This is a genomic window from Brevundimonas sp., assembly GCF_041648055.1.
Lineage (GTDB): Bacteria > Pseudomonadota > Alphaproteobacteria > Caulobacterales > Caulobacteraceae > Brevundimonas.
In genome coordinates this window covers 55,633-111,762 of sequence record NZ_JBAZPS010000001.1, presented here as the reverse complement: position 1 = coordinate 111,762, position 56,130 = coordinate 55,633, and the positions used below count along the sequence as shown (strand labels likewise).

General features: G+C 66.0%; 56 protein-coding genes and 1 pseudogene (2 of these 57 cut by a window edge). 32 read left to right on the top strand and 25 right to left on the bottom strand.

The window, feature by feature from the left end:
- The 10 genes from nusG to WC585_RS00515 form a co-directional block, all read left to right on the top strand.
- Positions 1-541, top strand: the 3' portion of a protein-coding gene (nusG, locus tag WC585_RS00560; protein ID WP_292172337.1) for a transcription termination/antitermination protein NusG. The gene continues 35 nt to the left of window position 1, outside the view; only the last 541 of its 576 coding nucleotides appear in the window; its start codon lies off the left edge, out of view; the stop codon is at positions 539-541.
- Between the two features lie 198 nt (positions 542-739).
- Positions 740-1,171: a 50S ribosomal protein L11 gene (gene rplK / locus WC585_RS00555; protein WP_292172344.1), complete on the top strand. Its 432-nt coding sequence runs from the start codon at positions 740-742 to the stop codon at positions 1,169-1,171.
- Between the two features lie 4 nt (positions 1,172-1,175).
- Positions 1,176-1,862 carry a 50S ribosomal protein L1 gene (gene rplA / locus WC585_RS00550; RefSeq protein WP_373255583.1) on the top strand — a complete coding sequence of 229 codons (687 nt, stop codon included), beginning with the start codon at positions 1,176-1,178 and terminating at the stop codon, positions 1,860-1,862.
- Positions 1,863-2,056: 194 nt separating this feature from the next.
- Positions 2,057-2,641: an NADPH-dependent FMN reductase gene (locus WC585_RS00545; RefSeq protein WP_373255582.1), complete on the top strand. Its 585-nt coding sequence runs from the start codon at positions 2,057-2,059 to the stop codon at positions 2,639-2,641.
- A 76-nt stretch (positions 2,642-2,717) separates the two neighbouring features.
- Entirely contained in the window at positions 2,718-3,242 is a 525-nt protein-coding gene (locus tag WC585_RS00540; RefSeq protein ID WP_373255581.1) for a DUF2059 domain-containing protein, read from the top strand.
- Between the two features lie 56 nt (positions 3,243-3,298).
- Positions 3,299-3,745, top strand: coding sequence for an NUDIX hydrolase (locus WC585_RS00535; protein ID WP_373255580.1), 447 nt, complete (start codon positions 3,299-3,301; stop codon positions 3,743-3,745).
- 46 nt (positions 3,746-3,791) lie between these two features.
- The gene (locus tag WC585_RS00530; protein WP_373255579.1) at positions 3,792-4,373 is read left to right on the top strand and encodes a DUF2059 domain-containing protein; all 582 of its coding nucleotides are present in this window, start codon (positions 3,792-3,794) and stop codon (positions 4,371-4,373) included.
- Positions 4,374-4,461: 88 nt separating this feature from the next.
- Positions 4,462-6,267: a M3 family oligoendopeptidase gene (locus WC585_RS00525; RefSeq protein WP_373255578.1), complete on the top strand. Its 1,806-nt coding sequence runs from the start codon at positions 4,462-4,464 to the stop codon at positions 6,265-6,267.
- 36 nt (positions 6,268-6,303) lie between these two features.
- Positions 6,304-7,632 carry a serine hydrolase domain-containing protein gene (locus WC585_RS00520; RefSeq protein ID WP_373255577.1) on the top strand — a complete coding sequence of 443 codons (1,329 nt, stop codon included), beginning with the start codon at positions 6,304-6,306 and terminating at the stop codon, positions 7,630-7,632.
- A 93-nt stretch (positions 7,633-7,725) separates the two neighbouring features.
- Positions 7,726-7,989, top strand: coding sequence for an aa3-type cytochrome c oxidase subunit IV (locus WC585_RS00515; RefSeq protein WP_373255576.1), 264 nt, complete (start codon positions 7,726-7,728; stop codon positions 7,987-7,989).
- 279 nt (positions 7,990-8,268) lie between these two features.
- On the opposite strand, the gene mdoH is transcribed toward WC585_RS00515, so the two are convergent.
- Entirely contained in the window at positions 8,269-10,176 is a 1,908-nt protein-coding gene (mdoH, locus tag WC585_RS00510; protein WP_373255575.1) for a glucans biosynthesis glucosyltransferase MdoH, read from the bottom strand.
- A 144-nt stretch (positions 10,177-10,320) separates the two neighbouring features.
- Entirely contained in the window at positions 10,321-12,108 is a 1,788-nt protein-coding gene (locus WC585_RS00505) for an acyltransferase family protein (protein WP_373255574.1), read from the bottom strand.
- A gap of 108 nt (positions 12,109-12,216) precedes the next feature.
- On the opposite strand from WC585_RS00505, the gene WC585_RS00500 reads away from it, so the two are divergent.
- The 7 genes from WC585_RS00500 to WC585_RS00470 all read left to right on the top strand — a co-directional run bounded on the left by WC585_RS00500 (position 12,217) and on the right by WC585_RS00470 (position 17,726).
- Positions 12,217-13,350 (top strand): Re/Si-specific NAD(P)(+) transhydrogenase subunit alpha, encoded by a 1,134-nt coding sequence (locus WC585_RS00500; RefSeq protein WP_373255573.1) that lies wholly within the window; start codon positions 12,217-12,219, stop codon positions 13,348-13,350.
- 245 nt (positions 13,351-13,595) lie between these two features.
- Positions 13,596-13,943, top strand: coding sequence for an NAD(P) transhydrogenase subunit alpha (locus WC585_RS00495; RefSeq protein WP_373255572.1), 348 nt, complete (start codon positions 13,596-13,598; stop codon positions 13,941-13,943).
- Positions 13,940-14,227, top strand: a complete 288-nt coding sequence (locus WC585_RS00490; protein ID WP_373255571.1) for a hypothetical protein — start codon at positions 13,940-13,942, stop codon at positions 14,225-14,227. Before WC585_RS00495 ends, WC585_RS00490 begins: the two co-directional genes overlap by 4 nt.
- 24 nt (positions 14,228-14,251) lie before the next feature.
- Positions 14,252-15,667 (top strand): NAD(P)(+) transhydrogenase (Re/Si-specific) subunit beta, encoded by a 1,416-nt coding sequence (locus WC585_RS00485; RefSeq protein ID WP_373255570.1) that lies wholly within the window; start codon positions 14,252-14,254, stop codon positions 15,665-15,667.
- Position 15,668: 1 nt separating this feature from the next.
- The gene (locus tag WC585_RS00480) at positions 15,669-16,112 is read left to right on the top strand and encodes a hypothetical protein (RefSeq protein WP_373255569.1); all 444 of its coding nucleotides are present in this window, start codon (positions 15,669-15,671) and stop codon (positions 16,110-16,112) included.
- 31 nt (positions 16,113-16,143) lie between these two features.
- Positions 16,144-16,572, top strand: a complete 429-nt coding sequence (locus WC585_RS00475; RefSeq protein ID WP_373255568.1) for a DUF1801 domain-containing protein — start codon at positions 16,144-16,146, stop codon at positions 16,570-16,572.
- 41 nt (positions 16,573-16,613) lie between these two features.
- Positions 16,614-17,726 (top strand): acyltransferase family protein, encoded by a 1,113-nt coding sequence (locus WC585_RS00470; RefSeq protein WP_373255567.1) that lies wholly within the window; start codon positions 16,614-16,616, stop codon positions 17,724-17,726.
- On the opposite strand, the gene WC585_RS00465 is transcribed toward WC585_RS00470, so the two are convergent.
- On the bottom strand, positions 17,715-17,927 hold the full coding sequence (locus WC585_RS00465) for a hypothetical protein (protein WP_373255566.1): 213 nt from the start codon (positions 17,925-17,927) through the stop codon (positions 17,715-17,717). The two genes, WC585_RS00470 and WC585_RS00465, sit on opposite strands and share 12 nt — an antisense overlap.
- Positions 17,927-18,166, bottom strand: a complete 240-nt coding sequence (locus tag WC585_RS00460; RefSeq protein WP_373255565.1) for a hypothetical protein — start codon at positions 18,164-18,166, stop codon at positions 17,927-17,929. The genes WC585_RS00465 and WC585_RS00460 overlap by 1 nt, the downstream gene beginning before the upstream one ends.
- Before the next feature lie 88 nt (positions 18,167-18,254).
- Between WC585_RS00460 and WC585_RS00455 the strand changes: the two genes are divergently transcribed.
- Entirely contained in the window at positions 18,255-19,244 is a 990-nt protein-coding gene (locus WC585_RS00455; RefSeq protein ID WP_373255564.1) for a helix-turn-helix transcriptional regulator, read from the top strand.
- Between the two features lie 86 nt (positions 19,245-19,330).
- A complete protein-coding gene (locus WC585_RS00450; protein ID WP_373255563.1) occupies positions 19,331-20,752 on the top strand; it encodes a hypothetical protein in 1,422 nt (473 codons plus the stop codon).
- On the opposite strand, the gene WC585_RS00445 is transcribed toward WC585_RS00450, so the two are convergent.
- Complete coding sequence (locus WC585_RS00445) at positions 20,749-22,164, bottom strand: short-chain fatty acyl-CoA regulator family protein (RefSeq protein ID WP_373255562.1); 1,416 nt, start codon at positions 22,162-22,164, stop codon at positions 20,749-20,751. The two genes, WC585_RS00450 and WC585_RS00445, sit on opposite strands and share 4 nt — an antisense overlap.
- A gap of 159 nt (positions 22,165-22,323) precedes the next feature.
- Between WC585_RS00445 and aceA the strand changes: the two genes are divergently transcribed.
- A complete protein-coding gene (aceA, locus tag WC585_RS00440) occupies positions 22,324-23,604 on the top strand; it encodes an isocitrate lyase (RefSeq protein WP_373255561.1) in 1,281 nt (426 codons plus the stop codon).
- A gap of 15 nt (positions 23,605-23,619) precedes the next feature.
- A complete protein-coding gene (locus WC585_RS00435; RefSeq protein ID WP_373255560.1) occupies positions 23,620-23,829 on the top strand; it encodes a hypothetical protein in 210 nt (69 codons plus the stop codon).
- Between the two features lie 30 nt (positions 23,830-23,859).
- Here WC585_RS00435 and WC585_RS00430 read toward each other — a convergent pair whose 3' ends face one another.
- From WC585_RS00430 to WC585_RS00405, 6 genes and pseudogenes are all read right to left on the bottom strand, one after another.
- The gene (locus tag WC585_RS00430; RefSeq protein WP_373255559.1) at positions 23,860-26,139 is read right to left on the bottom strand and encodes a response regulator; all 2,280 of its coding nucleotides are present in this window, start codon (positions 26,137-26,139) and stop codon (positions 23,860-23,862) included.
- Positions 26,140-26,192: 53 nt separating this feature from the next.
- Complete coding sequence (locus tag WC585_RS00425) at positions 26,193-26,819, bottom strand: M23 family metallopeptidase (RefSeq protein WP_373255558.1); 627 nt, start codon at positions 26,817-26,819, stop codon at positions 26,193-26,195.
- A gap of 217 nt (positions 26,820-27,036) precedes the next feature.
- The gene (locus tag WC585_RS00420; RefSeq protein WP_373255557.1) at positions 27,037-28,863 is read right to left on the bottom strand and encodes an autotransporter domain-containing protein; all 1,827 of its coding nucleotides are present in this window, start codon (positions 28,861-28,863) and stop codon (positions 27,037-27,039) included.
- Between the two features lie 89 nt (positions 28,864-28,952).
- Positions 28,953-30,209, bottom strand: a complete 1,257-nt coding sequence (gene serA, locus WC585_RS00415; protein ID WP_373256767.1) for a phosphoglycerate dehydrogenase — start codon at positions 30,207-30,209, stop codon at positions 28,953-28,955.
- A gap of 108 nt (positions 30,210-30,317) precedes the next feature.
- Positions 30,318-30,845: pseudogene (locus WC585_RS00410) on the bottom strand (HAD-IB family phosphatase); the annotation flags it as partial.
- A gap of 55 nt (positions 30,846-30,900) precedes the next feature.
- The gene (locus WC585_RS00405; protein WP_373255556.1) at positions 30,901-31,407 is read right to left on the bottom strand and encodes a hypothetical protein; all 507 of its coding nucleotides are present in this window, start codon (positions 31,405-31,407) and stop codon (positions 30,901-30,903) included.
- A 221-nt stretch (positions 31,408-31,628) separates the two neighbouring features.
- Between WC585_RS00405 and WC585_RS00400 the strand changes: the two genes are divergently transcribed.
- Positions 31,629-32,555, top strand: coding sequence for an Hsp33 family molecular chaperone (locus WC585_RS00400; protein WP_373255555.1), 927 nt, complete (start codon positions 31,629-31,631; stop codon positions 32,553-32,555).
- Here WC585_RS00400 and WC585_RS00395 read toward each other — a convergent pair.
- Positions 32,519-33,340 (bottom strand): hypothetical protein, encoded by an 822-nt coding sequence (locus WC585_RS00395; protein WP_373255554.1) that lies wholly within the window; start codon positions 33,338-33,340, stop codon positions 32,519-32,521. The genes WC585_RS00400 and WC585_RS00395 overlap by 37 nt on opposite strands.
- Before the next feature lie 134 nt (positions 33,341-33,474).
- Here WC585_RS00395 and WC585_RS00390 point away from each other — a divergent pair, with 134 nt between their 5' ends.
- Positions 33,475-34,446: a hypothetical protein gene (locus tag WC585_RS00390; RefSeq protein WP_373255553.1), complete on the top strand. Its 972-nt coding sequence runs from the start codon at positions 33,475-33,477 to the stop codon at positions 34,444-34,446.
- Here the strand turns inward: WC585_RS00390 and WC585_RS00385 are convergent.
- Together WC585_RS00385 and WC585_RS00380 are read right to left on the bottom strand one after the other, a co-directional pair.
- Positions 34,440-36,185 carry a gamma-glutamyltransferase family protein gene (locus tag WC585_RS00385; protein WP_373255552.1) on the bottom strand — a complete coding sequence of 582 codons (1,746 nt, stop codon included), beginning with the start codon at positions 36,183-36,185 and terminating at the stop codon, positions 34,440-34,442. The two genes, WC585_RS00390 and WC585_RS00385, sit on opposite strands and share 7 nt — an antisense overlap.
- Positions 36,186-36,361: 176 nt before the next feature.
- Positions 36,362-37,201 carry a hypothetical protein gene (locus tag WC585_RS00380; protein ID WP_373255551.1) on the bottom strand — a complete coding sequence of 280 codons (840 nt, stop codon included), beginning with the start codon at positions 37,199-37,201 and terminating at the stop codon, positions 36,362-36,364.
- A gap of 88 nt (positions 37,202-37,289) precedes the next feature.
- Here WC585_RS00380 and WC585_RS00375 point away from each other — a divergent pair, with 88 nt between their 5' ends.
- A complete protein-coding gene (locus WC585_RS00375) occupies positions 37,290-38,699 on the top strand; it encodes an SLC13 family permease (RefSeq protein ID WP_373255550.1) in 1,410 nt (469 codons plus the stop codon).
- 7 nt (positions 38,700-38,706) lie between these two features.
- Here the strand turns inward: WC585_RS00375 and phoB are convergent, their stop codons facing one another.
- The 6 genes from phoB to WC585_RS00345 form a co-directional block, all read right to left on the bottom strand.
- Positions 38,707-39,396 (bottom strand): phosphate regulon transcriptional regulator PhoB, encoded by a 690-nt coding sequence (gene phoB, locus WC585_RS00370; RefSeq protein WP_292174818.1) that lies wholly within the window; start codon positions 39,394-39,396, stop codon positions 38,707-38,709.
- Positions 39,397-39,424: 28 nt separating this feature from the next.
- Positions 39,425-40,141: a phosphate signaling complex protein PhoU gene (gene phoU, locus WC585_RS00365; RefSeq protein ID WP_373255549.1), complete on the bottom strand. Its 717-nt coding sequence runs from the start codon at positions 40,139-40,141 to the stop codon at positions 39,425-39,427.
- Positions 40,141-41,004: a phosphate ABC transporter ATP-binding protein PstB gene (gene pstB / locus WC585_RS00360; protein ID WP_373255548.1), complete on the bottom strand. Its 864-nt coding sequence runs from the start codon at positions 41,002-41,004 to the stop codon at positions 40,141-40,143. The genes phoU and pstB overlap by 1 nt, the downstream gene beginning before the upstream one ends.
- Positions 41,005-41,008: 4 nt before the next feature.
- On the bottom strand, positions 41,009-42,304 hold the full coding sequence (gene pstA / locus WC585_RS00355) for a phosphate ABC transporter permease PstA (RefSeq protein ID WP_373255547.1): 1,296 nt from the start codon (positions 42,302-42,304) through the stop codon (positions 41,009-41,011).
- A complete protein-coding gene (gene pstC, locus WC585_RS00350) occupies positions 42,297-43,727 on the bottom strand; it encodes a phosphate ABC transporter permease subunit PstC (RefSeq protein ID WP_373255546.1) in 1,431 nt (476 codons plus the stop codon). Before pstC ends, pstA begins: the two co-directional genes overlap by 8 nt.
- Before the next feature lie 159 nt (positions 43,728-43,886).
- Positions 43,887-45,320 (bottom strand): ATP-binding protein, encoded by a 1,434-nt coding sequence (locus tag WC585_RS00345; protein WP_373255545.1) that lies wholly within the window; start codon positions 45,318-45,320, stop codon positions 43,887-43,889.
- A 132-nt stretch (positions 45,321-45,452) separates the two neighbouring features.
- Between WC585_RS00345 and WC585_RS00340 the strand changes: the two genes are divergently transcribed.
- Both WC585_RS00340 and WC585_RS00335 read left to right on the top strand, forming a co-directional pair.
- The gene (locus WC585_RS00340; protein ID WP_373255544.1) at positions 45,453-46,415 is read left to right on the top strand and encodes an ABC transporter ATP-binding protein; all 963 of its coding nucleotides are present in this window, start codon (positions 45,453-45,455) and stop codon (positions 46,413-46,415) included.
- Positions 46,412-47,800 carry an ABC transporter permease gene (locus WC585_RS00335; protein WP_373255543.1) on the top strand — a complete coding sequence of 463 codons (1,389 nt, stop codon included), beginning with the start codon at positions 46,412-46,414 and terminating at the stop codon, positions 47,798-47,800. The genes WC585_RS00340 and WC585_RS00335 overlap by 4 nt, the downstream gene beginning before the upstream one ends.
- Positions 47,801-48,066: 266 nt before the next feature.
- Here the strand turns inward: WC585_RS00335 and rpsU are convergent, their stop codons facing one another.
- Positions 48,067-48,321 (bottom strand): 30S ribosomal protein S21, encoded by a 255-nt coding sequence (rpsU, locus tag WC585_RS00330; RefSeq protein ID WP_373256766.1) that lies wholly within the window; start codon positions 48,319-48,321, stop codon positions 48,067-48,069.
- 188 nt (positions 48,322-48,509) lie between these two features.
- On the opposite strand from rpsU, the gene WC585_RS00325 reads away from it, so the two are divergent.
- Positions 48,510-49,187 (top strand): COQ9 family protein, encoded by a 678-nt coding sequence (locus WC585_RS00325; RefSeq protein ID WP_373255542.1) that lies wholly within the window; start codon positions 48,510-48,512, stop codon positions 49,185-49,187.
- A 9-nt stretch (positions 49,188-49,196) separates the two neighbouring features.
- Here WC585_RS00325 and WC585_RS00320 read toward each other — a convergent pair whose 3' ends face one another.
- From WC585_RS00320 to purE, 3 genes are all read right to left on the bottom strand, one after another.
- Positions 49,197-49,616: an endonuclease domain-containing protein gene (locus WC585_RS00320; protein WP_373255541.1), complete on the bottom strand. Its 420-nt coding sequence runs from the start codon at positions 49,614-49,616 to the stop codon at positions 49,197-49,199.
- Between the two features lie 117 nt (positions 49,617-49,733).
- Complete coding sequence (locus WC585_RS00315) at positions 49,734-50,813, bottom strand: 5-(carboxyamino)imidazole ribonucleotide synthase (protein ID WP_373256765.1); 1,080 nt, start codon at positions 50,811-50,813, stop codon at positions 49,734-49,736.
- Positions 50,814-50,830: 17 nt separating this feature from the next.
- Positions 50,831-51,322, bottom strand: a complete 492-nt coding sequence (gene purE / locus WC585_RS00310) for a 5-(carboxyamino)imidazole ribonucleotide mutase (RefSeq protein ID WP_373255539.1) — start codon at positions 51,320-51,322, stop codon at positions 50,831-50,833.
- A gap of 125 nt (positions 51,323-51,447) precedes the next feature.
- On the opposite strand from purE, the gene WC585_RS00305 reads away from it, so the two are divergent.
- The gene (locus WC585_RS00305; protein WP_373255537.1) at positions 51,448-52,008 is read left to right on the top strand and encodes a GGDEF domain-containing protein; all 561 of its coding nucleotides are present in this window, start codon (positions 51,448-51,450) and stop codon (positions 52,006-52,008) included.
- A gap of 3 nt (positions 52,009-52,011) precedes the next feature.
- Here the strand turns inward: WC585_RS00305 and WC585_RS00300 are convergent, their stop codons facing one another.
- Positions 52,012-53,217, bottom strand: a complete 1,206-nt coding sequence (locus WC585_RS00300) for a pyridoxal phosphate-dependent aminotransferase (RefSeq protein ID WP_373255536.1) — start codon at positions 53,215-53,217, stop codon at positions 52,012-52,014.
- Positions 53,218-53,322: 105 nt separating this feature from the next.
- Here WC585_RS00300 and WC585_RS00295 point away from each other — a divergent pair, with 105 nt between their 5' ends.
- The 4 genes from WC585_RS00295 to WC585_RS00280 all read left to right on the top strand — a co-directional run.
- Positions 53,323-54,351 carry a hypothetical protein gene (locus WC585_RS00295; protein ID WP_373255534.1) on the top strand — a complete coding sequence of 343 codons (1,029 nt, stop codon included), beginning with the start codon at positions 53,323-53,325 and terminating at the stop codon, positions 54,349-54,351.
- Between the two features lie 6 nt (positions 54,352-54,357).
- Positions 54,358-55,074 (top strand): TVP38/TMEM64 family protein, encoded by a 717-nt coding sequence (locus WC585_RS00290; protein WP_373255533.1) that lies wholly within the window; start codon positions 54,358-54,360, stop codon positions 55,072-55,074.
- Positions 55,075-55,149: 75 nt separating this feature from the next.
- On the top strand, positions 55,150-55,764 hold the full coding sequence (locus tag WC585_RS00285) for a glutathione S-transferase family protein (protein WP_373255531.1): 615 nt from the start codon (positions 55,150-55,152) through the stop codon (positions 55,762-55,764).
- 60 nt (positions 55,765-55,824) lie between these two features.
- Positions 55,825-56,130 carry the 5' portion of a hemerythrin domain-containing protein gene (locus tag WC585_RS00280; RefSeq protein ID WP_373255529.1) on the top strand. The gene runs 135 nt beyond the window's last position, so the window shows 306 of its 441 coding nt (coding positions 1-306); it begins with the start codon at positions 55,825-55,827; the stop codon falls past the right edge of the window.

Here is a 56,130-nt window from a genome sequence, read left to right as displayed (position 1 = left end):
CCGCCACAAATGGTACATCGTCCAGGCCTATTCGAACTTCGAGAAGAAGGTCGCCCAGCACCTGACCGATCAGGCCAAGCAGCAGGGGCTGTCGGACCACTTCTCCGAAATCCTGGTGCCGACCGAGGACGTCGTCGAGATCCGTCGCGGTCGCAAGGTGAACTCCGAGCGCAAATTCTTCCCCGGCTATGTGCTGGTGCGGATGGAACTGACCGACGAGGCCTATCACCTGGTCAAGAACACACCCAAGGTCACAGGCTTCCTGGGTGCCGCTGGCGGTACCAAGCCGCTGCCGGTCTCGGAGCGTGAGGTCCAGAACATCATCGGTGCCGTGGAAGAGGGCGTCGAGCGTCCCAAGCCCACGATCCATTTCGACATCGGCGAGACCGTCAAGGTCATCGACGGCCCGTTCGCCAGCTTCGACGGCCAGGTCGAAAGCGTCGACGAGGATGCGGCCCGCCTGCGCGTCGCCGTGTCGATCTTCGGCCGTCCCACGCCGGTTGATCTGGAATACAGCCAGGTGGAGAAGGTCGCGGCCTGATCGCGCTCTTCATGGATTGAATAAAGCTACGGCGGCCCTGCGGGCCGCCGTTTGCGTTTGGGGCGTCCTTCCGCTATACGCGCGCCTCGCTCTGAACAGGGCGGTGCGGGTTTGCTCGCATAAATCCGTGGGAGGCAGCCATGCCAGACCACGGCTCACCGGTCCTGATTGAGTTCAGGGCCATCACAGGAGAGACCAATGGCCAAGAAGATCCTCGGCTATATCAAGCTGCAGGTGCCGGCTGGCAACGCCACGCCGTCCCCCCCGATCGGGCCCGCACTGGGTCAACGCGGCGTCAACATCATGGGCTTCGTCAAGGAGTTCAACGCGCGCACCGAGAAGGAAGTCAAAGGCACGCCCCTGCCGACCGTGATCACGGTCTATCAGGACAAGAGCTTCACCTTCGTCACCAAGACCCCGCCCGCGACCCACTACATCAAGCAGGCCGCCGGCATCACTTCGGCGTCGAAGCTGCCGGGCCGCGAAGTGGCCGGCAAGATCAAGCGCAGCCAGCTGCGTGAGATCGCCGAAAAGAAGATGAAGGATCTGAACGCGAACGACCTGGACGCCGCGACCAAGATCATCGAAGGCTCGGCTCGCGCCATGGGCCTCAACGTCGTGGAGGGCTGAGCACATGGCCAAGCAAACCAAGGCTCAAAAGGCCCGCACCGGTGACACCCTGGCCCTGATGCCGTTCTCGGACGCCATCGCCGCAGTCAAGGACAACGCCAAGGCCAAGTTCGACGAATCCATCGAGATCGCCGTCAACCTGGGCGTCGATCCCCGTCACGCTGACCAGCAGGTCCGCGGCGTGGTCAACCTGCCGTCGGGTACGGGCCGTGACGTTCGCGTTGCTGTCTTCGCCAAGGACGCCAAGGCTGACGAAGCCCGCGCGGCCGGTGCCGAATACGTCGGTGCCGAGGATCTGTACGAACAGATCAACGGTGGCCTGATGGACTTCGACCGTGTCATCGCCTCGCCCGACATGATGGCCCTGGTGGGTCGTCTGGGTAAGGTGCTGGGTCCGCGCGGCCTGATGCCCAACCCCAAGGTCGGCACCGTGACCCCGAACGTCGCCCAAGCCGTCAAGGACGCCAAGGGTGGCGCGGTCGAGTTCCGCGTCGAAAAGGCCGGTATCGCCCACGGCGGCATCGGCAAGGCCTCCTTCACCCAGGAAGCCTTGGAGGCCAACGTCAAGGCCTACGTCGACGCCCTGAACCGCGCCAAGCCGGCCGGTGCCAAGGGCACCTATGTGAAGCGCATCACCCTGTCGTCCACGATGGGCCCGGGCTTCAAGATCGATCCCGCCTCGCTGGCCTAACACTGGGCCAGGATCGTCTGGCTTTCGGGACTTCCCGATGTGGCCGGTACTGCGATCACCTGAAGAAACGACAAGAATGGCGGCGGCGGAGAGCGATCTCCGCCGCCGCTTTCGTATTGAAGCGCGAAATGGGAACGGCAGCGTTTGCGGCGCGCTTCCGTCACCACCGCCGTGACGATTGCCAAGGAGTCTGCATGTCCATTCCCAAGCTCGCTGTTATGGTCGGCAGCGCCCGCCAGGGCTCCATCAATCAGTCCCTGGCCCACGCCCTCGCCAAACTTGCCGAGGGACGGCTTGAGTTCGACTTCGTGCCATTGGTCGATCTGCCCATGTTCAACGGAGATATGGAGAACGATCCGCCGGCCGAAGTCTGGACCTTCAAAAGGCGTGTGGAGGCGGCGGACGGCCTGCTGTTCGTCACGCCCGAGTACAATCGCTCCCTTCCGCCGCTTCTGAAGAATGCCATCGACTGGGCATCGCGCCCCTGGGGCAAAAACTCGTTCAAGGGCAAGCCGGGTGCCGTGATCGGTGCCTCCCCGGGCGCGCCTGGTGCGATGGCCGTCCAACTGCATCTGAGGCAATGCGTGGCAGGCCTGGAAGTCATCATGATGACCCAGCCGGAAGCCTATACGCAGCTGAAGCCGGGCTCGATCGATGACGACCATGTCATCACCGACGAGGGGCAGCGTGAGTTTCTGGACGGCTATGTAACCGCTCTGACGGCGTGGGTCGGCCGGCTGTCGGTACCGGCGTTGCCGGAGCCCGCTCAGGACGATTGACTGAAATTGACGCGCTTGGCTGTTGCAAGGTTCGGCCTAACCTCGAAAGGTGCAGTTTCAGAGGGGGAGCCGTTCCATGCGCAGTCTGATCATTGCATTCGCCGTATTGGCGCTGACAGGCTCTGTGGCCCAGGCGCAGAACACTGCCTCCCAAAATCCGTTGGTTGTCGTCGAGACGGATCCCCGTCTGGCGCTGGCCGACCGTTATCTGGCCCTGACCGTCGATCTGGATGTCGACAAGCTGATGCGCGAGCAGATGGAGCAGGGCTTTGCCGGTAGCCCCGCCACGCCCGAGCAGCGGGCATGGATGACAGATCAGATGACCGACCTGTACGAGGATGTCATCGGCAAGGCCGTGCGTGACATGCGCGGAGACGTCGCGGAACTCTACACCCAGCCCGAGCTGGAGGCCCTGGTGGCGTTGTATGAAAGTCCGCTTGGACCTTCGCTGGCACGCAAGAACATGGAAGCGGGCATGTTGATGCAGGAGGCGATGATGCCGCATCTGATCACGGGTATGACGGATGTGTTCGAGAAATACTGCCTGCGGTTCGACTGCGAGGCTCTGGGGGCGGCCGCGGCCAAGCAGAATGGCCGCTGACGTAATCCGTATACGGACGACTTGACCTTCGGCCATGGGCAGGGGACGACACCGGCATGATCGAACCGCCCATCCGTACACAGCGCGCCGAACGACGCCAGGTCGCCGCCCTGTGTTGGCGGCTGGGTCCCAACGGTCTTGAGGTGCTGCTGGTCACATCACGCGAGACGCGGCGATGGGTAACGCCCAAGGGCGGTCGAATGCCGGGGCTGACCGACGCCCAGGCCGCGGCTGTCGAGGCGCTGGAGGAGGCAGGCGTGGAGGGCAGGATTGCCGAACACCCGATCGGCACCTTCCGCTATCTGAAATGGCTGAGGCGCGGCGAGGGGCGCTGGTGCGTGGTGTCACTTTATCCGCTGGAGGTGAAGGTCGAGCACGATACCTGGCATGAACAGCACCAGCGCGAGCGCAGATGGATGTCGGCCGAACAGGCTGCCGTCAGTGTCAACGAGCCCGACCTGGCTGATCTGTTCAGAAAATTCTCGAAAACTATCGTTGTGTAAGGTGCCCGCTCGCGCAAAAGTCATCCCGACAAGAGGGGGAAAATTCATGCGTTTGATCATCGCAACCGCGATAGCTGTGCTGGCGACGTCAGGCGTTGCCGCGACACCGTCTCAGGCCCAGACAGCCACGGCCGCTGCGCCTTCGGCACGTCAACTGGATCTGACCCGCCGGTACATCAATCTGATGATGTCAGATCAGCTTGAAGACGCGATCCGTCAGGTGATCGGCGACGACATGGCCAACGACACAGCCACTCAGGCTCTGCCGAGTGAAGACCGCCGCTTCATACTGGACCTGACCGCAGAACTGGTTGCCGATCTGGTGCCGCAGATGGTGGATCAGATGGTGCCAGTCTACGCCGCTGTGTTCACTGAAGAGGAACTGGTGGCCCTGGTCGCATTCTACGACACCGAGATGGGCCGCTCTATCGCCGACAAGTCCGTCATGATCATGCCCGAGTCCAACCGCGCCATCATGTCCGTACCGCCGCAGATGATGGAGAAGATGGCGCATCGCATGTGCGAATATTATAGCTGCACGCCCGCTGAACTACAGGAAATGCGGAGCGGCATGATGGAGGCCACGGGCGGTTCGCCCTCCGCGACACCAGCTCCGCGCACCAAATAGACCAGGCGCCACAGCATGAGGGGCTGATCGTCCCGGGTGCCGGTCGCGACGGTTGCATGCCGCGACCTTCGTCCCCACAACGAGGGGCATGAATGCACATGTCACGCCCCCGACCGACCACGCCGACGCCCCCCTGTGGGATCTGACCGACCTCTATCCCTCGCGCGAAGATGCGTCGGTGCAGGCCGACCTGGACCGCGCCACCGAGGTGGTGGGCCAGCTGAATGCGCTGGAGGGGCAGCTTGTCGCCGCGCGGGCGGATGCGGCGACGCTGGGCCAGCATCTGGACCGGGCCATCGACCTGTATCAGCAGGCGTCAGACCTGCTGGGGGCCTTGGGGGCCTATGCCTTTCTGGCGGCGTCGACCGATCGCGGCGATGCGGCGGCGCAGGGGTTCGAGGGGACGCTGAGAGAGAAGATCACAACCATCGTGACGCCCACCGTCTGGGTCACGCTGGAGATCAATCAGCTGGACGAGGCCGAGATCGAGGCGGCGCTGGTCGCCCATCCGGCCGCGGCGCGCTGGACACCCTGGCTGCGGCGGGTGCGGGCCACGAAGCCGCATGAGCTGTCGCAGGAGCTGGAGACCTTTCTGGCCGAGCGCGGGCCGATCAGCGCCCAGTGGCCGCGCCTGTTCGACGAGACCCTGGCGGCCATCCGGGTCCGGGCCGGCAAGGAGTCGCTGACGCTGGCCGAGGCGCTGAATCAACTGTCCGATGCCAAGGCGGCGCGGCGCAAGGCGGCGGCCGAAGGGCTGAGCGAGGCCCTCGGCGCGCGGACGCAGACGATGGCCCTGGTGCTGAATACGGTCGCGGCGGACAAGGCACTGGAGGACCGCTGGCGCGGGTTCAAACGTCCCGCCGACAGCCGCCACCTGGCCAATGAGGTCGATGGCGAGGCCGTGGATGCGATGGCCGAGGCGGTGGCCGCCGCCTATCCGCGTCTGTCGCACCGCTACTATGCGCTGAAGGCCCGGGCGATGGGGCGGGCGACGCTGGACCAGTGGGACCGCAACGCGCCGCTGGAGGAGAAGGTCACACCCCGCCGCTATGGCTGGAGCCACGGGCGCGATCTTGTGCTCGAAAGCTTTGCCGACCTGGGCGGCGACTTCGCCGATCGGGTCCAGACCTTTTTCGACAAGCCATGGATCGACGGGCGGGCCCGGCCGGGCAAGCAGTCGGGGGCCTATGCCCATCCGGTGACGGCGGACCGCCACCCCTATGTCTTCATGAACTGGATGGGCGAGCGGCGCGATGTGCTGACCCTGGCGCATGAGCTGGGCCATGGGGTGCACCAGACGCTGGCGGCAGGGCAGGGCTCCCTGCTGGCCGATACCCCCCTGACATTGGCCGAGACCGCCTCGATCTTCGCCGAGGGGCTGACCTTCGACCGCCTGCTGAAGACGGCACCCAAGGCCGAGCAGCGCGGCCTGCTGGCAGGCCGGATCGAAGACGGGCTCAATACCGTTGTCCGCCAGATCGCCTTTCATCGCTTCGAGACCCGGTTCCACGATGAACGCGTGCGCGGCGAGGTGTCAGTCGAGCGGATCGGCGAAATCTGGCTGGAGGAAATGGGCGCGTCGCTGGGCCCTTCGGTGACCCTGAACCCGGGCTATGAGCACTGGTGGAGCTATGTGAGCCACTTCGTCCACTCGCCCTTCTATGTCTATGCCTATGCCTTCGGCGACCTGCTGGTCGCGGCCCTGATGGAGACGCGGGCCAGGGACCCGGAAGCGTTCACGCCGCTGTATCGCGAGCTGCTGGCCGGGGGCGGGACCAAGGGCTACGTAGAGGCGCTGAAGCCCTTCGGACTGAACCCCCGCGACCCGGCCTTCTGGGCCATCGGCACCCGGCGGCTGGAAGGCCTGATCGATCAGTTCGAGGCTCTGGTTTGAGTTGACGTGGTGACGGCGGCGGGCGAGCGTCGGCGTATGCGCCTCCTGACCCTCGCCGCCGCCGCCCTGATTGCCACGCCTGCATGGGGCCAGACCCCGGCGGGAGAGCCTTCTCCGAGCGTTCGTGCCATGGCGGCGGGCTATAAGGCGCTGACGGTCTGCAGCGCCCTGAACAATGCGGCAGCAGCGGGCGGTGAGCGGACGCTTGAGAGTGTCGAGGCCAACGAACTGGTCGGCATCTATCCAGAGCTGGATGGGCTGGTACGTGAGATGCCGGAGGAGATGACGGGCAATCAGACGTCTGTAGTCTGGAGCGATGCCATGCCGCCGCGCGTGGCGGTGTGGGGCGTGGGCCACGGCTGCACCATCATGCCGGTCGGCTGGATCGGAGAACCGGCCTATGTTCGACCCACCGCACCGCGCAACAATCTGCCGATGGTCACGTCGCCTACGTCCGCTGAGCTGGATGCCGTTACGCAGCGGGCAATGATCGGCGGCTATGGCGAGGGCACCAACACCACGGCTGTGGTCGTCTTGCAAAACGATCGGATGGTGGCGGAGGCCTACGCAGACGGTTTCGGCATCGACACCCCGCAACGCACATGGTCCGTCGCCAAGTCGCTGGCCGGGACTATCATCGGCGCCGCCGTTCAGCGCGGTGAGGCTGATGTCAGTGCACCCGCCGCCATCGCCGACTGGAGCCGCGAGGGTGATCCGCGCGCCGCCATTACGCTTGATCAGCTGATGCGGATGGCGTCGGGCCTGACTAGCGACACGGCAGGCAACCGCACCGACGCCCTGTATTTCGGTGGCGTCGGGGTGGACGAGCAGACTACGACCTGGCCGCTGATCGCCGCGCCGGGCAGTCGCTACCGTTATGCCAACAACGATACCCTGCTGGCGGTGCTGGCCATCGCGCCGACGTTTGAGCACCAGCCGCCGTCCGAGTTGTTCCGGCGGCTGGGCATGTATGACACCTGGGCGGAGACGGACTGGCGGGGGAATTACATGCTGTCCAGCCAAGTCTGGACCACGGCGCGCGATCTGGCGCGCTTCGGCCAGCTGTATCTGCACGACGGCATGGTGGACGGCGAACGTGTCCTGCCCGAGGGCTGGCGCGACTACGTTTCCACGCCGTCAGGCCCTCAGCCCGGAGGCGAGCAGGGCTATGGCGCGACATTCTGGTTGATGAACCGGTCGGACGGCATTCCCGCTGACACCATCTCCGCCAACGGCAATCGCGGTCAGTATGTGATCATCGTGCCCAGCCGGAACATCGTCATCGTGCGGCGGGGGGAGGATGCGACCGGAAGGCGGTTCGACCCCATCGGTTTCACGCGCGACGTGCTGGCGGCGCTGGACTGAAACCTCTGCGAGGAATCGTCGCCTGTGGCTTGAGCGGCCCGCCGTCCCCGCTATAAGGACGCCAGACTGACCCGTAGATTCCGGATAACCGACATGGCCGACCCGCACACCGCCGACGCCCACGACAGCCACGACGCCTACGCGCGCGGCACCCAGGAAATCAGCGAGCAGGTTGCGACCTTCAATCTGTTCCAGGGCCTGACGAAGTGGGGCTCGCTGGCTGTCGCCGCAGTGCTGGCGTTTCTGACCGTCTGGTTCATGCCGGGCGGCAGCTTCATAGCCGGCTTTATCGTTGCAGCAGTTCTGCTGGTCGGCGGCGGCTTCTTCCTGCGCTCGGGCAAGTCCGAGGCGCATTGAACCGGTCACCGGTAAAGCCTCATTGTGAGTTTTCCAGGATTGGCCGGGCTGTTCATTCAGTCCGGCTTTTTCGTGCCCGGTGGGAGGGGGTCTGCGGCCCGACAGGTGATCCGTGCCCGAAGACACCTCGCACCATGATCGTCGGGCCGCGTCCCGCCTTCTGAAAGCCCGATCAACGTATCAGCGGCATCGGCCCATGCCAGACGCAACCGCACAATTCATGCTGCGACGCAGCATAATATCGACCCGTGTTGCGCCAATGCTTCGGTATGGCTGCGCTTAGGCGACGGCGGCCGTACGGACCGGCACCAGGTGCGGGACGCTGGGGATGGTGCTGACGCTGACGCCCGCTTCGTCCGGGATGGCCAGATAGCCGGCCTTGGCCGCCGCATCGCCCAGGCGGCGGCGCGAGGTCAGGACCACCAGGGGGGCGGCGAACAGCAGGGGCAGGACGACCGGGGCGAACCAGACGATCATGTCGGGACGCACCACCAGACCGGCGCAGAACATCAGGCCGGTCGCCATCTGCCAGCGCATGGACTTGAAGGCGGCGGACCAGCCGACGCCATCGGTGTCGCGGTCCTGGGTCTGCCAGCCGGCGTCGTGGCCGAGCGCGATCTGGACGATGGCCTTGGTCGAGGCGACCATCATGATCGGGGCGATCAGGGCGGACAGCAGGATCTCCAGCGCCATGCCCTTGACGATCTGGCGGCCGCCGCCGAAAGCGCGGCGCTCGCGCGGACGGCTGAGGACCAGCAGAGCCCCCATGATCTTGGGCCCGATCAGCAGGACGCCCGACAGGACGGTCGCCAGCATGAAGGGCGTGAACTGCGGGTTCAGCATGTAGCCAAACGACGCCCAGTCGATCGGGTACTGCATCTGGATGATCATGCCCGCGACCAGCGACGCCAGCCACAGGGGCGACGAGAAATAGGCCATGAAGCCCATGACCATCTGGGTCCGGCTCATCAGGCTGAGGCTGCGGGTCTTCAGCAGGCCCAGGTGCTGCATATTGCCCTGGCACCAGCGGTGGTCGCGGCGGATGAAGTCCAGCATGGTCGAGGGGGTTTCCTCGCAACTGCCGTCCAGGGCTGCGGTGACGTGCACGGCCCAGCCGCCACGACGCAGCAGGGCGGCCTCAACCGTGTCGTGGCTCAGGATCGCGCCGCCGAAGGGCTCGCGACCCGGCAGGACGGGCAGGTGGGCACACGATGCAAAGGCTTCGGTCCGCAGGATGGCGTTGTGGCCCCAGTAGCTGGCCTCGGCACCGGCCCACCAGGCCAGGCCGGCGGCGGCGACGCGGCCGTACAGGCGCACGCTGAATTGCGACACGCGCGCGAACAGGGTCTGGCCCTTGATGATGGTCGGTGTGGTTTGCAGCAGGCCGATGCCGGGATTGCGCTCCATGCAGTCGACCATGCGCAGGATGGTCTCGCCCGCCATGGTGCTGTCGGCGTCGAGCACCAGCATGAAGGGATAGGCCCCGCCGAACCGGTGGGTCCATTCGGCGATGTTGCCGCACTTACGCTCGATGTTCTTCTCGCGGCGACGATAGAAGACCCGGCTGTGGGCATGGGCGCGGAAGCCCAGATAGGCCTGATGCTCCTGATCGGCGGCCTCAAGCTTGGTCGAATCGCTCAGCACGAAAATGTCGAAGGCCCCGGACACGCCCAGACGGGCCAGGGAGTTGTCGATGACGGCCAGACGCGCGAAGGCCGCGCGGGCGTCTTCGTTATACAGCGGCATCAGCAGGGCCGTGCGCTGGGTCGGCTCGGGCGGATGCGGGCGGAACTTTAGATCCTCCTGCTCGCGGCCGGTCAGCAGCACCCAGAATCCGATGGCGGCACTGGAAAACCAGCAGGCGATGGCGGTGATCAGCACCAGAAACAGACCCAGGGCCGCGATCTCCAGCGCATCGAAGCCATGACGGGCATACAGGGCCACGGGCGCAATGGCGGCCAGGGCGGTGACAATGACGGTCAGGGCGGTCAGGATCAGGCGGCGACGGCCGATCGAGACGGGCGAGGTGGCGGGGGCGGCACGCTTGACGAAGTCATCACGGCTATCCAGCGACTGGCGCGGCATGGCCATCGGGGCCTCTTCGGGCAGCCATGTCCAGGCAGGCCGCGTGGACTCGAGGTCCAGCGGGGCATTGGCGGCGTCGATCCGTGTCGCGAGCAAAGTCATTCGGTGCGGGCCTTTGATCCAGATTCCGGTCCGAAGAACCGGGCGGGATTGCTGCATTGCAGCACAGGCGCAATGTCGATCACTTTCACGCGATTATCAATCACGGAATGGTGATATGACGAAAAAATATGGAACCGGACCGCTTTAAGGCGCGAGGTCGTCCGGACTGTGTCCCTCACCGTGGGTTCTCAGCCGCCGCTCCAGCACGAAGGCGGCGATTCCGACCCATCCGACCAGGATGATGGCATAGGCTCGCTCCCACCAGCCGACATTGGCTGGATTGACCGTGCCGGGCAGGACCATGTGGTGGGTGAAGACGGTCAGGATGGCCATGGCCACGAAGGTCACGAACAGAAACACCTTCAGCCGCCGCAGATCGACATGGCTCCAAAGCCCCCACAGCAGCAGCAGCGGCGCAATCTGGATGCCCAGGCCCAGGTTGATCGCCATATGCCGCGGATCCGGCCAGGGATAGAGACTGGACACCGCCAGACCGATCCCCGCCAGGATGAAGACCACCGCCGTCAGCGACGCGACGATCCAGCGCTCCGTCAGCCCGTGGATGGCCAGGCCGAAGCCCACGCCCGCCGCCATGCACATCAGGCCCGCGATGAAGACCCCGCCGTTGAAGATCAGGGGCAGGGGGGCCGAGGCCCCGCCCAGTTCGCTCAGATACTGCCGCGCGTGATCGAAGCCGGGATAGGTCGCGACCCCGATCAGCACCGCGACCAGTGCCAGCAGGGGGGCGGCCATGCCGACGATCAAAAGGTGGCGACGGCGGGCATAGCGGGGCCGCACGACTGTGTCGGGCAGGGGCTTCAACCCCCACAGCGGCCGGATCAGGGGAATGCGCTTGACGATCTCATAGATCAGCAGGCTGACGCCGAAGGTGATGCCGACCAGGGCCATTGCCTCCAGCGGGGCGGGCAGGTTGGCGGGGCGGATGAACCAGACAGCCACGACCAGCACCGTCTGATGCGCGAGATAAAGCGTGAAGGTCGCGTCCACGAGATAGCGCAGGGCCGGGCCAGACGCCTGTCTCAAATAGCGGCTGCCATAGCCCAGGATGGCGGCGATCACGGCCCACTGGTCGATGCCGAAGACGATGGCGCGCGGAATGCCGAACCAGGTTGCACCGCCGGGATGCGCCGCCTGCGCCATCATGATCGGCAGGGCGATCAGGGCGACGAGGGCGGCGGTCCGCCGGTGACGCTCCAGCCCGGCCCACAGTCCTTCGTGGCGCACCATCAGGAAGCCGAACAGAAAGGCCCCCAGCGACAGGAAGTGGTTGTAGCCGTCCCAGCTCAACCGGTTGGTGATGCCGAACAGCGGAAACAGCACGATGCGGATGACGATCAGATAGGCGATCGGCACGACCAGCACCCGCCACCCCGCCGTGGCGCGCACCAGCCAGCCCTCCAGCCGCGCCATCAGCGCCGGACGCGTCATCAGGGCGACGGCCACCAGGCTGTAGACCGCGATATAGACGATGAACCACAGGTGGTTGACCGGCACCCCGTTCGACAGGCCCGTCGGCCCGAACTCATGCACCAGCCAGTCGATGAAGCTGCCGCTGAACCCGCCCTTGTCGATGGCCTCGATCCATGACTGGATCGGCACCAGCACCACCGTGCCGAAGAGTAGCGGCGGGATCAGCCGCTCGGCCCGGTCCCTCAGCGTGCGTTCCGGTGTCCGCCGCGCCGCCATCAAGCGCAGCGCTGCGCCCGACACCAGAAACAGCAGGGTCAGCCGCCAGGGATTGGTGATCAGCAGGGCCTCATGCAGCCAGCCGAAGGTGTGGGCGCTGTGCACGTGCCAGTCGTAGGGGGCATAGACCAGCGCCACATGATAAAGGATCAGCAGGCCGAACGCCGCCACCCGGATCCAGTCCAGGTCGTTTCGACGCGTGCTGAGGGCGGGGGTCTGGCTCACGCGGCGTCTATGGTCGAGCGGGTGGTTTCTGTCCATGCGACAACGCTTTGACGCGCCGCGCCGGAACGGCCTAACGTCGGTTCAACAAGACTGGACGGAGGGATTCGCGTGGGCCTGACCATCGCCGTGACCCGCGAACGCCGCGAAGGCGAAACGCGTTGTGCCGTCACCCCTGACACGGTCAAGGCCCTGATCAAGCTGGGCGCGGCCGTGACGGTCGAAGCCGGGACGGGGGCGGGCTCCTACATCCCCGATGCGGACTATGCCGCCGCAGGCGCAACCGTCGCCGCCGACACCCGCAGCACGCTGGAGGGGGCCGACATCGTCCTGAAGGTGCGCGGCCCGACGGCCCAGGAAACCAGCGCCCTGAAACCCGGCGCGATCGTCGTGGCCATGCTGGATGCCTATCGCGAAAAGGAGACGGTCCAGGCCCTGTCCGGCGCGGGCATCACAGCCTTCGCCATGGAGTTCGTGCCGCGCATCACCCGCGCCCAGGTCATGGATGTGCTGTCGTCCCAGGCCAATCTGGCGGGCTATCGCGCCGTGATCGAGGCGGCGGCGGCCTTCGGCAAGGGTTTTCCCATGATGATGACGGCGGCGGGCACCGTCGCCCCGGCCAAGGTCTTCGTCATGGGCGTGGGCGTCGCGGGCCTGCAAGCCATCGCCACCGCCCGGCGTCTGGGGGCCGTCGTCACCGCCACCGACGTGCGCCCGGCCACCAAGGAACAGGTCGAGAGCCTGGGGGCCAAATTCCTCGCCGTCGAGGATGAAGAGTTCAAAAACGCCCAGACGGCCGGCGGCTATGCCAAGCCCATGTCGCCGGAATATCAGGCCAAACAGGCGGTCCTGACCGGCGAACACATCAAGAAACAGGACATCGTCATCACCACGGCCCTGATCCCCGGCCGCGCCGCGCCCGTGCTGGTCACGGCGGATCAGGTGGCGACGATGAAGCCCGGCTCGGTCATCATCGACCTGGCCATCGAGAACGGCGGCAATGTCGAGGGTGGCCGGCTGAACGAGGTCGTCACCACCCCGAACGGCGTCCAGATCGTCGGCCACGCCAACCTGCCGGGCCGCATCGCCGCCGACGCCTCCGCTCTCTACGCCCGCAACCTGTCGGCCTTCGTCGGCCTGCTGATCAAGGACGGGGCCCTGGCGCTGGATCTGGAGGACGAAATCCTCAAGGCGGCGGTGGTCACCCACGGCGGGGCTGTGGTGCATGAGGGGGTGCGGGGATGACGAAGGGCTTTAGTGAGATCTCTTGGACGATCGGTCTCGTCATCCTGATAGGGACTCCCGCTATAGGCGTTACTGAGTTTCTATTGGATTTTGTTGGGTCAGGGGACGTGCGCGGAATAGATGTTGTGCAACGCGGTCTCGCCTACCTGCCGTCGATATTCGTTGTAGCTGGTGTTGGGTGCATAATTTGCTTGCTGTCGCGCATTGAGACGCACCTAAATCAAACAACCAAGAAGAAGGCATGAATGGAACACGTCGATCCCACCATCTTCCGCCTGGCCATCTTCGTGCTGGCGATCTTCGTCGGCTACTATGTCGTCTGGTCGGTGACGCCGGCGCTGCACACGCCGCTGATGGCCGTAACCAATGCCATTTCCAGCGTGATCGTGGTCGGCGGCCTGATTGCGGCGGCGGCGCTCAGCGGTGAGGCGGGGCCCAACGGCTGGATCGCCAAGGGGGCGGGCGTCGCGGCGGTAACCCTGGCCAGCGTCAATATCTTCGGCGGCTTCATGGTCACGCGGCGCATGCTGGCCATGTACCGCAAGAAGGAAAAGCCCAAGCCAGTCCTTGAATCGGGGGCGAAGCCGACGTGACCACAGACATCGTCCCTTTCGCGGTCGGCGCGTCCTGGGTCGCCTCGGCGATCGGGGTGGCTCTATGGCTGTGGAGCTGGTTCGGCGCGCGTGATGCCATCGCCAAGGTGCGGTTCCTGGACTGCGGCATGGTTCTGCTGTTCTCGTCGGTCCTGCTGCGCATCGTGGCGCAGGACAAGCCGATGGGGGTGTTCGACTGGGCGATGGTGCTGCTGGGGCCGCTGTTTATCGCGGCGGGGCTGTGGCGACTGGGTCGGACCGCGTGTCCGCCGCCGGGTCGTTGAGAGACGTGAGGGGAAACTGAGCGCATGAACGCATCGCTGGCCGCACTGGCCTATCTGGTCGCCGGGGTCCTGTTCATCCTGTCCTTGCGCGGGCTGTCCAGTCCCGAGACCAGCCGTCAGGGCAATACCTTCGGCATGGTGGGCATGGCCCTGGCCGTCGGCGTGACCCTGCTGACGTTGTGGTGGACGCATACGCTGGATCCGCTGACGCTGGCCCTGATCGCGGGCGGGGTCATCGTGGGCGGCGGGGCAGGGGCCTTCATCGCCGCCAAGGTCAAGATGACCGACATGCCGCAACTGGTGGCCGCCTTCCACAGCCTGGTGGGCCTGGCCGCCTGTCTGGTCGCGGTCGGGGCCGTCTATGCGCCCGAAAGCTTTGGCATCGCGACCGAGGCCGGCGGCATCAAGACCCTGTCGATCATCGAACTCAGCCTCGGCGTCGCCATCGGGGCCATCACCTTCACCGGCTCGGTCATCGCCTTCGCCAAGCTGGACGGGCGGATGAGCGGGGCACCGATCATCCTGCCGGCGCGGCACCTGATCAACATCGGCCTGGCTCTGGCGCTGGTCTTCCTGATCGGCATCCTGATCGGCACGGGCGGGACGGCGGTCTGGGCCTTCTGGGGCGTGTTCCTGATCGCCCTGATCCTGGGTGCGACCCTGATCATTCCCATCGGCGGGGCGGACATGCCGGTGGTGGTGTCCATGCTCAACTCCTATTCCGGCTGGGCGGCGGCGGCCCTGGGCTTCACGCTGGAGAACATCGCCCTGATCATCACCGGGGCCCTGGTCGGCTCGTCGGGCGCGATCCTGAGCTACATCATGTGCAAGGGCATGAACCGCAGCTTCATCAGCGTCATCCTGGGCGGCTTCGGCGGCGAGGCGGCGGCGGCGGGCGGCGGCGCGGTCGAGACCCGTCCCGTCAAACAGGGCAGTGCCGAGGACGCCGCCTTCATCATGAAGAATGCGTCCAAGGTCATCATCGTCCCCGGCTATGGCATGGCCGTGGCCCAGGCCCAGCATGCGCTTCGCGAAATGGCCGACAAGCTGAAGGAGGAAGGGGTCGAGGTGAAATACGCCATCCACCCCGTCGCCGGTCGCATGCCCGGCCACATGAACGTCCTGCTGGCCGAGGCCAACGTCCCCTATGACGAGGTGTTCGAGCTGGAAGACATCAACGCCGAGTTCGCCACCGCCGACGTCGCCTTCGTCATTGGGGCTAATGACGTGACCAACCCGGCCGCCAAGACCGACCCGACCAGCGCCATCTACGGCATGCCCATTCTGGACGTCGAAAAGGCTGGCACCGTCCTGTTCATCAAGCGCGGGATGGGCAGTGGCTATGCGGGGGTCGAGAACGAGCTCTTCTTCCGCGACAACACCATGATGCTGTTCGCCGACGCCAAGAAGATGGTCGAGGGGATCGTGAAGGGGCTGTGAGGTGAAACGCACGCGTCTGAAGGTCTGCGCTGTCGTCGCGCTGGCGCTGACGCCTGCGGCTTGTTCGGCCTATCAGCACATCAGGGTAATCGGTGGGTTGGAACAGCCATCGGTCATTATGAGCGAGTCAGCGAATTCAGAGCGACCGGTACGTGCCTGCGTCGATTATCTAACGGTGTTTGAGCCTGGTCGGGGCAAGGGCTTGGACAGCGCCGTCTGGCGGGTTCGATCAGCGGATGATCGCTGTGTGGTTCTGAAGTCCATCACCTATGGCCAGACGCCGGAGGGCTTTGTCGTGGATACGCCTGCCCAGCCGCTGAGTGCGGATACCGTCTATGAGATCAGCGGACATGGCTGGACCGGTGGATGGATGCCTCGTGTTCCCTGGATAGGCGGCGACCGTGTCCGTTACAGCGACGGCGCATGGCGGTCTGTGGCATACTGAGTGCCAGCCGCTTACGACCTGTGAGGCGTCCATGACCTACGAAGCTAAGACCAAGCCCACCGATGCCGCCGTTGAAGCCTTCATCGACGCCGTCGATCATCCCGGCCGACGCGAGGACGCGCGTGCGGCGCTGTCATTGCTGAGCGAGGTCACCGGCGAGACGCCCGAGATGTGGGGGCCGTCCATCATCGGCTTTGGCCGCTACCACTACCGCTACGCCTCAGGCCGGGAAGGCGATGCACCGCTGGTCGGCTTCTCGCCGCGAAAGGCCAACACCGTCTTCTACATGGCTGCCTATGACGATGCGCGGGGCGACTTTCTGAATAGGTTGGGCAAGCACAAGTCCGGTCAGTCATGCGTCTATGTCAATCGCCTGTCGGACATCGATCTGGACGTGCTGCGCGAGATGGCGGTCTGGTCCGTCAGGTTCTTGCGCGAGCGATACCCGTCTGCAGGCTGAAGGCCCTATCGCGCGGTCTGCCGCGGCGCTATCACGCGCCCGTGAACGCCACCTCCATCCAGACCCCCACCCCGCATCGCCGTTTCGAGGCGCTGGATTCCCTGCGCGGGGTCTGTGCGATTCTGGTGGTGATGTTCCACATGCCGGTGGCCAGTCACTGGCGGGACTGGGGGCTGGTCCAGCACGGCTATCTGTTCGTCGACTACTTCTTCGTTCTGTCGGGCTTCGTCATCGCCCACGCCTATGCCGAGCGGCTGAGGACGCCGCGCGACGCAGGGCGGTTCATGGTGCGCAGGCTGGGGCGGGTCTGGCCTCTGCATGTCCTGATGCTCGCCGCCTTCATCGGGCTGGAGCTGGCGCGGCTGTGGTTCAGCATCGATGCGGCGACGCCCTTCACCCGCGACCGTTCGGTGGAGTCGATCTTCACCAACCTGCTGCTGATCCAGGCCTTCAACATCCATCCGTCCCTGACCTGGAACGGGCCGTCGTGGACGCTGAGCGTGGAGGTCGGCTGCTATGTGGTCTTCGCCGCTCTGCTGCTGCTGGCCCCGCGTCGTTGGCGCTGGATCGGGGTCGTGCTGGCCGTGATCGGGGCGGTGCTGGTGCTGTTGTTCGCGAAGCGCTGGATGAACACCACCTATGACCTGGCCTTTCCGCGCGCGGCCTATGGCTTCTTCTTGGGCTGCATGCTGCAGGGGCTTTGGCTGCGCATCCCGCGCCTGAAGGGTGGCGCGGCGACCCTGCTGGAGATCGCCGTCCTGCTGGCCATCGGCCTGTTCATCGCCTGGGCGACCGGTCCGGTGACGGTGGCGGTGACCCTGCTGTTCGTCCTCGGTGTCTGGGTCTTTGCGGGCGAGGAGGGGGCGGTGTCCCGCTGGCTGGACACCCGGCCCCTGATCACCCTGGGCCGGTGGTCCTTCTCGATCTACATGGTCCACATGTTCGTGATCGTGGTCACCCTGATCGTGGCGCGAAAGCTGGACTGGATGCCCGGCGGTCGCCGCATCGACTTCGGCTCGGTCTGGCTGAACGACCTGTTCGCCGTGGGTCTGTTCGTCGGCATCGTCGGACTGGCGCTGCTGGCGCACCGGTTCGTGGAAATCCCCGCCCAGCGCTGGATCGACCGCAAGACCAAGCCGTCGTCAGCTCGCTAGACCTTGCCGCCACGCGCTTCCAAGCGCCTTGCGATCAAACACTGCCAGCCAGATTACGGCGGCAAGACCGGCCAGGATTCTCAACGACCATGTGACGATCACGATGGCCAGTTGCAGCAGGATGATCGCCGCCTGAAGCGCCAGCGTGCCGAAATAGACGAGGAAGAAATACCCGCCCACAATCCAGAATGCGAAAACCATCACGCCGCCATGCGGAAATCTTCGGACGGGTCGAAGGCTGGCCGTGCCTCGTCCCACAGGGCGTCCTCGTCGGCATAGCGGGCCGACAGGCGGGCATCGATGACGTCGATAACCTGTTCTTCCAGACGGTCCCAGACGACGGCCAGCGCGCCCAGGCCATCCCCTTCGCAGGGCACGATCAGATAGCGGGACGAGGCGACTGCGGAAGCGGGGGCGAAGCGGCTGGCGATGCGGGTCATGGGGTCAACTCCGGTGGCGCGGGACTGCGTTGAGACTGACCATGAGACAGTGTTGCGTCAGAAACGGTCGTATGTCAGAAAAAAAATCATGAGACACGAGAAGGCCGGCATGATGATCGAACTGGCGCGCCGCATGGCCGCCAGTGCCGAAGGCCTGACGCTGGACGATATCGTGCGCGAGATGGACGTCGGGCGCCGCACCGCCGAGCGGATGCGCGACGCCATCCTGGACCTGTACCCTCAGACCGAAGAGGTCTCCGACTGGCCCCACAAACGTTGGCGCATCCGCGGCGGGTTGTCGGCCTTCGAACAGGCACCGACGGCCGAGGAACTGGTCGAACTGACGCGGGCCGCCCAGGGCCTTCGCGCTACCGGCGAGCCGGGGAGGGCCCAGGCGCTGGAAAGTCTGGAGCGCAAGCTGAAGTCGGCCATCCGCTCCACCACCCTGAACCGCCTAGCCCCTGATCTGGAGGCGCTGGTGCGGGCCGAAACGCTTGCGGTGCAGGCCGGGCCCCGCGCCTCCGCCGACGAGGCCGTGCTGGCCGAGGTGCGGCAGGCGGTGCTGGCGGGCCAGCCCCTGGGCTTCATCTACAGCCGTCCGGGGGCCGAGGCGCGCCGCCGCGTCATGACGCCCTGCGGCCTGATGTTCGGCCGCGCCAACTATCTGGTCGCCGCCGAGCCGGACAGCGGCACGATCAAGACCTTTCGCCTGGACCGGATGAGTGCGGTCAAGGCCGAGCCCGGCACCGCCACTCCGCCCGCCGACTTCGATCTTCAAGTCTTCGCCGGCCAGTCCTTCGGCATCTATCAGGACGCCATCGAGGATGTAGTGCTGAAGATCACGCCCGAGGGGGCCGCCGAGGCGCGCGTCTGGCGCTGGCACCCGACCCAGTCGCTGGAGGACCAGCCGGACGGCGGCGTCATCGTCCGCTTTCGCGCCTCGGGCATGCGCGAACTGGCCTGGCACCTGTTCAGCTGGGGCCAGCAGGTCCGCATCCTGGCCCCGGAGCGGCTGAAGACGGTCATGGCCGACGAACTGGCGGCGGCGCAGGCTGCCCTTGCCCAGCCCCAGACGTGAACCGGATTTAAGACGACGGCCCGCGCCCGACCACGCTAACGTCGGTCATCGAACCAGCAGGGGGATGATGCGTGAGCAGGCGGTTTTTGACATCTTGTGCAGCGGTAATCCTGACTGCCTCCGTCCTTGGTGCCTGTGCGACCCCGTCGCCGCCGGTCATCGCCCGGACACCCGGCAAGGCCCAGCCCGCCGCAGAGGTCGCCGTGACGCGCGACGGTGACGTCTGGACCGCCGACTATGTGTTCGCCGACGATGCGCCCGTCTGGGGCTTCGAGCGATCGACGGTAATCGAGGGCACGCGTGAGCCCTGGCGGCCGCGTGACTGGCAGGTGACGACGCCCGGCGTCGTGCTGGAGCGGGTCGGGGATCTGGACGTGCTGCGCAGCCTGGACGGTCGTCCCGTGCCGCGCCGGGTCAGCCTGCGCCTGACGCCCAGCAGCGACGATCTGGAGGCCGACTATTCGATCCTGAAGTTCACCGACGGCTCCGTGGCCATGTACAGCGGGGCCTTCGACGTCTTCCCGCTGCCGTCGCTGGAGGCCATCCCTGAAACGATGGAGCGTGGCACGGATCGCGAGTGGGGCGCGGTGCGGATCACCTGGACCGACCGGGCCGGGCCGGTCCTGCTCAAGGGGGAGCGGCTGGCCCAGGCGACGGCCCAGGACGCCAATGCCTATGTCCTGTTCGGCCAGGCACAGATGAAGGAAACCGACCGGCTGGTCACGGTGGTCGATCCCGAACTGCCCGCCTGGCTGGTCGCCACGATCGAGGACTTCGCCCCGCGCGTGATCGACTACTACGGCCAGAGGCTGGGGCCGGGCGAGACGCGCCGCCCCACCATCATGGCCACCTGGTACGGCCCCAATCCCACCCACACCAGCCTGAGCGGCAGCGTCCTGCCCGGATTGATCACGGCCAGTTTCGAGGGCAAGGCCCTGTTGACCGAGGAACCGGACATTCTGGCGCGGAACCGCTGGTTCATCGGGCACGAGGGCGCGCATTTCTGGCTGGGACAGACGGTGCGCTACGAGCGCGCGCGGGATTCCTGGATCACCGAGGGCGGGGCGGACCTGATGGCTGTCCGCGCGCTCAAGACGCTGGACCCGACCTATGACGCACAGGCCGAGCTTCAGCTGGAAGTCGATGACTGCGTCAAGCTGGGCACCCGGCCGGTCAGCGAGGCGGGGCGGCGCGGCGAACACCGCGCCTTCTACGCCTGCGGGGCCGTGTTCGCCCTGGCGGCGGAGGCGGCGCAGAGGCGGGCGACCGGCGGCGACTGGTTCGACTTTCTGAAGCCCCTCATCGACGACAGCCGCGAGGACGGCGTCCTGACGCGCGAGGAGTGGCTGGCGCATCTGACGGCGGTGTCGGGCGATGCCGAGCTGAGGGCGCGGATCGAGGTCCTGCTGGACAGCGGAGTTGCCGATCCGACGCCGGTCATCGTCTCGCTGTTCGAGCGCTCAGGCGTTGCCTACCGCCTGACGGAAGGGAAGATCGAGCTGATCTAGGTCGCCGCGAACGGATAGGGGCTGACCGACTTGGACCAGTCGTCGACCGTCAGGGGGCGATCCACGGGCGGTGCCGCGCGCTCGGCGCAGGGGTGGCGGTGGCACAGGCGGCAGGCAGGGCCAATGGGCGTGATCTCGGGCGCGGTCAGGTCGAGGCCGCGCGCGTAGGTAAGGCGGTGCGCATGCTTCAGCTCGCACCCCAGGCCGATGGCCAGGTCGTGGCCCTCGGTGAAGGCGTCGCTGCCCTGGCGATCAACGGTGCGGGCCAGGGTGAACCAGCGGCCCCCATCGGGCGTCTCGATGATCTGGGTGACGATCCGGCCCGGGGTGCGAAAGGCACTGTGCAGCCGCCAGCGCGGACAGGCCCCGCCGAACCGCGAGAAAGGAAAGCTGCCCGAGGCATAGCGTTTGGAAACATTGCCCGCCTGATCGACCCGCATCAGAAAGAAGGGCACGCCCCGCGCCGTCGGCCGCGACAGGGTGGTCAGGCGATGCGCCGCCTGTTCGTAGGACACACCGAACCGCGCCTGAAGTCGGGCCATGTCGTAGCCTGTCTCCTCCGCCGTGCGCTGGAATGCGCCATAGGGCATCAGGATGGCGGCGGCGAGCGTGTTGGTCAGAGCGACCTTCAACAGGCGGCGGGTGGCCTCGTCGGGCGCGGCGGCGGCCTCGGCCGTCGCCGTCAGTTCGGCCTCGTGCTCGGACAGCGCCAGCTGGAAGGCGACCGCGAAGGCGCGCGACGATGGCCCCAGGGTCTCGGACAGCAACAGGCGACGCCGGTGAAAATCGAACCGCCGCGTCCACTCCACCATGACTTCGGCGGGCAGGGTGCGCACGCTGAGGCCATGGGTCGATTGCAGGCGGGCGCGCACACGCGTCTCGAACGGTTCGCCCGGCGTGGCGGCGTCCAGAGCCTCCGCCAGCGTCTCGCCCAGCGTATCCAGTTCGGGAAAATGGTTGGCGCGGGCCTGAATATAGTCGCGGACCCAATCAGCCGGGCTGTCGTCATCACCGCCGGTCTCGGTCCGGTCTCGCGTCCGCCGATCGGCAAAGGCGCGGTACAGCCGCAGCAGGGCATCCGCCGCAGCAGGCTGATCCTCGGCCATCTGCACGATTTCGTGGCGCGGGACGCTCAGCCCCTGAAACAGGGGATCGGCAAAGGCCTCGGCCAGTTCCGCCTCCGACGCCGTGCCCCCCGACTGGCCCAGGGTGCGCAGATCGACGTCATAAGTGTCGGCCAGACGCAGCAGCAACTGGGCCGACACGGGTCGCTGGTTCCGCTCTATGTGGTTCAGATAGCTGGGGGAAACGCCAAGATCGGCGGCCATCGCCGTCTGGGTCAGCGCCAGGTCGCGCCGCAGCCGTTTCAGCCGCCCGCCCAGAAACAGTTTGCGATCCGCCGTCGTGTCCATATGGGCAGCATGTCACATCATGACTTAACAGCAAGTGTCATAGTGTGACTGTATGACTTCAATCTCGCGGCTCATCCTGTGTCATTCATGACTTCAGCGTGTTCTGTTGGCTCGACACCCGGCGCATCCGGCCGGACACCCTGAGCAGAGACCCAGACCATGACCACCTTCGCCGACCTGGTTCCTTCGCCCGCCGGCCGTTTCGACGGCATCGAGCGCCCCTACACGCCTGAGGATGTCCTGCGCCTGCGTGGCTCCGTGCCCGTCATCCACACCCTGGCCGAGCGCGGTGCCAATCGCCTGTGGGAGCTGCTGCACTCCGAGCCGTATATCAACGCCTTGGGCGCCGTGACCGGTAACCAGGCCATGCAGATGGTCCGGGCAGGCCTGAAGGCCATCTATCTGTCGGGCTGGCAGGTCGCCGCCGACGCCAACACCGCCGGGGCCATGTACCCGGACCAGTCGCTGTACCCGGCCAATGCCGCGCCCGAGCTGTGCCGCCGGATCAACCGCACCCTGCAACGCGCCGATCAGATCGAGCATGCCGAAGGCGGGGCCAAGCGCGACTGGTTTGCCCCCATCGTCGCCGATGCCGAGGCCGGTTTCGGCGGGCCGCTGAACAGCTTCGAGATCATGAAGGCCTTCATCGAGGCAGGGGCCGCCGGCGTCCACTTTGAGGATCAGCTGGCCTCCGAGAAGAAGTGCGGCCACCTGGGCGGCAAGGTCCTGATCCCGACCCAGGCGCATGAGCGCAATCTGGTCGCCGCCCGCCTGGCCGCCGACGTCATGGGCACGCCCACGATTACGGTCGCCCGCACCGACGCCGAAAGCGCCCAGCTGATCACCTCCGACATCGACGAGCGCGACCAGCCCTTCATCGACCGCGACAACCGCACGCCGGAGGGCTTCTTCCGCCTCAAGGAAGGCACCGGCCTGGATCACTGCATCGCGCGCGGCCTGTCCTATGCCAACATCGCCGACCTGTTGTGGTGGGAAACCAGCCACCCCGATCTGGACGACGCCAAGAAGTTCGCCGAGGCAGTCCAGAAAGAGCATCCCGGCAAGCTGATGGCCTACAACTGCTCGCCCTCCTTCAACTGGAAGGCCAAGCTGGACGACGCCACCATCGCCAAGTTCCAGCGCGAGCTGGGGGCCATGGGCTACAAGTTCCAGTTCGTGACCTTGGCCGGCTTCCACAGCCTGAACAACGGCATGTTCGAGCTGGCCGACGGCTACCGCGACCGAGGCATGGCGGCCTACTCAGAGCTCCAGCAGCGCGAGTTCGCCAATGAGGCCATCGGCTACACCGCCACGCGCCACCAGCGGGAGGTCGGCACCGGCTATTTCGATCAGGTCGCCACGGTGATCTCCAACGGCCAGTCCTCGACGACCGCCATGAAGGAATCCACCGAAACCGCCCAGTTCCAAGCCGCCGAATAGTCAGGAGACAGACCCATGGAACCGCTGCAACGCCCCCAGGCCATCATCGACTTCTGCCTGGCCCCACTGGACCTCGATCCCTCGAACGACGCCGCCACCGAGGTCCGCCGCCGCCTGGAGCATGTCATCAAGACCTTCCAGGCCAAGGCCCCCACGCCCGTCGCCGTCGACTTCTCGCGCATGCCCTCGCAGGTCATCAACGAGGCCGCCCACGGCTACGAATAAGACGGGTTTCGTCCCGCCGCCTGGCCCCGGTCAGGCGGCGAGGGCGGCCGTGCGGTGGGGCAGGGTGCTGACCAGTTGGATCAGCTCCGCCGCATCGAAGGGCTTGGCCAGATGCCGGTCTGCGCCCGCCGCGACACCGGCCTGGATGTGCTCGCTCAGGGCATTGGCGGTCAGCATGACGATCGGCGTGGGCTTGAGGCCCGCAACAGCCTCCCACTGCCGGATTTCGCGCGTCGCCAGCAGGCCATCCATGACCGGCATCTGCATGTCCATCAGGACGATGTCGAAGTCGGACTGGCGGAAGGCCTCGACGGCCTCGGCTCCGTTCTCGGTCTCTACCAGCTCGATACCGATCTGGGCCAGGATCATCTGGACCACCTTGCGATTTACGGGATGGTCGTCGGCCAGCAGCACGCGCAGATGACGGGATGTCGTCACTTCGGCCACGGGTGGCGCAACCGCAACCGGAGCTTCGGCCTTGGGCAGGGGCACGGTCAGGATGAAGGCGGAACCGCCACCCACTTCGCTCTCGCAGTCCAACTCGCCGCCCATCATGGCCGCCAGCTGATGCGAAATGGCCAGGCCCAGGCCCGAGCCGCCGAACTTGCGCGTGATGGCCCCGTCCGCCTGTTCAAACCGGCTGAACAGGCGGCTGCGCGTCTCCGCATCGAAGCCGATGCCGGTGTCCTCGACGGTGAAACGAACCATGGGCCGGCCCTCGCGGTCGGGCACCGGCAGGGCGGTCAGGGTGACCATGCCCCGGGCCGTGAACTTGACCGCATTCGACACAAGATTGGTCAGGATCTGCTTGATCCGCACCACATCGCCGACCACCCAGCCGTCCAGTTCAGGCGCGACCTCCACGATCAGGCGCAGGCCTTTTTCGCCGGCCATAGCTTCATACAGCTGCGCCGCCTCGCGCACGGCGCGTCCCAGGTCGAATGGCTCGGGCGTCAGCTCCAGACGCCCGGATTCGACCCGCGCCAGGTCCAGAATGTCGCTGAGCAGAACCTGCAGTGTCTGCCCCGATGACTGGATCAGCTGCAGCATTTCCTTTTGCTGAGCCGACAGGTCGGTCTGGGCCAGGGCCTGGGCCACGCCGATGACGCCGTTCAGGGGCGTGCGGATTTCATGGCTCATATTGGCCAGGAACTGACTCTTGGCGGTATTGGCAGCCTGGGCGGCATCCCGCGCCTCAGCCAGCGCCTGGGCGTCTCGTTTCAGGTCGGTGATGTCGTTGACCAGGGTGACGATGCCGCCCTCGGCGGTGGCGCGATCCTGCACTCTCAGCCAGCGACCGTCCGAAAGCTTCTGCTCGACCGTCTCGGACAGGCTGGCGCGGACCTTCATCCGCTCCTCGATCCACGCTTCATCGTCGCCACCCGTGTCGGGGTGCACGCCGGCTTTCAGATCCAGCCGCAGAATCTCACGGAAGGACATGCCGGTAACGAGCCTGGGTCCCACCTGGGGGTTGAGCTCGGCATAGCGGGCGTTCCAGAGGATGAGCCGATCACGCGCATCGTAGAACCCCATACCGTCAGGCATGGCCTCGATCGCTTCCCTGATCTGGGCAATGGCACTGTGCCGGGACCAATAGACCAGGCCGCCCAGAAAGCCCGCAATACCGATCCCCAGCGCAACCGAGCCGCGGACCCAACCGCTGACGATATTTTCGCCGACCAGATGGCTGGCTGGCACCGCCAGAGGATCGGGCACCAGTGTCACGGCACCCATGGTGATGAAATGGGAAAGCAAGACGCCCGTCGATGCCAGCAGGGCGGCAATCATTAGCTGCCTGACGCTCTTGTTATTGTTTTGCCAGGCCCCCGCACCTGTCACCAGAGCACTGACGACTGCGGCGATGGTGACGACCGACCAGTCGAGCCGGATCGCATAGCCCTGAACGAAGGTCGCCTTCAGGCTGAGGACGGCCATGACGACGAACAATACGGCCCCCGAACCACCGGCGACGGCGCGCCAGGGGGGCGTCTTGCCGCGGGTGGAGATCACATAGGTCGTGCACACTGATGTCAGGGCCGCCAGATAGGAGGCTATCACCAGTCCGACGTGGAAATGCAGCATGCCGCCGAAGTCGTAGCCGTTCATGGCCACGAAATGGGTCGTCCAGATCGTCAGGCACCCTACGACCAAGGAACCGAGACCCTTGGTTAGACGCCCGCGATGGGCCCCCTCCCGGGCGTCTGCCAGTAGCTTGAAGGCAATGGACACGCCGACAAAACAGATCAGCGCCGCCAACGCGGCCCATCGCCAGTCGTGATGCGAGACCAGATTGTCGAAAAACGTCAGCACTCGTCCCCCTGTCCGACAAGCGTGACAGGAGAAGGTGAAAAAAAGGTGCGGACCTAGGCTGTAGCGGGCCGCGCAACGACTACGGGCAGCGAGCGGCCCAGAACTCTTACGGGATTGATCTGACGATCATCGCGACGCACCTCGAAATGCAGATGCGGGCCGGTCGAACGGCCGGTCGAACCCACCAGGCCGATGCGCTCACCATCACTCACGGCGGTGCCAGAGGCGACGTCGACCCTGCTGAGATGGCCGTACAGGGTCGTCATGCCATTGGGATGCCGAACCTCGATAAACCGACCATAGCCATTGGCATCATACCCCGTCCGCATCACGACGCCTTCGCTGGCGACATAGACGCTGGTGCCCATCGGTGCAGCGATATCGACACCGTCGTGGTGGCGCGCCGCCGCTTCGTCGGCCAGACGACGCAGGCCAAAGGGCGAGTTGATCGCATAGCCGCGCACGGGCTCGGAAAAGGCGATCAGCCGGGTCACGGGGCCGGGCGCCTGCACAACGGCCGTTGTCTCAGTGACTTCCGGGGCTAGTACGGCTTCGACCTCAGTCTGCATGGCAGGGGGCAGGGGGGCTGCGGCAGCAGCGAAGACAGCCACACTGGCCAGGATGGCCAGTTGGCTGGAGTGGATCAGGAAAGACCGGGCGGTCAGCATCAGGCGTCGCATGGGCGGCGTCGGCTCCGTCTGGCTCTAAGAGCGGTTGGGGTGCCGACGGGCCGCAAACCTCAGGCGACGCTCTCGGTCGGCGACCGGGAAGGCCGCCTTTCTAAGACTCCGTGGGGCGACTTTGGGGCGTCCGTAGCGGCAGGTCGTCGCAGGCATGGAACACAAAAGGGGCGCACGACCCGAAGATCGCGCGCCCCTTGTTCAAGTTCGAAAGGTGCTACTGGAGCGGCAGTTTCAACGTTATCGCCCCGACATGGCTGTCGGCACTGTCACCGAAGCGGCCACGATAGCCCGCCGACATCCGAAACGGTCCGACGTCCGCTTCCACGCCGGCAGACGCCATCAGAGAGCCCCCGAACGGATCGTCGAACGAACGCGACAGGATCTGGGCCGGATTGCCGGCGATGCCGACCCGAACGTCGTCGCTGCTGTCACCGAAGGTGTCGCGATAGCCGCCCTCGACATAGAAGTTGACGTCGTCCCCTCCGCCTTCGGCCCTCAAGGAGACTTCGCCGCTGGCGGCGGCCACCGTGCGGTCCTGATAGGCGTATTCAGCCGCGAAGCCCGTTTCGTTGTAGGCATTCACGTCCGTCGATACGTAAGACAGGGCCGCGCGCGGCGAGATGGCGATGCCGCCCATGTCGAACCACAGACCTGCCTGAACCTTGGCCCCCAGGCTGCCGCCGTCGGTCTCGCCCATGTGCACGATCGGGGCCAGGGACGTTAGGCGCGAGATGTCGTCATACTGGTCGATCGAGCCGCCTGCAGTCGCGTTCAGGAACATGTCCCCCATACGCCAGCCGGCATAGGCGTCGATGGCATAGGAGCGTACGTCGAACTGCATGGCCCCGGCCTCGACCTCGGTCTCGCGCAGGGTGGCGGTGAAACCGTACCGGGCGGTGGGCGATGCGACATAGTCCAGACCGGCCCGACCGCCCCAGCCTGTGGCGTCGGCAGAGGCGATGCTGCCGCGCGCATCTGTCTCGACGCTGTCGGCGATGACGGCAAAGGTCATATGGGTCCCTGGCACCCAGGGTGCATAGCCGGACACCATCTCTCCCGTCAGGTCTAGCAGGTCCTGGCGCTGGCGGAAGCCGGTCTCGGCCTGGACCGTCGATTGGGCACCGATGTCGCCGTAATACAGGTAGTCGTTGGCCAGTTGCGCCAGCAGACGGTGGCCTGCGGCGGTCGGGTGAACCCCGTCCCAGTAAAGGTAGCCATCGGGATTGGCGCAGACGCTGACCCCCGTGAAGCAGCTATCCGTCACATTGGTCAGGCCGAACCGGCCCGGGTTGGCCCTCAACGGATCGCTGATCTTGTACAGGTCCATCAAGATGATGTTGCTGCCCGGCCGAGCCGCAGCCGTCGTGAACAGGTTGGAGAGCAAGGCGCTGTTGAACGTCGTGCCCGAAAAATCCGCCAGGGCCGATCCGGCCGGACCGACCAGAGGATTTGTAGCTGCGAACTGTGGCGTAATGCCCAGACGCGGCAGATTGCTGACCAATATGGTCCCTGCGCCAGCCTGCGCGATGCTGTTGACGATCACATTGATGTCGCTGGCGGCCGACACCGCGACCGCTTGCATGGTGCTTTGCGCCGTCAGCGGATTTGCCGCGGCACCAGGGAATGCCTGGAAGATGTTGTTCGCCCCGCCCAGGACGCTGACTAAGTCGTTGGCTCCAAAGGTGCCGCCCGCGCCGGTATAGGCGGCCAGCTGGGCCCGCATGCCTGGAGGGGACGCGGCAAAGTCTGTCCGCGCACCGCCGAAGGCATAGTTGACGCTGCCGGTCACCGGGGCACCCGCCGTGAAGCGCCCGGCGTTGAAACCCAGCAATTCTGTAAAGACGGGACCATTCGAGAAGCGACCCTGGAAATAGGGTGCGGGCGGCTGGCCCGTCAGGGCGAACAGATTGCCGTTGTCGCTCAGGCTGTCGCCGAACACGACCAGGCGATTGTAGGTCTGGGCCTGGGCAGCGCCGGCGGCGGCCCCGAAAGCGGCGACGGCCAGTGCGGCCGCGCAGGCGTTGCGCAGAAAACGAGACATGTTGATCCTCCCTCGGCCGTCATCATGCGACCGTTGAGGGGGACTGTGCGCCCCTTCGCGCAGGACGCAAGATGCCGCTGCGTCAGCTTTCAGTGCAACATTCGAAAGCGCAGCGTTCCGGCAACACTCTTCAGGGCACGGAGCGCTTCGGGATCATAGTCGCGGTCCACGTCGGTGATGACATAGCCGGTGCGCTCGTCCGTCTTCAGATGTTGTCCCAGGATGTTCAGCCCGGCAGCGGCCAGCTCGCGATTCAGTTCGGCCAGGACGCCCGGTTGATTGGTGTGGATGTGCAGGATGCGGTGCGCGCCGGACACCTCGGCCAGTTGGACGTTGGGCAGATTGACGCAGAACGTCGTGTCGCCCCGGTTCAGATACCCCAGCAGTCGTTCGGCCGCGAACTCGGCGATGGCCTCCTGCGCCTCCTCGGTCGAGCCGCCGATGTGGGGCGTCAGGATGACGTTCTTCAGCCCCATCAACGGACTGTCGAACGGGTCGGCATTGGTGCGCGGCTCCTCGGGGAAGACGTCCAGCGCCGCCCCGCCGATCCGGCCCGCGCCGATCGCCTGGGCCAGGGCTCCGATATCAACGACATGGCCGCGCGACAGGTTCAGGAACAGCGTTCCCGGCTTCATGGCCTGGAACTGCGCCGCGCCGATCAGGGCGGTGTTGTCGGTCCGGCCATCCACATGCAGCGACACGACATCGGCCTCGCTCAGCAGGGCCTCCAGCGAGCGCATGCGCCGCGCATTGCCCAGCGCCAGTCGCTCGGACAAATCGTGGAAGATCACCCGCATGCCCAGCGCCTCGGCCAGGACCGACAGCTGCGAACCGATGGCCCCATAGCCGACGATGCCCAGCGTCTTGCCACGTAGTTCGCGCGAGCCGTCGGCGGATTTGTTCCACTGACCCTGGTGCATCGCAGCAGACTTGTCGGCCACGTCGCGCATCAGGGTGATGGTCAGGCCGATGGCGAGCTCGACCACGCTGCGGGTGTTGGAATAGGGGGCATTGAACACCGCCACGCCGCGCACCGAGGCCGCCTCCAGATCGATCTGGTTCGTCCCTATGCAGAAGGCGGCGACGGCCATCAGCCGGTCGGCCTGTTCCAGGACCCGTGCGCTGACCGTGGTCTTGGAGCGAATGCCCAGGACGTGCACGCCCTTGAGGGCCGCGATCAGTTCGTCCTCGTCCAGCGCGCCCTTGCGGGTCTCTACCGAATAGCCTGCCTCTTCCAGTCGATCGACGGCGGCGGGGTGGATGTTTTCCAGCAGCAGCATGCGAATACGACTGCGGGGATAGGACCAGCGCCCGGCCAGACCCTCGGCATGCAGCAGTTCGTCCATCGACGGGGCCTCGGCATCCGCGACCTCGACCACCCGATCGCGCCGCACGACCTCGGTATAGGCATAGAAGCGGTCGGCGGCCCCAGCCAGCTTGACCTCGGCATCGTTCCAGCCATCGCCGGCCATGACGATGGGGCGAGGGAAGGCTTGCGACGCAATGACCCTGGGCTTGCCGTCGGCGTGCGCCAGGGGGTTGGCCTCGTCCACCCCGGTAATCCGGCCCGAAGCGTCATAGGTCAGGTCGTTGCACAGGACCCGTTCCGGCGGGATTCCCAGCCGCTCGGCGATCGGGGCGATGATCTCCCGAAAGCCGCCGGACAGGATGACGATGCGATGCGCATTCTCCCGAAAGAAGCGCAGGTTGCGCCGCACCGACGGCGTGCCTTCGTCGAGAATACGGTCGGCCAGCGTCTGAACGTGATCTCGGGTCAGAGGCAACAGGGCCAGCCGCTGCTTGAGCGCGTCGCCGAACCCGATCTGCCCGTTCATGGCCTGGTCGGTCAGGCGCGCGACCTCGGCGCGGATCGTGTCGGCTCCGGGATGATCGGCCAGGGCAATGTCGGCCAGAGCTTCAAGCGTCTCGATCCGGACCAGCGTCGAATCGAAGTCAAAAATAAGGGTCGCGGGATCGGCCATCCCGCGACCTTGTCTCACCTTCGCAAGTGCAGCAACCGCTTAGGTCGCCGTAGTTCTAGAAGCGGCCCAGCTTGCGGATCTTGCTGTCGGGCTGCTGGGTGTCATAGGCGGCGGCGGCGATAGCAGCCGCGACGGTTATCAGGGCGAGAATGGCCCCGCCTTCCTTGGCATGATCGCGGGCATAGTGGCCAGCGTCGCTGGCGTAACGTCGCGCCGTCTTGCCGTGCTTCTTCAAGGCCTTGCGCGAGGTGCGGCGGGTGTCGTCGAACCAGCGGCTGGAGCGGTGACGTGCTTCGTCGGTGAAGTCGTGGGCCCGTTCGCCGGCGTCGGACAGGGTGCTGTGGACGGTGTCGGCCAGGCCGCCGAAGCGACCGCGCAGGCCGTCAGTGTCGATCCAGCCGCGCGGATCGAACCGCTCGCGCAGACGCTCGTAGCGCGTCGGGCCCGAGCGCTGGTTCAGCAGGATGGCGGCGATGCCGATCCCAGCCAGCACGGCGACCACGCCGCCGGTGATGCCCGGGTGTTTGCGGATTTCGTCGAGGGGGGAAAACTGCTGGTCCATGAAATGTCTGCCTTTTCGTGGGCGACGCCTGGGACGTCGAAACTCGCGAAACGCCCGTTCCGCGTTGCAGCAAGAGCGAACCACGCGGAAAGAGGTTCCCCGATATGGTCAAGGTTTTCGGCATGAAAACCGTTGCGATGCGGCAGGCCTTACGTTTGCCGCCGGGTCTTCCTATCTTGGCGTCCTTCCGACATTTGCCTTTCTCGACCAAAGGAGCCGTCGTGACCGATCACGCGCCCCACACCGCCGTTTCGCCCGTCCGCGACGACCTGGCCGCCGCCTTCCAGATCGAGGGCTGGCCCGTGCGGGGTCGCCTGGTGCGTCTCGGCGAGACCATCGACACCATTCTGGCCGCCCATGACTATCCCGAGCCTGTCGCCGCCCTGCTGGGCGAGGCCTGTGCCCTGGCCGCGCTGGTGGGTTCCAGCCTGAAGTTCGAGGGCCGTCTGATCGTTCAGGCCCAGGGCGACGGGCCTGTGCGCTATGTCGTGGCCGATTACGACACCGACGGCCGCATGCGTGGATATTGTCGGTTCGATGCCGATGAGGTCGCTGCGGCGTCTCAGGGCTTCTTGCGGCCAGGCGCGCGGGCATTGCTGGGGCAGGGCGTTTTTGTCATGACCCTGGACCGCGGCCCCGACTTCGAGCGCACCCAAGGGATCACGCCCATCGAGGGTGAAAGCCTGTCGCTGGCCGCCGAACACTATTTCCAGCAGTCCGAACAGATCCCGACCAAGGTGCGCCTGGCGGTTGGCGAAGTCTCGACCGAAGCGGGCCGCAGCTGGCGCGCGGGCGGCGCGCTGATCCAGCTGATCGCAGGCGACGAGGCGCGGGGATCGACTGAAGAGGCCTGGGACCGCAGCCGCGCCCTGTTCCAGACTCTGGCTGACGACGAACTGCTGGACCCCACCATTACGCCAGAGACTCTGCTGTTCCGTCTGTTCCATGAGGATGGTGTGCGGCTGGAGGACGCCCGCGCCCTGGTGGCCGAATGCCGCTGTTCAAAGGGCCGCATCGCCGGTGTCCTGACCTCCTTCACGCCCGAGGAGCGTGCCGACATGGTCGAGGCTGATGGCAAGATCCGCGTCACCTGCGAATACTGTGCGACCGTCTATGAGCTGGAGCCGGAAGAGGTGGTGGCGGGCTGAAGTGCGGCGGGCGGAGAGGCGGTCGTCGGTCCCAACGCCAGCACGCCATCGAACGCGCCTTCCTCATGCGGTGCCAGAATGATGCCGCGTGCCTCGGCGTCGTGGATTTCCCGGTCCGTATGCGGGCCGCAAATCTGGCGGCACCCCCAGCTGCCACCACCCTGCTGAGGCGTGTTCAGGGTCAGGGTGTCGGGGCCGTAAAGATGGCTGGCAGCAGGCAGGCCAACCTCAGGCCAGTCGGCGAATGGCAGTTTGCGTGCATGTAGATTGCCGACCAGAATGAAGATGCGCGCCTGTGGACGGTCGACCAGTGGACGGCTCATGCCATAGGCCATCTCCAGCTCCCACCAGCCTTGGTCGCGCCCGGTGATCACTGACATCCGGGCCGCGAAGGGTCGCAAGGCGATGTCATGGCCAGCCTGTTTCAGTCGCCAGAAGCCGATGATCATATCGAACATGGCCTGGCTGTGCCGACCGTCATCGCGGCGTGGATCACCGAAATCTCCAGCTTTGAGAAAGCGCGTAGCCGTCGCCTCGTCAGGTGCCGCCATGACGAAATCCAGCAATGGCTTGTCCGTCTCGGGCAGCTCCAGACCCACCGACACCGGACCCTGACGCGCTGCCTCACAGACAATCGACAAGAACGCGGTGGGAGTCTCGACCGTGCCGTGTGTTTCGCCGACGACGATGATGCGCTCCGGTCGCTCCAGCAGTGCGGGTGTGCCTTGCGGCGCATCGCAGGGTGACTGGCTCGACAGCAAGGCCGCAGCGAATAGCGCAATCATGAGAACCCCCGTCCACGCAGCCAGCGCTGCCCGACAACTATGGGTGGGCGAGATTGTGGCGGACGCATGACCATGAGTTCATTTGAACCGACCGCAGCTGTCGGACATTAAGCCCGGCCATGATCCTCAGTTTCTTGTCCGCTTTGACCTTGTCCGCTGCGCCGCTGATGGAGCCTGCGCCGCCCTGTCGGTTTGCAGGCGGGGTGCGCAGCTGGACGGCTCAGGCGCTGGGGGCCTGGGATCGGCTGGATCGCGAGCGGCTGCGCATCGCCCAGCCAGTGACGCCGGTCATGACCCTGTTCGATGCACGCTGCGCCTATACCCTGACCCCTGATCGGCGTGGTGACTTCCGTGTGGGCCTGCGACGCTACTCGGCCCAGGCCAGCGCTCATGCGGGGCAGGTGGCCCTGCCGGACGGCTCATCTGTGCCGGCCACGCGCCTGGCCTTCGTATCTCCGACATCGGACGGGGGCATGTTCTTCATTATGGCCCTGCCTTCGCTGTGGCAGGCAAACGGCTCGGAGCCACGCGATTGGCGGCTGCTGTCTATGGTCGTCTTCATGCATGAGTTCGCCCATACCCAGCAAGGTCTGGGCCTGGGGCGTCGGGTCGATGATTTGCTGACGCGCGGTCTGCCCGAGGATGCCGACGACGACATCGTCCAGGATCGGTTCGGTGCCCGCGCTGGCTACCAGGCTGCCTATGAGGCCGAACGCGACCTGTTTTACGGTGCCGCCACGGCCCCGGGAGCCGAGGGGGCGCACACTGCCCTGTCGCAGGCTGCACAGCGGATGGGCCAGCGTCGTGAGCGGTGGTTCACCGGCGCGGATACCGTCTACGCCGAGGCTGACGATGTCTTTTTGACGTTGGAAGGCACCGGCAACTGGGCCGCCTGGACGTGGCTGACTGATCCCCGCGGCGGGCGGTTGTCGCCTGACGACGCAACCACCTTTGTCCGGGGTGGTCAGACGCAGTGGAGCCAGGATCATGGTCTGGGCATCATGCTGGCCCTGGACCGCGTCAGCCCAAACTGGCCTGCCATCGCCTTCGCGCCGCGCGGCGTTACGGCGGACGAACTGATCGCGCGGGCCTTAGTGCGTCAGTAGGCGATGGCGATACCATCCTTGCGCATCTCGGTCGCCGCACCATAGGTCCAGGGGCCGCGTTCGTTGATCTGTCGTACCACGTTCTGATAGCCGCCGAAGCCGCCGTCAGGCGGACCCAGCACCCAGCCCATCTGCTCCAGCGCCCGTTTGGTGGCCTCGGGAACGCCGGTCTCGAGGTGCAGGACGCCGACGCCCTGCGCCGGCTGCCCGGTCGGCTCGGACGAGCCGTAGTGCTGCCAGCGCGGGCTGTCGCCGGCCTCCTGCGGGTCCAGGCCGTAGTCGACCATGTTGATGATGATCTGAGCCTGGCCCTGCGGCTGCATGCCGCCGCCCATGACGCCCATGGCCATCCAGGGCTCGCCATCCTTGCAGGCAAAGCCGGGGATGATGGTGTGGAAGGGCCGCTTGCCCGGCGCATAGAGATTGGGGTGGCCGTCGGTCAGGGCGAACAGCTCGCCCCGGTCCTGGAACATGAAGCCCAGGGTCTGGCCGTCCACACCGTCGGGCACCAGGCCGGAGCCCATGCCGCGATAGTTGGACTGGATCCAACTGACCATCATCCCGTCCTTGTCCGCCACGCTGAAATAGGTGGTGTCACCTTGCGTGGGCGCATCGCCGGGGAAGACGCGGTCCATGACCCGGTCGGGCCGGATCAGGCGGGCGCGCTGGATGGCGTATTCCTTGGAGTTTAGCCACTCGACCGGCGTGCGGCTGAACCGTTCGTCGGCGAACCATTTGGCCCGATCCTCGAAGGCCAGTCGCTTCGCCTCCGCCTGGTGGTGGATCGATGCGGCGGACTGAAAGCCCATGCCCTTCAGATCGAACTGCTCGCAGATGTTCAGGATCTGGTTGGTCGACAGCCCCTGTGTGTTGGGCCCCAGGCCATACACCTCGACACCGCGATAGGTGGTGCGGATCGGCTCGACCCATTCGGTGCGGTGCGCGGCCAGGTCGGCGCGGGTCATCCAGCCTCCGATACGTCGGAAATAGGCCTGCATCTGATCGGCCAGCGGTCCGTCATAAAAGGCGTCGCGCCCGCCCTCGGCGATCAGACGATAGGTGCGGCCCAGGTCCGGATTGGCGAAGACCTCGCCGACCCGGGGTGTGCGGCCGCCCGGTGCGTAGACGCGCTTCCTGTTCTCGTTCTCTTCGATCAGGGCAGCGCGGCGGTCGAAGCCGGCCATGCCGCGCTCCAGGTACCAGGCGATCAGCTGGGGCATGGGCACGCCCTGTTCGCACAGCTCGGCGACGGGCAGCAGAACATCCTTCCACGGCAGCTTGCCGTACTGCTGATGCGCGCTCCACCAGGCGTCGACGGTACCGGGCACATTGACTGTCACCGCCCCGACCGCGGGCAGATAGCCGTCGACAGCCTTTGAGCGCGCCGTCGCCAGCGACAGCCCTTGCGGGCTGTTGCCCGAGCCGTTGAAGCCGACGACCTTCCGCTGAGCCGGGTCCCACATCATGCAGAAGGCATCGCCGCCAATGCCGTTGGCCACCGGCTCCAGAAAACCCAGCGCCGCATTGATGGCGATGGCCGCGTCAATGGCCGAGCCGCCGCGCTTAAGCGTCTCGATCCCGATCAGGGTCGCGGTCGGATGCGCCGTCGCCGCTGCGCCATTGGCCCCCCAGACGGTCGAGCGCCCGACGAACTTCACCCCGCTGTTGCGGTCGCCGGGGCCGATGCCGGCATACGGATCGACAGGACGGGGTCGGGGCGGTGGGGTTGCTGCAGGCACCTGAGCCTTTGTCTGCGACCACGCCTGAGCGTGCCCTGCGCTTGCACCAGCAATCAAGGCTCCTGCGGGCAGGGTCGAAAGAAAGGTCCGACGGCGCATAAGGCAGGCTCCCTGAAGTCAGGGTTCGAACCGTATAGCGTTCGCACGACTTGTGAAGCGCCCTCGGTCCTGCCGGATCAGCCGGTCCGCCAGTCGCTCAGCACACTGCCGTCCGTATCCTCGAAGGCGACACGATCCAGCTGCACTGCTGCGATACACACAGGGCGCTGGTCCACGCTGCTGGCGCGGCAGCGTATGGCCCGGCCATCCGGGAAGGCGGTGAACCGGCCCTCCAGCACCAGCCGGTAGCCTCCCGTGTGCGGGGGCGGGGGTTGGTCCCCCTCACCACGAATGGTGAAGCTGTAGGCCCGACCGTTGCGACGATCCAGACGCGATCCCTCGGGCTCGAATACGGCGGCCAGGCCTACGGTCTGCGGCGAACTGACAGCTGCGGGGCCGGCCGGGGTCTGGTCCGCGCGAACCTGCGGACAGCTGTCGGCACGCAGCCAGGGCCGGGCGAGCCATATCCCTTCGGCCGCCTCCCAGATCGGATCTTCGCCTGCGACGAGCGCGGTATCCGTCCAGTCGCCGGGCGTCAGTGTCAGGCGCTGTGTCTGGCCGTCCTCGCTGGCCGACCAGCCGGCCAGGCCATCGCTGACGACAGCCGTGGACGGTAGGGGACCACCGCAACCGAAGGCCTGACGGATCATGAAGCGACGCCCCACCAGGGTGTCCTGGCCTGACAGCGAAGCCCCGCTGGCATAGGCCGCAACGGCCGTATCGACGGCGGCCAGAAATCCCGCACGATCAAAGACGATGGGCGTGGCCGCAACCGTGATCGGCGCGGGGGCTGGCGCAGGCGTCGGCACTTCGACTGGCGCTTCAGTCTTCCGGTCGCAGGACGCCAGTCCCATAACCAGGCTGGCGGCGGCGAGGGCGAACAGGGGAGAGCGAAGACGTAGGGGCGGTCTGGGCATGCAACCACCCTAGCACGTCAAACGCTTTCGTGTGGACCCGCGTCCGCCTTATGGTTGACGCCGTGGGTCTGCGGGGGCAGCAGAGCGTATGAATTTCGATCAGATTGCCGCTCTGGTGGTCCTCGTCGCCGTCATCGGCGCGTTGATTCATGGGAAGCTCCGCGCCGACGTTGTCGCCCTGACGGGTGCGGCGGCGCTGCTGATCATGGGCGTCGTGCGGCCGGTCGAGGTGCAGGGGGCTTTTGCCAGCCCGGCGGTCATCGCCCTGGCCGGTCTGTTCGTGATCGCCTACGCCATCGAGGTTACGGGCCTGCTGGGTCTGCTCATTCGTCAGGCTTCGGCCCTGGCAAAGAGGGTCGGCGCGCGCGGGATCTGGATGGTCATCGGCATGTGCGGTGCCGTCGGAGGCTTTCTGAACAATACGCCCGTCGTCGTCCTGGCCGCGCCGGTCATCCGCGACGTGGCCGAATCGCTGAAGCTGTCCCCGAAGCGGTTCCTGATGCCCCTCAGTCACGTCAGTGTGCTGGGCGGGCTGCTGACGCTGATCGGTACCTCCACCAACCTGCTGGTCAACGACATGGCGCGCAACGCAGGCCAGCATGTCTTTACCCTGTTCGAGATCACACCCGTCGGCCTTAGCATCGCCCTGGTCGGCGGACTGTGGCTGTATTTCGTGGGCGCGAGGCAACTGGGTCGCTCAGTGGCCGAAGACGAGGCGGAACGCGCCCGCCAGGCCGAGATGGAAGAGGCGCGTCGTCTGGAAGCGGAGGCGGCCGCCAGCAAGCGCCGGCGAATCCTGCCGTTCGGCCTGCCCCGGCTGGGCGAATCCCGCAATCAGTCCGATGGCTCCGGCGATGCCCATCTGGGGGACGTCACCCTGTTCGGTGCGGCGGATCGACCGTTCGTTCTGAAACAGGCCATGATCGCCCTCGGCGTCTTCGTGATCGTCATCCTGTCGGCGGCCATGGGCTGGGCCCCGATCGCGGCCTCCGCCTTTGCCGGGGCGGTCGCCCTGATCCTGCTTCGGGTCATCACGACCGAGGAAGCCTATGCTGGATTGCGTCCTGAAATCCTGCTGCTGATCGCGGGCATGGTCGTTGTCGGCACGGCTATCGAAGTGACGGGCCTGGCCTCGGCGGGGGCCGAACGGCTGATCGATGTGATCCGGCCACTGGGGCCGCTGGGTGCGCTGATCGTACTCTATGGCGTAACCCTGTTTGCGACCGAACTGCTGTCCAATGCCACGGTGGCGGTGCTGATCACGCCGGTCGCGGTGGCCCTGGCCGAGAGCCTGGGCGTCGATCCCCGGCCGTTTCTCGTCTGCGTCATGATGGCCGCGTCGGCGGCCTTTGCCACGCCGTTCGGCTATCAGACCAATGTGCTGGTCTTCAACATGGGTGGCTACAGCTACATGGACTTCGTGCGGATCGGCATCCCGCTAAACCTGATCACCTGGGCCGCCGCCATGGTGGCGATCCCGATATTCTTCCCGTTCTGATCGCGGCTCAGCCGCCCAGATCCAGCGAATAGCCCGCCGAACGCACGGTCCGGATCGGGTTCACCGTGCCTTCGACGTTCAGCGCCTTGCGCAGGCGCCCGACGTGGACGTCGACGGTGCGGGCCTCGACATAGACGTCACTGCCCCAGACGGAATCCAGCAGCTGTTCGCGGCTGAACACCCGGCCCGGATGCTGCATGAAGTGGTCCAGCAGGCGGAACTCGGTCGGGCCGAGGTGGATTTCATTTCCCGCGCGGCGGACGCGGTGGGCCACGCGGTCGATGACGATGTCGCCGTGATTGATCCGGTCATCGGCCAGTCCGGGACGGATGCGGCGCAGCACGGCACGGATGCGGGCCGTCAGCTCGGTCATGGAGAAGGGCTTGGTCAGATAGTCGTCGGCCCCGGTATCCAGGCCCCGGATACGGTCGCTCTCCTCGCCCCGTGCGGTCAGCATGATGATCGGCAGGTTGCGGGTCTCGGCCTTGCCCCGGATGCGGCGGCAGACCTCGATGCCCGACAGCTTGGGCAGCATCCAGTCCAGCAGGACCAGATCGGGCAGCCGTTCGTCGATCTGCAGCATGCCTTCCTCGCCGTCGGAGGCGACCACGACGTGGTAGCCCTCTTTCTCCAGATTGTACGACAGCAGGGTCGCGAGCGCGTCCTCGTCTTCCATCACCAGAATATAAGGCTGCACGGCGTATTCTCCGGTCTAGCGGGGTCGTCTAGTTGGGGCCGACGTCGGCACCCGGCTGGTCCTCGGGATTCCAGCGGGGACGTTCCCCGGTGAATTCCTGGCCCGTGATCTCGTAGTAGATGGTCTCGGCGATATTGGTGGCGTGGTCGCCGATGCGTTCAAGGTTCTTGGCCATGAACAACAGGTGGGTACAGGCGCTGATCGTGCGCGGGTCGCCCATCATGTATGTCAGCAGCTCGCGGAACAGGCTGTTGTAGTGCTCGTCGACCTCGTCGTCGGTGTTCCAGACGGCGATGGCGCGGTCGATCTCGCCGGCGGCGTAGGCATCCAGCACGTCACGCAGGCGCATCGACACCAGCTTGCCCATTCGCTCAATGGAGCGGGTCAGGGGCTGCATCGGCTCGCCCTCGGCCAGGATCAGGGCGCGTTTGGAGATGTTCTTGGCCAGGTCGCCGGTCCGTTCCAGATCGACGGCCAGCTTCATCGCCGCCAGGGCCCGGCGCAGGTCCGAGGCCACCGGCTGGCGCAGCGCGATCAGGCGGATGGCCTTCTTCTCGATCTCGCGGTGCATGGCGTCCAGCTTGGCGTCACGCTCGACGACCGCGCGGGCCAGGGCCACGTCGCGGCGGGCGACGCTGTCGACGGCGTCGGCCACCTGTGCTTCGGCCAGGCCGCCCATCCGCGCGACCTCTGCCGTCAGCTGGTTCAGCTCGTCTCCATACGCCTTTACAGTGTGCTGGTTCATCAGCCGAAGCGTCCCGTGATGTAGTCCAGCGTGCGCCGTTCGCGCGGATTGGTGAAGATCTCTTCGGTATCGCCGGTCTCGACCAGACGGCCCATGTGGAAGAAGGCGGTGCGTTGTGACACGCGCGCGGCCTGGGCCATGGAGTGGGTGACGATCACGATGCAGTAGCGCTCGCGCAGTTCGTCAATCAGCTCCTCGATCTTGGCCGTGGCAATGGGATCCAGGGCCGAGCAGGGCTCGTCCATCAGAATGACTTCTGGCTCGACTGCGATGGCGCGGGCGATAACCAGACGCTGCTGCTGACCGCCTGACAGGCCGGTGCCGGGCGAGTGCAGGCGATCCGCGACCTCTTCCCACAGGCCGGCACGCTTCAGCGAGGCCTCGACGACGACGTCCAGCTCGCCCTTGGTGGAGGCCAGGCCATGGATGCGCGGACCATAGGCGACGTTTTCGTAGATGGTCTTGGGAAAGGGATTGGGCTTCTGGAACACCATGCCGACGCGGGCGCGCAGCAGGACTGGATCGACCGCGCGGGCGTTGATGTCCTCGTTGTCCATCTCGATCCGACCGGTGACCTTCGCCCCCGGAATGGTGTCGTTCATGCGGTTCATGGTCCGCAGGAAGGTCGACTTGCCACAGCCCGACGGGCCGATCAGGGCCGTGACCGTCTTGTCGGGAATGTCCAGCGAGACATCGAACAGGGCCTGTTTCTCGCCATAGAAGACCGAGACGTCACGGGCGGCGATCTTGGTCGGGCCCACGGGTGCGCTGCCGTGCACGACGGGCGGGGCACTCATGACGGGCGTGCTGCTGGCGGGGGCACTTTCCGTGCCGTCAGGTGCGCGAAAGATGTTGAACTTCATAACACTACCACCGGCGTTCAAAGCGCCGACGCAGGATGATCGCGGCGGCATTCATGATGATCATGAAGGTGAGGAGGACCAGGATGGCCGCAGCCGTCCGTTCGTGGAAGGCGCGTTCCGACGCGTTCTCCCAGATATAGACCAGCGAGGGCAGGGCACCCGTCGGCTCGATCAGGCTGGTCGGAATACCCGGAATAAAGCTGACCATGCCGATGAGCAGCAGCGGGGCCGTCTCGCCCAGGGCGTGGGCCATGGAAATGATCGAGCCGGTCATGACGCCGGGCATGGCCAAGGGCAGGGTGTGCTGGAACACCGTCTGGGTTTTTGAAGCGCCCATGGCCAGGGCAGCCTCGCGGATCGACGGCGGCACGGCCTTCAGCGAAGAGCGAGTAGCGATGATGATGGTTGGCAGGGCCATCAGAGCCAGGACCAGACCCCCCACCAACGGGCTGGCGCGTGGCAGGTGCATCCAGTTGATGAACAGCGTCAGACCCAGCAGGCCGTAGATGATCGACGGCACGGCGGCCAGATTGTTGATATTGACCTCGATCAAGTCCGTCAGCCGCCCACGGGGCGCGAACTCTTCAAGATAGACCGCCGCGCCGACACCCAGCGGAATGGCGATGACAGCCGTGATCATCAGCATCAGGGCCGAGCCGACGATGGCCCCCAGCACACCGGCCAGTTCCGGCTCGGTCGAATCGCCCTTGGTGAACAAACCCGTGTTGAAATGGGCCGAGACGTGGCCCGAGGCCTCCATCCGGTCCAACCAGTCGATCTGTTCGTCGGTCAGGCGCCGCTGAGTCGCCGGCGTATCGCGGCTGATCTCATCCTTGAAATACAGATCGGCGTCGTCCGAAAGGGGGGCGGCGATGGGGATGGTCTGGCCGATGACGTTAGGGTTGCCCGCCACACGTTCCGCCGCCACGAACTTCAGCTCGGACGAGAACAGGCTGCGCATGGCCAGGGCCTTGGTGCCTGCCGCGTCGTCGGCAATGCCGAACCGCGCCAGCTGCTGCTCGGCGACAAGCAGTTCGAAGTTGGTGCCTTGCGGGTAGCCCTGATCGATCCGCGCCGGGTCCATATAGACCGGCGTGGTCAGGGTGTGGGCGTAGAAGGCGGTGTGGCCCTGTTCAATGATGCGACCCAGCAGCAGCAGCAGAAAGCCGACGGCCACACCGATGGCCAGCAGGCCGTACAGTTTGAACCGGCCTTCGCGCGCATAGCGGCGCTTCAGGCCCGCGCGCAGGCGGTCGGTGCGGGCAGCGGTGGCGGCGGGTGTGGGGGACGCGTCAGTCATACTGCTGCCGGTATTTCTGGACGATGCGCTGGGCGACGATATTCAGCATCAGGGTCACCAGGAACAGGGTCAGGCCCAGGCCGAAGGCGGACAGGGTCTTGGCGCTGTTGAACTCCTGGTCGCCGGTCAGCAGCGTCACAATCTGGACCGTGACAGTGGTCACCGTATCCAGCGGATTGAGGGTCAGGTTGGCGGCCAGGCCTGCCGCCATGGTCACGATCATGGTCTCGCCGATCGCCCGCGACATGGCCAGCAGCATGGCACCCGCGACGCCGGGCAGGGCGGCGGGCAGCAGGACGCGCTTGACCGTCTCGGACTTGGTCGCACCCATGGCGTAGGAACCGTCACGCAGGCTCTGCGGCACGGCGTTGATGATATCGTCGGACAAGGAACTGACGAACGGGATCAGCATGATGCCCATGACCATCCCGGCCACCAGCGCCATCTGGTTCTGCACCAGCATCAGATACTGCCCGATGCCCTCCAGCGGTCCGCCGATCAACACGGCACCGAAGTTGTTGAAGAAGGCCCGGAAGGCTGGTCCGACGGTCAGGGCGGCGAAGAAGCCGTAGACGACGGTCGGCACGCCCGCGAGAATCTCCAGCACCGGCTTGACGACTGCCCGGAACCGGGGCCCGGCATACTCCGACAGATAGATGGCCGAGAACAGCCCGACGGGCGCGGCCACGGCCATGGCGATCAGCATGATCAGGAAGGTGCCCGCAAACAGCGGCAGGGCTCCAAACGCGCCGGTCGAGCCGACCTGGTCCGCGCGAATGGCGGTCTGGGGGCTCCACTGGGTACCGAACAGGAAGTTGGCGATCGGGATTTCAGAGAAGAAGCGGACCGAGTCGTACAGCAGCGACCCAATGATGCCGATGGTGGTCAGAACCGCGACGGCCGAACAGACGAACAGCGCCCCGACGATCCAGCCCTCGACGCGGTTGCGCGCTCGCATGGCCGGACGGATCTGGCTGAAGACGAAAAGCCCGCCCAGCAGCGCCGCCAGCAGGGCCCCGACGCCGCCGCCCAGTCCGATGGTCTGGCCGATTCGCTTGGCGCGCTGGCCCTCGACGGGCAGCAATTCGGCGTAGGGCGCGGGCCAGATCTGCGCCGTCGGCTTGCCGGCTCCGACATTGCGGGCGTCGGCAAAGAAGGCCTCTCGCCGGAAGGGCTCCAGTTCCTGCACGGCCTCGGGCGCGCCAGCCAGGGTCAGCGATCGCTCCATCGGGGTCGAAAAGACGGCCACGCCCAGCAACACGACCAGCGCCGGTACCGCCGTCCAGATCAGGGCATAGGCCCCATGTTGGCCGGGACGCGAATGGGGGTTCTGCCCCTGACCGCGCTTACGCGCCAGTCGACGCGCCGCCAGATAGGCGGCGACCACGATAGCGATCAGAAAGGGCAGGAATAGCCAGGTCATGGACGTCCGGAAAAGGGAATCGGACCACGCCGGTCGACCGGTTCGTCCGGCGCGGAACCTGCCCCGGAATGGTCAGCGGATTAAGACGTCTGCGTGACAGTTCTGTTACGTCGTCCAGCTTGGCTGTGACTGCACTGTCACAGGGTCGCGATCTGACACCTAAGCCACTGTTTCGCGGACTGCGTCCGGGGTAGCGGCCACGCGCTTTTCGGACACGGGAAAATACGCCGTGAACGTTGCTCCATGGCCCGGTTCGCTCTCCACCGTCAGACCCCCGCGGTGCCGGTTGACGATGTGTTTGACGATGGCCAGGCCCAGGCCGGTCCCCGCACGCTCGCCGCTTTTCTGACCCTCTACGCGATAGAAGCGCTCGGTCAGGCGAGGCAGGTGCTCACGCGCCAGACCCGGCCCATGATCCTGAACGGTCACGGCAGCATAGCGCAGGCCGCTTTCCCGATCCGGCGTGACGAGCGGCAGGCGTGTTGCGCCTGCCCCACGGTTGCCGCCCGACCAGGGCGCAGAGGCCTGGTCCAGCGTCATGTCGGGGCGGATGACGATCTGAATGGTGTCGCCCGGAGCGGAATATTTGATGGCGTTGTCGACCAGGTTCTGGACGACCTGCAGAATCTCGTCCCGATCGCCGTTGACCGGGGCGGTGATGTCGTCGGCATCCAGCTGAATCGCCACCCTGCGGTCGGCCGACAGGATGCTGACAGCGTCCACCACGTCGGCGGCCGCGCGAGCGAGATCGACGCGTCCCGACGGTGGAATGTGCTCGTTGAGCTCGATCCGGCTGAGCGACAGCAGGTCGGCGACCAGGCGGCTCATCCGGTCGGCCTGCGTAGCCATGATGTCCAGAAACTTGTCGCGCGCCTTGGGGTCGTCGCGGGCGTGCCCCTTCAGCGTTTCGATGAAGCCGCTCAGCGAGGCCAGCGGCGTCTTCAGTTCATGGCTGGCATTGGCCAGAAAGTCGACGCGCATCAGCTCCATGCGCCGCACATCGGTTTCGTCACGCAGGACCAGCAGGGCCAGCGACGCCCCCTCGGCGGCGGGCAAGGGGCGGGTGATGGCGCGCCAGTGCCGGGTCTGGGCCCCCGTGCCGCCATAGTCGGTAGTTCGTACCACCCCGCCGAACAGCGCTTCGTCGACCGCTTCCAGTACCCCCGGATCACGCAAGGCCGACACCAGCAACGCCCTCTCGCGCGGTATGCGCAGCAACTCTCGCGCCGCCGCATTGGCCAGGACGATGCGCCGCCCGGCGATGTCGTCGGCCTCGCCGCCCGCGACGACCATGACCGGATCAGCGAGGCCCTCGAACACGCCATCCAGCAACAATGGGTCCGCCACATCAACCGATTCTGTGGAGTTTTCCGTGTACGGAGCATCTGCCGTGGTTGGCGCGGGCTGGCGATGTACCGTCCAGGTCATCAGGGCGATAGCCAGGGCTGCCCCGATCAGCCAGACGGCCATTTCGGGTTGAAACACCGCCAGCACCAGCAGTACCGCGACGGAAATGCCCGCGCTGGCACCGACGGTCCAAAGGCGTGAACCGGATTGCGGGGCGACAGGGGAGGGGGAGGCTTCGTATGGCATGCAGGAGTCCGATGGGCAGGCATCTTATGCGCGAACATGACACGGAATTCATGACAGTGAACTGTGGATCGCCTTGTAAACTGTCCTTTACATCCCTTATGGTCCCCTCGACAGTGACAACGGGGTTGGACCATGACGGCGGCATTGACGCTTGAGGGCGTGAGCAAACGCTACGGCGATTTCCAGGCAGTGCGCGATCTGAGCTTTCAGGTCGGCAAGGGCACCATCTGCGGCTTTCTGGGCCCCAATGGTGCGGGAAAGACCTCGACCATCCGCATGATCCTGGGGCTTCAGTCGTCCAGCGCCGGCCGCATCGAGATTCTGGGGGCCGACGACGGGCGCAAGGTGCGCGACCGGATCGGCTTCCTGCCGGAGGAGCGCGGTCTCTACAAGAAGATGACCCCCGTCGACGCCATCGCCTTCTTCGGATCGCTGAAGGGGGTGCCGCTGGCCGAGGGCCGCAAGCGGGCCAAGGAGATGCTGGAGGCGCAGGGTCTCGGGGCGTCCAGCCGCAAGAAGATGAAGGAACTGTCCAAGGGGATGGCCCAGAAGGTCCAATTGATCGCCTCGGTCGTGCACCGTCCCGAGTTCGTGATCCTGGACGAGCCGTTCAGCGGTCTTGATCCGGTCAACCAGCAGGGGCTGGAAGCTGTTATTCGAGGCCTGGCCGAGGATGGAGCGACGGTCCTGTTCTCGACCCACGTCATGCAGCATGCCGAGCGCCTGTGCGACAAGGTCGTTCTGCTGGCCCGCGGTCGTAAGGCGTTCGAGGGCACGGTGACCGAGGCGCGCGCGACCTCACCGCGGTTCCTTGAACTTGAAGGAGCCATCGATGCGACTCAGGCAGCCACCCTGCCGGGTGTCAGCGGCGTCGAGATCGTGTCGGAAACGCAGGGAGTGCGGGTACTGAAAGCCTCGCTGAGCGGTACCGCTCCGGGACAGGAGGCGCTGAAGGCGGCTTTTCTGGGCGGGCTGGACGTGCGCCGGTTCGAGCTGAAGGAGCCCAGCCTGCATGACGCCTTCATCGGCCTGACCGGGGATCATCCCGATCAGGACCAGTCCGTCAAAGTCACCGGTGTGGAGGCCGCCCGATGAACCGCATTCTGCTGATCGCGCGGCGTGAATACGCCGCCTATGCCAAGACCGTCGGCTTCTGGCTGTCGCTGCTGGCCCTGCCGTTGTTCGGCGTCATCGGCGGCGGGATCGGCTATCTGACCGCCTCGTCGGAGTCTCCGCCCCAGGCCGTGGCCCTGATCGAGGATGGGCGCGAGGCCACTGGCCTGGCCGCCATGGTGCGCGACGCGCTGGCCGGCGACGCCGAGCGCAGTGCTGCGCGTGCCCAGGCTGCTGTCGCCGAGGCGACCAAGGGCCAGCCCTTGCCGCCTGGCGCAGCCGAAAGCGCCATCGCCTCGGCGACGCGGAACAATCTCAACCTTGTGGCTACACCCGCCGATCTGGCGGCTGCCGCACCGGGTGCCGCTCAGGAGGCGCTTGTCCGCCAGTATCTGGATGATGAGTCAGACAAGACGCCCCATCTCGACGCGGTGGTCTTTCTGACGCGCACGGACGGACAGCCGACCGCCCGCGTCTGGAGTGCCTCGGCCACGGATGACACCGTCTCCGACGCCATCGAGGACGCCCTGAAGTCCGCCAACCGGCGCGAGGCCTTTGCCGCCGCCGGGATCGACGCGGCTGTCGTTACGGCGACCGACGACTTCAAGCCGAACGTAACCGTCTTCTCGCCTCGATCCGCCAGCGGAGCCGAGGTCTCCATCCGCGATCAGATCCCCGTGTTCATCGGTCTGGCTGCCGGCTTCCTGCTCTGGTCCCTGATCATCACCGGGGCTTCCATCCTGCTGAACAGCGTGATGGAGGAGAAGGCGAACAAGATTCTGGAGGTGCTGTTGTCGTCGGCCTCCTCGACCGAAATCATGACGGGCAAGGTGCTGGGCGTGGCGCTCCTGACTCTGACCGTCCTGGCCTTCTGGGGCATCCTCGGCGGAGCTGGCCTGGTCATCGGCAGTCCCGATCTGGCGCGCGATGTGGGCTCGGCCCTGATGGACGGCGGGCTGGTCTTCTACTTCCTGCTCTACATGGTTGGCGGCTATCTGATGTATGCGGTGCTGTTCGCAGCCATCGGGGCCTTCTGCGAGACGCCGCGCGATGCCCAGACCCTGATGGGCCCCATCATGATGGTGCTGGTCGTGCCGATCGTGGTCATGCAGATGGCTCTGCGCAATCCGGACGCACCGGTGGTCCAGATCCTGTCTTGGGTTCCCTTCTTCACGCCCTTCCTGATGAGCGCGCGGGCTCCCTCCGACCCCCCGATGATCGAGATCGTCGGCACCATGGTCGGTATGTTCGCCTTCGCTGCACTGATGATCTGGGTTGCGGGACGTGCCTTCCGCGCCGGTGCCCTGTCCGACGTGAAACTCAGCTTCAAGAGCTTCGCCGGCGCGATCCGCGGCGGAGGGCGGTAGGGGAACGGCTACCCTCTCCCGATGGGAGAGGGCTTGAGCGCACGGCGGCGCAGCCGTCGTCCTTGCGCGAAAGGGTGAGGGTCGATTGTCGGCTTTCGGCGCAAGCCGCATCACGGACCTGCGCGGCGGCTTACGCCGACGGATACAGCTGGCCCTCATCCGACGGGGCTGCGCCCCGCCACCTTCTCCCATCGGGAGAAGGAACAAAGAAAAAGGCCGCCCCGGTTTTCCGGGGCGGCCTTTGAATTCTGTGTCGCGCTGTCGGCTTAACCGCGGGCAGCACCCGGGCCCGGCACGCGGGGCTTCGGAGGCGGCAGCAGGCCTTCGCGCTGCATGCGCTTGCGGGCCAGCTTGCGGGCGCGACGAACGGCCTCGGCCTTCTGGCGGGCGCGCTTTTCCGAGGGCTTCTCGAAATGCACGTGGCGCTTCATTTCACGGAAGCTGCCTTCGCGCTGCATCTTCTTCTTGAGGGCTTTCAGCGCTTGATCGACGTTATTATCGCGAACGAAAATCTGTACCAGGTTGAACTCTCCTTTGGCCGCCCGCCGCGTCCTGTGAGGGAGACGGGCGAACAAATAAAAATCGCGCTCCGAACCTGAGGGCTCGCGAGTGAAGGCGGGCTGATACACGAGCCGACCGGCCCTGTCCAGATCGTCGCGCCCTAATCTGAAGGCTCGAAACCCACCGATTACGGGCTTATGCTGTCCGGATGACCGATGCGCCACACCTGTCGAACGAGGCCCCGGATATGGATTGGGGCGACCGCATGGAGCAGGCGGTGCTGGATGCAGCCATCGTGCGGGCCCCCGCCATGGGTTGGAACAGCCGCATGGTCCGCGCGGCCTGTGATGACAACGGCCTGTCGCTGGGGGATGAGGAACTGCTGCTGCCCAATGGCGCGCGTGATCTGGCGGCCCTGCTGTCACGTCGCCACGACGACAGGGCGCTGGCGACCCTGGCTGAACTGGACGTCGCCTCGCTCAAGATCCGCGAGCGAATCGCCCGCGCCGTCTCCGCCCGGCTGGAGGCGGGCGCGCAGGACCTTGAGGCCACCCGCCGCTGCGCCGCCTTCCTGGCCCTGCCGACCAATGCCGACCTGGGGCTGAAACTGGCCTGGGAGAGCGCCGACCATCTGTGGCGCTGGGCTGGCGACACCGCCACCGACTGGAACCACTATTCCAAGCGGACCATCCTGTCCGGCATCCTCATCCCCGCCATGACGATGCGCTGGTTCGACGGCCGCGACGCCGCCGACGCCTTCGTCTCACGCCGCATCGACAACGTCATGGCTTTCGAAAAATGGAAAGCCGGCAAGGACTTCGACGCGCCGTTGCGCAAGCTGACGGATGTGCTCAGCCAGATGCGGTATGGGGCGAAAGCGGAATAGCGGAACCGCTCACCTCCCCATCGCAGATGGGGAGGGGGACCGCGCGAAGCGTGGTGGAGGGGGTGACTCCGGCGCTGGAAGGCGTTCCCTGACAACCCTCACGATAAACGCCAGAACGCCATCCAGTTCGTCGCGCACATCGACTGTCGCGATCCGGATAACCCGGACTCCCTGGTTCGCAAGCCACCGCGTCCGCCGCACGTCATGCTGCAATTGATCCGGGTGCTCGTGAATGCGCCCATCCACCTCTATCGCTAGCCGTGCCGCCGCGCAGTAAAAGTCGACGATATAGGGACCAATCGGATGCTGCCGCCGAAACTTGAAGCCGTGCAGCCTATGTCCGCGCACTCGGGTCCATAACCGCGCCTCCGGCGGCGTCATCGGTCGGCGCAGGCTCTTGGCGCGACCACATGTGGACGTGTCCGACATGCACGGATGCTTGCATGTTCTTTCTTTGTTCTCAACTGGAAAAGCTGGTGCCGCCCCCTCCTGGCCGCTGACGCGGCCTGTCCTCCCCATTCGCCTTCGCGAATGGGGAGGTGAGGGTCAGAGCCCCTTCACCCGGTTCACATGCGCCATCTTGCGGCCCGGCCTGGCTTCCGCCTTGCCATAGAGGTGCAGGCGGGCGTGCGGCTCGGCGGCCAGTGAGCGCCATTGCTCGACCTCGGCGCCCAGCAGATTGGTCATCTCGACCTGCGCATGCGCCGCCGTGGGACCTAGCGGCCAACCGGCGATGGCGCGGATATGCTGTTCGAACTGGTCGCAGACGCAGCCGTCCTGGGTCCAGTGGCCGGTGTTGTGCACGCGCGGCGCGATCTCGTTGACCCGCAGGTCGCCGTTGCCCAGATCGAACAGCTCGACGCCCAGAACGCCGACATAATCCAGCCCCTCCAACACAGCGCGCGCGATGGCTTCGGCCCGCCCTTGCGTCGCCGCATCGACCACAGCTGGAGCCAGGGTCGTCTTCAGCACCCCGCCCGAATGGATGTTCTCGCCCAGCGGATAGACGGCGATCTGGCCGTCGCGGCCCCGCGCAGCGATAACCGACAGCTCTCGTACGAAGGCGGCCTTTGCCTCCAGCACCGATGGTCGTTCGCCGACCGCATGCCAGGCATCGGCGGCCATGGCGGCGGAGGTGACCCAGATCTGGCCCTTGCCGTCATAACCTTCGCGCCGCGTCTTCAGCAGGGCAGGGGTGCCCAGCCGCTCCAGTCCGGCGACCAGGTCCTCAACACTATCGACCACGGCGAAGTCCACGGTTGTCGCCCCGACACCGTTCAGGAAGGTCTTTTCCTCGACCCGATCCTGGGCCACGGCGAGGGCGCGCGGGCCGGGCGCGACCAGGGCTCCGCCCTCGGCCAGCTGCGCGACCGAGGCGGCGGGGACGTTCTCGAACTCGAAGGTGACGGCCTGACAGGTCTGGCCCAGCACCCGCAGGGCCGTGGGATCGTCATAGGCGGCGACGATCTGGCCCTGGGACACCCGGCCCGCTGGGCTGTTCTCTTCCGGATCCAGAATGACGACGTTGAAGCCCAGCCGCGACGCCGCCTGGCTGAGCATCCGGCCCAGCTGGCCGCCGCCCAGGATGCCCAAGGTCGATCCGGGCGGGAGGGGTTTCGATGACACAGGCGTGGCGCTCAAGCTCAGTCCTCGACCGTCTCGTGAACGCTCTCGGTCTGGGCCGCGCGGAAGGCCGCCAGCCGTCCGGCCAGGGCCTCGTCCGACAGGGCCAGGATCTGCGCCGCCAGAATGCCCGCATTCTTGGCCCCCGCCTCGCCGATGGCCAGGGTGGCGACGGGCACGCCGCCAGGCATCTGGACGATCGACAACAGGCTGTCCATGCCCTTCAGCGCCTTGGATTCTACGGGCACGCCCAGAACCGGCAGGTCGGTCATCGACGCCGCCATCCCGGGCAGATGGGCCGCCCCGCCTGCGCCTGCGATGATGACCTTGTGGCCTGCTGCCTTGGCCCCCGTGGCGAAATCGTACAGCCGCTGCGGCGTTCGATGGGCGCTGACGACCTGCGCCTGCCAGGCGACGCCCAGCCGGTCCAGCATGTCGGCGGCGTGTTTTATGGTCGGCCAGTCCGAGCGGCTGCCCATGATGATCGCCACAGGTGCTGTCTGGTTCGCCATGCCGTCGGACCTTTCGCGGAAAGCGGCGCGATACAGCACACACGTTGCGCCCGCAACCGACGGCGTTAGGCTGCATGCGGGCCGGGCGGGGTGAGTCGCGCGGACCGGGGAGCTGGAATTCACCCTTGACCGACGCGGCCGTCATCGACCCCCACGCCGAGATCGAGCGCCTGCGCGCCGAGGTCGAGGCCCTGCGCCTGCGTGCCGAGGCGGCGGAGGCCGCGGCCGATCACGACGTCCTGACCCCCGCCCTGAACCGGCGCGGCTTCGTGGCCGTGCTGGAGCGCACCATGGCCTATTGCAAGCGCTACGAGGCCACAGCGGTGCTGCTGTATCTCGATCTGGACGGGTTCAAGGGGGTCAACGACAGCCTGGGCCATGCCGCTGGCGATGCCGCCCTGGTCCATGTCGCCAACCTGCTGCTGGCCAACAGCCGGGCCGCCGATGCGGTCGGGCGGATGGGCGGAGACGAGTTCGCCCTGCTGATGCTCAACGCCGGTCTGGACGAGGGCCGCGACAAGGCCGCAAAGCTGAACGCCGCCCTGGCCGAGGGGTTCGACTGGAACGGCACGCGGGCACCGCTCGGCGGCTCGTTCGGCGTGCGCGCCTGGGTGGATCACGAGGATGCCGAGGTGTGGCTGGCCGAGGCCGACGCCGCCATGTGGGTCAGGAAACGCGGGCGCTAGCGCCTATTTCAGGCTGGCACAGAACCGCTGGATCCGCCCGCAGGCCTCCTCCAGAACCGTCTCCGACGTCGCATAGCTGATGCGGAAATAGGGGCTCAGGCCAAAGGCCGTCCCCTGGACTACCGCCACGCCCTCAGCGTTCAGCAGTTCGGTCGTGAAGGTCTCGTCCCCGTCGATGACCACGCCGCCTTCGGTCGTCTTGCCGATCAGCCCCTCGATCGACGAGTAGACATAGAAAGCCCCTTCCGGATTGGGACAGCGGATGCCCGTCGCCTGGTTCAGCATCGACACCACCAGATCGCGCCGCGCCTGGAACGCCTTGCCGCGCTCGGCGATGAAGTCCTGCGGCCCGTTCAGCGCTTCGACCGCCGCCCACTGACTGATGGAGGAGGGGTTGGACGTCGTCTGTCCCGCCACCTTGCGCATCAGGTCTATCAGCGGCTTGGGCCCGCCCGCATAGCCGATGCGCCAGCCCGTCATGGCATAGGCCTTGGACACGCCATTGATGGTCAGGGTCCGGTCGTACAGGTCCGGTGCGACCTGGGCGATCGTCGTGTAGTCGAAATCGCCATAGATCAGATGTTCGTACATGTCGTCGGTCATCACCCAGACCTGCGGGTGACGGCGCAGAACCTCGGCCAGCGCCTCCAGTTCTCCCTGAGTATAGGCCGCACCGGTCGGGTTCGACGGGCTGTTCAGGATCAGCCATTTGGTCCGCGGCGTGATCGCGGCCTCCAGCGCGGCGGGCTTCAGCTTGAAGCCATCGGCCTCATGCCCCACCACGACCACCGGCTCGCCCCCGGCCAGCAGGACCATGTCGGGATAAGATACCCAATAGGGTGCAGGCACGATCACCTCGTCCCCGGGCGACAGGGTGGCGACCAGGGCATTGTACAGCACCGCCTTGCCGCCCGGCGCGACGTGGATCTGGGCGGGCGTATAGGTCAGGCCGTTCTCGCGCGCGAACTTGGCCACCACGGCGGCTTTCAGCTCGGGCAGGCCGTCGACGTCGGTGTATTTGGTCTCGCCACGCTGGATGGCGGCGATGGCGGCGGCCTTGATGTTCTCCGGCGTGTCGAAGTCCGGCTCTCCGGCCCCCAGCCCGATCACATCGCGCCCCTCGGCCTTCAGCGCGCGCGCCTGTGCGGTCACGGCCAGGGTGGCGGACGGCTTGACGCGGGCAAGCGCGGAGGATTGCAGGCTGGACATGAGAAATCTCGGGGAGGAGTCAGGGAGCGTCAGGGCGTCGCCTGTTTACGAGCAGGGCCGGGCCGGTGCAAATGGTCAGGACGATGTTCGGTCAGGAGTTCGCCCATGTTGGCTGCGTTGATGCTGAGTCTGGCCCTGTCAGGGCAAACGCCGCAGACAGATCAAAGCTGCAGCGATGACAATGGCGTGGATCGGTGCGCGCGCCTCACAGAGGACGCTCGCGCGCTGGGTATGGCCACACTAGACGTTGAGCAGGCAACGGGTACCGAGGTCTATCGCATCATTCAGATCGACGGATACGGACGACTGATGCCGGGTATCGCCTATGAGCGGCGTACGGGTTCTTCGCCCCAGGTTGTGGTCTACGGCAAGGAAGGCGCGCGCATGTCGGCTCCGGTTTCGCCCGAGGCGTGGCGGACGGTCCAGAGTATGGCGCGCTTTGCCGACCGCGAACTGGCACCGCTCCCGGACGAGCCCGCGAATCCTCTGGCGGGGATATGTTTGCATTCTTGGCTCAGCACACCGGAGATCGCCAACGGTGCGCGGCGCGGCGTTCCCGATCAGCCTGTCCGGCGGCGCACAGAGAGTGCTTGCGGCGGAGGGCTGACGACGACCTTCGCCTTCGACCTGGCATCCATGGCCATCAAGGCCTTTCCTGACTGCGACCTGCTGGACAAGTCGGAATACCGCAACGACATGACCCGACTGGAGCAGTGTCTCCGGTTCAAGGGCGACCGTTTGGCGGCGGTTGAACTGATGAACCAGGTCGGCTGGAGATTTGTGCCGGACGATGCGGAAGACAAGGCCCTGGCCTGGGCCCGGCGGCTGCAGCCCACACAGACCACGCGTCTCGACTGGGGAGGTACCGTCACGACAGGCGGTGGCGGCGCGCGATCACCTGTAGCAGCTTTCTTGGCGCGGTTTCAAACGGACAACCCCAGCCTGCGGGGCTATATTTCCACGCTGGATGCTAAGTCTTCGACGCAAATCGAAGCGACGGGCCGCATGGATATGTCCGGTCCGGACGACACGGATTTGACCGCCCCCTTCACCCAGACATGGGTCTGGGATCCCAACAGTCTGGGGTGGACGCTCGAAACCTGGATCGTTCAGCCCTTCGTGCCTGTTCGATAAGCCTGTATGCGCCGTCTGCTCGACTTTATCCTGAACATGGAAGGGGCCCGCTGGCGGGCCTTGCTGGCGACGGCGGTGCTGCTGGCGGCCGTCACTTGCCTGTTCCTGTTCGGCAAGCACCAGCTGGAACTGGGAGGGGAGGGTCAGCTCGAGGCCTGGATGAGCGGGTTCCGCGCCGGGCCGTGGGGCGTGTTCGTGGCCATTGCGGTGTTCACCCTGTCGGCCTTCCTGGGGGTACCGCAGTTCCTGCTGATCGCGGCCTGCGTGGTCGCCTTCGGGCCGTGGTTCGGGTTCCTGTACAGCTGGATCGCCACGGTGGTCTCGGCGGGCGCGACCTACTGGCTGGGGCGCGGGCCGACGGCACGGGCGCTGGAGCGGTTCGGGGGGCGCACGACCGACCGGCTCAAACGGTTCGTCGGGGACAATGCCTTCTATGCCAGTTTCATGATCCGCAACGTGCCCTCGGCCCCGTTCATCGTCGTCAACATGGCGTTCGGGGCGACGCGGGCGAACTTCTGGGGCTTTCTTTCGGGATGCGCTTTGGGTGTCCTCCCCAAGACCGTGCTGGTCGCGTTCTTTGGCGGAGCGGTGGTCTCGGCCGTCAGCGGTGACGGCATCTGGACATCGCTGATTCTTGCGGGCGTCGCGGTGGTCTGGCTGGGCCTCATGCTCGGTGTCCGCGAGCTGGTCCGTAGGCGGGAGAGGGCGACGGAACGAGAATAATCTGGCACCGGTATTGTTACGGATAGGTCGCGCCTCTATCTGCGTTGTCCATCCACACCCTTTCAGGAGATCGCCATGCTCAAGCTCTATATCTCGCCCGGTGCCTGCGCCACCGCCTCCCACATCGCTCTGGAAGAGGCGGGGGCCGATTATCAGACCCAGGTGGTCGACCTGAAATCCGGCCAGCAGAGGACGCCCGAATACCTGGCGGTCAATCCGGCGGGTGTGACCCCGGCCCTGGAAACCGATCACGGTGTGATCACCCAGAATGCTGCGATCCTGGCCCTGGTCGCCCAGACCCACCCGGATCGCAATCTGGCCCCGACCGAGCCCTACGCCCTGGCCGCGTTCAATGCCTTCAATGGCTTCCTCGCCTCGTCACTGCATCCGGCGATCGGCAAGGTGCTGTTCAGCCGCCCGCCACTGGAGGGCGAGGCTAAGGATCAGGCCATCGAGATGGCGCTGTCCAAATATCAACTGGTGGAGGATCACTATCTGAAGGGTGACTATGTCCTGGGCGACACCTTCAGTCTGGCCGACGGCTATCTGGTGGTGTTCGAGCGCTGGGCGCGTCAGGCGGGTCTGCTGGACGCCAGCCGCTTCCCCCGTCTGAACGCCCATCTGGATAGGATTCAGGCCCGGCCTGCGGTGCAGGCGGTGCTGAAGGCGGAAGGTCTCGCGGTGATATGATATTTAGCGCTCCGGCAACCTTTTGGGGCGCAACCTCACGTTCACGTGGAGGTTGCGCCCATGGATACCCTGGTCTTTCGTCAGGAACACGCCGTCTTGCTGCGCTCGGCCAGTCGTCTGGCTGGTCTTGCAGCGACACTGCAGACGCGCGCCGATGCCATCGGCGTCAGGGAACTCATCAATGGCATGGACGCCCTGCTGGTCGATCACCTGAGCAAGGAAGATAACGACCTCTATCCTTTGATGATGGCGTCCGACGACTATGAACTTCGTACCATGGCACGCGACGCCTTCGCGGACATGGGCCTGCTTCATGGTGCCTGGCTGGCTTATCGAAACCAATGGACAGTAGACCGAATTTTGGTC

What these genes read in the sequence shown, in the direction of transcription:
- WC585_RS00485 (WP_373255570.1), top strand. Translation starts at nt 14,252, where the DNA reads ATGAACGCATCGCTGGCCGCACTGGCCTATCTGGTCGCCGGGGTCCTG.
- WC585_RS00380 (WP_373255551.1), bottom strand. Translation starts at nt 37,201, where the DNA reads ATGCCCAGACCGCCCCTACGTCTTCGCTCTCCCCTGTTCGCCCTCGCC.
- pstB (WP_373255548.1), bottom strand. Translation starts at nt 41,004, where the DNA reads ATGAAGTTCAACATCTTTCGCGCACCTGACGGCACGGAAAGTGCCCCC.
- WC585_RS00445 (WP_373255562.1), bottom strand. Translation starts at nt 22,164, where the DNA reads ATGGACACGACGGCGGATCGCAAACTGTTTCTGGGCGGGCGGCTGAAA.
- WC585_RS00545 (WP_373255582.1), top strand. Translation starts at nt 2,057, where the DNA reads ATGTCCATTCCCAAGCTCGCTGTTATGGTCGGCAGCGCCCGCCAGGGC.
- WC585_RS00455 (WP_373255564.1), top strand. Translation starts at nt 18,255, where the DNA reads ATGAGACACGAGAAGGCCGGCATGATGATCGAACTGGCGCGCCGCATG.
- WC585_RS00525 (WP_373255578.1), top strand. Translation starts at nt 4,462, where the DNA reads ATGAATGCACATGTCACGCCCCCGACCGACCACGCCGACGCCCCCCTG.
- WC585_RS00335 (WP_373255543.1), top strand. Translation starts at nt 46,412, where the DNA reads ATGAACCGCATTCTGCTGATCGCGCGGCGTGAATACGCCGCCTATGCC.
- aceA (WP_373255561.1), top strand. Translation starts at nt 22,324, where the DNA reads ATGACCACCTTCGCCGACCTGGTTCCTTCGCCCGCCGGCCGTTTCGAC.
- WC585_RS00345 (WP_373255545.1), bottom strand. Translation starts at nt 45,320, where the DNA reads ATGCCATACGAAGCCTCCCCCTCCCCTGTCGCCCCGCAATCCGGTTCA.
- WC585_RS00320 (WP_373255541.1), bottom strand. Translation starts at nt 49,616, where the DNA reads ATGTCGGACACGTCCACATGTGGTCGCGCCAAGAGCCTGCGCCGACCG.
- phoU (WP_373255549.1), bottom strand. Translation starts at nt 40,141, where the DNA reads ATGAACCAGCACACTGTAAAGGCGTATGGAGACGAGCTGAACCAGCTG.
- WC585_RS00285 (WP_373255531.1), top strand. Translation starts at nt 55,150, where the DNA reads ATGCTCAAGCTCTATATCTCGCCCGGTGCCTGCGCCACCGCCTCCCAC.
- WC585_RS00540 (WP_373255581.1), top strand. Translation starts at nt 2,718, where the DNA reads ATGCGCAGTCTGATCATTGCATTCGCCGTATTGGCGCTGACAGGCTCT.
- WC585_RS00535 (WP_373255580.1), top strand. Translation starts at nt 3,299, where the DNA reads ATGATCGAACCGCCCATCCGTACACAGCGCGCCGAACGACGCCAGGTC.
- WC585_RS00515 (WP_373255576.1), top strand. Translation starts at nt 7,726, where the DNA reads ATGGCCGACCCGCACACCGCCGACGCCCACGACAGCCACGACGCCTAC.
- WC585_RS00375 (WP_373255550.1), top strand. Translation starts at nt 37,290, where the DNA reads ATGAATTTCGATCAGATTGCCGCTCTGGTGGTCCTCGTCGCCGTCATC.
- WC585_RS00300 (WP_373255536.1), bottom strand. Translation starts at nt 53,217, where the DNA reads ATGTCCAGCCTGCAATCCTCCGCGCTTGCCCGCGTCAAGCCGTCCGCC.
- WC585_RS00420 (WP_373255557.1), bottom strand. Translation starts at nt 28,863, where the DNA reads ATGTCTCGTTTTCTGCGCAACGCCTGCGCGGCCGCACTGGCCGTCGCC.
- WC585_RS00460 (WP_373255565.1), bottom strand. Translation starts at nt 18,166, where the DNA reads ATGACCCGCATCGCCAGCCGCTTCGCCCCCGCTTCCGCAGTCGCCTCG.
- WC585_RS00340 (WP_373255544.1), top strand. Translation starts at nt 45,453, where the DNA reads ATGACGGCGGCATTGACGCTTGAGGGCGTGAGCAAACGCTACGGCGAT.
- mdoH (WP_373255575.1), bottom strand. Translation starts at nt 10,176, where the DNA reads ATGACTTTGCTCGCGACACGGATCGACGCCGCCAATGCCCCGCTGGAC.
- WC585_RS00295 (WP_373255534.1), top strand. Translation starts at nt 53,323, where the DNA reads ATGTTGGCTGCGTTGATGCTGAGTCTGGCCCTGTCAGGGCAAACGCCG.
- pstA (WP_373255547.1), bottom strand. Translation starts at nt 42,304, where the DNA reads ATGACTGACGCGTCCCCCACACCCGCCGCCACCGCTGCCCGCACCGAC.
- WC585_RS00435 (WP_373255560.1), top strand. Translation starts at nt 23,620, where the DNA reads ATGGAACCGCTGCAACGCCCCCAGGCCATCATCGACTTCTGCCTGGCC.
- WC585_RS00425 (WP_373255558.1), bottom strand. Translation starts at nt 26,819, where the DNA reads ATGCGACGCCTGATGCTGACCGCCCGGTCTTTCCTGATCCACTCCAGC.
- WC585_RS00395 (WP_373255554.1), bottom strand. Translation starts at nt 33,340, where the DNA reads ATGATTGCGCTATTCGCTGCGGCCTTGCTGTCGAGCCAGTCACCCTGC.
- WC585_RS00325 (WP_373255542.1), top strand. Translation starts at nt 48,510, where the DNA reads ATGACCGATGCGCCACACCTGTCGAACGAGGCCCCGGATATGGATTGG.
- WC585_RS00405 (WP_373255556.1), bottom strand. Translation starts at nt 31,407, where the DNA reads ATGGACCAGCAGTTTTCCCCCCTCGACGAAATCCGCAAACACCCGGGC.
- purE (WP_373255539.1), bottom strand. Translation starts at nt 51,322, where the DNA reads ATGGCGAACCAGACAGCACCTGTGGCGATCATCATGGGCAGCCGCTCG.
- rplK (WP_292172344.1), top strand. Translation starts at nt 740, where the DNA reads ATGGCCAAGAAGATCCTCGGCTATATCAAGCTGCAGGTGCCGGCTGGC.
- serA (WP_373256767.1), bottom strand. Translation starts at nt 30,209, where the DNA reads ATGGACGAACTGCTGCATGCCGAGGGTCTGGCCGGGCGCTGGTCCTAT.
- WC585_RS00520 (WP_373255577.1), top strand. Translation starts at nt 6,304, where the DNA reads ATGCGCCTCCTGACCCTCGCCGCCGCCGCCCTGATTGCCACGCCTGCA.
- WC585_RS00495 (WP_373255572.1), top strand. Translation starts at nt 13,596, where the DNA reads ATGGAACACGTCGATCCCACCATCTTCCGCCTGGCCATCTTCGTGCTG.
- WC585_RS00530 (WP_373255579.1), top strand. Translation starts at nt 3,792, where the DNA reads ATGCGTTTGATCATCGCAACCGCGATAGCTGTGCTGGCGACGTCAGGC.
- WC585_RS00465 (WP_373255566.1), bottom strand. Translation starts at nt 17,927, where the DNA reads ATGGTTTTCGCATTCTGGATTGTGGGCGGGTATTTCTTCCTCGTCTAT.
- rplA (WP_373255583.1), top strand. Translation starts at nt 1,176, where the DNA reads ATGGCCAAGCAAACCAAGGCTCAAAAGGCCCGCACCGGTGACACCCTG.
- WC585_RS00290 (WP_373255533.1), top strand. Translation starts at nt 54,358, where the DNA reads ATGCGCCGTCTGCTCGACTTTATCCTGAACATGGAAGGGGCCCGCTGG.
- pstC (WP_373255546.1), bottom strand. Translation starts at nt 43,727, where the DNA reads ATGACCTGGCTATTCCTGCCCTTTCTGATCGCTATCGTGGTCGCCGCC.
- WC585_RS00475 (WP_373255568.1), top strand. Translation starts at nt 16,144, where the DNA reads ATGACCTACGAAGCTAAGACCAAGCCCACCGATGCCGCCGTTGAAGCC.